This window comes from Robertmurraya korlensis, from assembly GCF_023715225.1.
Lineage (GTDB): Bacteria > Bacillota > Bacilli > Bacillales > Cytobacillaceae > Robertmurraya_A.
Window position 1 is genome coordinate 1 of the sequence record NZ_JAMBNS010000004.1, and the last position, 57443, is coordinate 57443.

Consider the following 57443-nt stretch of genomic DNA (forward strand, 5'->3'; position numbering starts at 1 on the left):
TTGAGGAATATAACAATCATCGTTATCAGTGGGGCTTAAAGAAGATGACCCCGGTACAATACCGGAGTCATCTATTAGCAGCTTAAGCACCTTTTTTTAAACTGTCCGTAAAATGGGGCTCAGTTCACATCTTAAAGAAATGCTTTTTTTTGTAGTGCGTAAGATCTACTTTTGAAAGTGATGAAAGTAGCAATTTTTAATAAGAATGATTAAGATAAAGTTATATATCCAAGTGGCATAGATTGTCTAAGGTATACGTACATAAATGCATATGATATAGGAGGATTCACTTTGGAAATAGGTGTAAGTACTTTTGTAGAAACAACACCGGACGTAGTGACAGGTGAGGTAGTTGGTCATGCACAACGGATCCGGGAAGTGGTAGAAGAAATCGTTCTAGCTGATCAAGTCGGTTTAGATGTGTTTGGTGTTGGGGAGCATCATAGGGAAGATTTTGCTGCATCTTCTCCAGCAGTCGTATTAGCGGCGGCTGCTTCAAAAACAAACCGCATTCGCCTTACGAGTGCGGTTACCGTTCTTTCATCTGCCGATCCTGTACGTGTGTTTCAAGATTTTGCAACCCTTGATGCGATTTCAAATGGGCGAGCCGAAATTATGGCAGGACGAGGATCATTTATTGAGTCATTTCCATTGTTCGGGTACGATCTAGCCGATTATGATGAATTGTTTGAAGAGAAGTTGGATTTATTACTGAAGATTAGGGAGTCTGAGATTGTTTCTTGGTCAGGAAATCATCGACCGCCCATTCACCAAAAAGGAGTGTATCCACGTCCGGTCCAATCTCCACTTCCGGTGTGGATTGGAAGTGGAGGGAATTCCGATTCGGTCATCCGTGCTGGAATTCTTGGCCTTCCACTGGTATTAGCGATTATTGGGGGAAGACCCGTACAATTTGCTCCACTTGTTGAGCTTTATAAAAAGGCAGCTGCTCATGCCGGTCATGATGTATCAAAGCTGACGGTAGCTTCACACTCCCATGGATTTATTGCAGAAGAAACCGAACTTGCTGCAGACAAGTTCTTTCCATCAACCCAACAGGTCATGAATGTACTTGGACGGGAGCGCGGTTGGGGGCACTACGGTCGTGCTAGCTTTGATGCGGCGCGTAGCTTTGAGGGTGCTTTGTACGTTGGAGATCCAAAGACAGTGGCAGAAAAAATCATTCATTTACGTAAAAATGTAGGGATTACACGTTTTATGCTTCACGTACCGGTCGGTTCTATGCCTCACGAAGATGTAATGATGGCAATAGAATTACTAGGCAAGGAAGTGGCTCCGATTGTAAAAGAAGAAGTAGCAAAATGGGAGGCATCTTTAGGTAACGAGTAATAATGGTAAAACGAATTATTTGACTTCTTGGCTTGCTCACGCGTATGATAAGCTAGGAAGATAAGTAAATACCAAAGGGGAGTAGCTATTACAGCAAAGTCGTCACTACGAGATGAAAATCTCCGGCTTTGTTGGGCAATCTTTGTTGCTAGCGAGACCTTTGCCAATATTTTGGTAAAGGTCTGTCCCTTCTCGTAAGATCATTACCATATAGGTAGTGATCTTTTTTTGTTTAAAACAGATATATGGGGGAAAGAGGAATGAAGAGAAAATGGATGGCAGTAACATTAACGGCGGTTATAGTATTAAGTGGTTGTTCGTTCTTAGAAGAAGTGAATGGAACACTTAACTATGTAAATCAAGCAACAGAATATGTCAATGAAGCGACGGAGTTTGCAAACGAAGTACCAGCCATGGTCGATCAAGCAATTACTAATCCACAAGCATTGGCAGAATTAGAAACAAGATTACTACGTATGAAACAAGAGATTGAAGCATTTAGTAACATCGAACCTCCGAGTATTGCAGAGAAGCTCCATCAACAAGTTATTGAGCAGAACGACAAGGCATTAGAAGAGATAAATGTATTTTTAGCAAATATTGAAAACGGGGAACTGGATCCTGCACTTGTGGAAAATACCGAATTGTTTACAACTGTAAAAGAACTAACAGAGCTTTCTAATCAAATTCAGCAGCTTGGTGAATAATACATTCGAACAACTCATCGTAGGAATGTAAAGAAAAGGTAAGCGAGTCGCTTACCTTTTTTCTCAATGGGATAATAGATACTGCTTATGCTTTACTAAAGGCTGGCATCCTTAGAATTGACACTAGCATAAAGCTGAGTTTATCTAGCTTATATAATATTTTAACTAATATCATAAAGGAGCGAATTAGCATATTCAAAGTATCACCCTCCACATTGAATTGTGTTGTATTTCAACACAGTATTAGTTTGCTTTAATAATTTAAGCGTATTCATTAAGGCGATCTCGTGAATTAATGAAGTAAGCACTTTTTTTTGAATTCTAAAAGAATATAATGGAGAAAAATGTTGCTGTTACTCATGGAGGTATGTATCGTGGATTGGGTTGTGGCGTTATTAAAAGAGCCATTGCTATTATTATTTGTTATCTTATTTTTAGGATCGGTTCTCGGTCAAATGGAGATTAGAGGGTTAAGTTTAGGATCATCTGGTGTACTTCTTGTGGCCATGTTTTTTGGTCATTGGGGCTATGATATTCCTCATACTGTTCAAAATCTCGGGTTAAGCTTATTTATTGTGGCGATTGGTCTCCAGGCTGGGCCACGTTTTTTCCGGATGATGAGATCAAGCGGAATGATGTTTGGGTTTATTGGGTTAATTATTGTATTTGTCGCAGCGGTTACAACGGTAGTGGTTGCAAAGGTGTTTGATTTATCTCCTGCACTTAGTATAGGAATTATGACTGGAGCACTGACGAGTACTCCTGGTCTTGCGGCTGCTTTGCATGCAACAAATGATCCGCTCGCGTCGGTTGGATATGGAATTGCTTATCCTTTTGGTGTATTAGCCGTGGTAATTTTTGTACAATTATTGCCTAAAGTACTGAAAGTGGATATGGAAAAGGACCTGAATGAATACAGTGGGCCTGTTAGAAATGAAGAATCTCCTGTAGTGACAACGATCGAAGTCATTGATCCGAATGTAAATAAAAAAACGTTAAAAGAGTTACGTTTTAACCAATATGGGTCTGTAGTTATCAGTCGAGTGATTCGTGGAGACAGAAATATTATTGCTTTGAATGATACGGTTATCTTGAATGGTGATCGATTGGTGGCAGTTGGCTTAAGGGAAGATTTAAATCGAATTATTAAAGATGTAGGAATAGAGGTCTCTACAAATTTAAAGAACCATGACCACGTAAAGATACGTAAAGTAACGGTTGATTCGGAAGAGATTATTGGGAAGAACATAAAGGAACTAGAGCTAAGAAGGAAATATGGAGTAACGGTTACAAGAATTGAACGTGGAGGATTCGAGTATAACCAAAGTGCAAGATGGCCGCTTGAAAGAGGAGATATTTTGACGTTGGTTAGTAGTGAAGACCGTTTAAACGATGCGGAAAAGCTATTTACCAGAAGGACTCTAGTAGTAACGAATATCCACATTCTTTCGCTAAGCTTAATTCTATTAATAGGAATTGCGGTAGGAATGATTCCTATTCATCTTCCAGGGCTAGGTACCATTACACTAGGTGTTGCGGGGGGACCACTTTTTATAGCCTTGTTTATAGGTCATTTTGGCAAAATCGGCCCGATTCGAGCTCGGTTTTTTCAACCTTCGAATCAAGTAATTCGTGATATTGGCCTCGTTTTATTTTTAGCTGGCGCCGGAACAACAGCTGGTCAAGGATTAGTTGAGGTAATTCAGGAGGAAGGGTTACGCCTAGTGTTTGGTGGGGCATTAATCACAGTCATTCCGATGATTGTTGGCTTCTTTCTATCAAGAAAGGTATTTAAGATGAGTGTTATCCATTCTCTTGGAGCATTATGTGGGGGCATGACGAGTACACCTGGTTTAGGGGCGGTGAATCAACAAATCGATTCAGATGATGCATCAATTGCCTATGCGGCTGCGTATCCTTTTGCCCTTATCTTTGTGGCGATTATTTCGCAAGTACTCATTTTCTTCCTTTAAATAAACAGGAACAAAGCTTAGGGTATAAGTCCTAAGCTTTGTTTCATTTTAACATGATTTCTTTTTTCTCCATGCGATCTGATTTTGAAGTGAGACTCTTTCCAGTTTAAAGGAACACTCAAATGTTTCTTGTACATTCGTAGCGGAATAAATTCCTTTAAAACTAGTTCCCGTTTTTCCACATGATTTGAGTGTGCCGACACCACCATTTACTTTGTGATTTAGTAGTTGATAATTAAGGGAATATTCTAAGATACCCTGTTTATTAATTAGTCCGACTAACTCACCATTTTTAATGTTTTCACCTTTAATAGTTGCATGAATCAGACGACCGTATTGTTTAAAAGAAAAAATCGTCCCACTAGGAAAAAATGGTGTAACGTCAATGATTGTGCAAATAAATAATTTATTGTTGAGATCACTCATTCTTCGCCATCTCCTAACCGTTTTTTACTATAGTCAATAAAATAATCATCAAATGTACGAATTGGTACCACATGAATAGTAGTTCCTTCAGCCTTAATTGTTAAATATGCGAAAAAATAAATGGTGAAGCATAGTGCAATTAGCCCGAACATCTTACTTCCCCCTTTTTGTGTATGGAGAAAAGACAAAAGATGATAAGATTACTAGTAAGTTATACCATTCTAAAGAAGAACCATTTCTCCCTGTTTATTACATTTTTAGCTTAAATGGTGAAACGCGTTTCAGAGCAAGTAAAAGTTTTTTAAAGGGTGAGTGTATGGCAAATATTCGAGAAATAGCAAAAATGGCTGGCGTTTCTGTGACGACTGTCTCCCGTGTGTTAAATAATCACCCGTATGTGAGTGAAGAGAAAAAGGCAGCAGTACAACAAGCGATGGAGGAAGTGAATTATCAGCGAAATATCAATGCTGTTCACTTGAGTAAGGGGAAGACGTATTTGATAGGAGTGGTTATTCCTTTCTCAAATTCTCCATATTTCGGATTTTTAGTAGAAGGAATCGCAAATGAAGCAGTTAAAAATAATTACAAGCTTGTTCTTTTTCAAACAAACTATGAGTTGAATAGAGAAATAGAAGCATTAAATATGCTGAAGCAAAAACAAATTGATGCCTTAATTATTTGTTCAAGGATTAGTAGTTGGGAAGTAATTAATGAATATAAAACCTATGGGCCAATTATTTTATGTGAAGAAGTAGAAGACAAACTTGTGTCTTCTACTTATATTGATCACTATAAAAGTTTTTCAATTGCTTTAAATTACTTACACCAAAAAGGGCACTATCGAATCGGCTATTGCATCGGGAGAAAATCAGGAACAAATAGTGAAATGCGAGAGGCCGCTTATAAGAATTTCCTTTTGGAGCATGGGCATCCATTTTCACAGGATTATATTTTTTATGATAGCTTTCGTTTTGAAGATGGGGAGGGAATCGTGGCCCGTTTGAAAGAAATGTCCTCTCCCCCTACCGCTTTATTGGTTACAAGTGATCAAGTAGCAGCAGGAATTATTACTTGTGCGAGAGAACTAGGTATACTTGTTCCTAGTGAGTTGGCGATTATGGGCTTTGATAATCAACCAATTGCCAAAATTATGAATATCACTACACTTGAAATTCCACTTGTTGAGGTGGGAAGCAAATTATTTATTCAAGCGATGCAGTACCCTGCAATCTTTCAAGAGGAAATTGAAGTGAAGTTAATCGAGCGTTTAACGGTGTAGTTCATTTTAAAATGTCCCATGAATATAGTCTACAGAAAAGACTTTAAGCATGGGGGGATTGGCGTGGGGTACTATGTAAAAGTAGAACCAAGTGTATCTGTTTTTGTAGAGGATCTAAATCCAAGAAGTGAAAAAGCCATTCTGTTTCTTCATGGCTGGCCAGCCAATCACAAAATGTTTGAGTATCAATTGAACCAACTTCCAAAACAAGGCTATCGCTGCATCGGAATGGATGTAAGAGGATTCGGAAAATCCGATAAACCAGTTACTGGGTATGATTATAATCGGTTGGCAGACGATGTAAGAGCAGTTGTCGATACTTTACAATTAAGAAACATTACTCTAGTTGGTCACTCAACAGGCGGTTCGATTGCAGTAAGATACATGGCTCGTCATGGTGGACATGGAGTGTCAAAACTTGTACTATTGGCTACTGCGGCACCTAGTCTCATTGAAAGGCCATATTTTCCATATGGGTTAAAAAGGGACGCTGTTCTTGAAATAATTAAAGGGACATTTACCGATCGTCCCAAAATGCTTCAGGACTTTGGAAAAATGTTTTTTTATCAATCAATCTCGGAACCGTTCTCTTCTTGGTTTTTTCACTTAGGATTAGAAGCGGCAAGTTGGTCAACTGCTGCGGTTGCGAACACTTGGCTCTATGAGGAACAGTTATTTTATGATCTCACAACCATTCGAGTACCAACACTGATTCTCCATGGAATTCATGATCAAGTTTGTCTCTTTCCACTAGCCCATGCGCAAAAACAAAGTATCCCTAACTCCAGGTTGATTCCGTTTGATCACAGTGGTCACGGACTGTTTTGGGAAGAACGAGAGAAAGTGAATCGAGAAATAGTGGCGTTTGTGGGGTGAGGGAAACAAAAGTCTAATCATAAATCAAATTCTCCCCACACCTAACTAGAAATAGAAAGGTGTGGGGTTTATTTTACATCCCTGATTTAGGGTTTGTATTGAATTTGCCGTTTTTATTCTCTTTTTCATGGCCATGCATCTGGTCTCCGCCATTACCCTTCTCTTTGACAATTTTTCCACCTAGTTTAACATTTGGAATATCTTTTTCACTCATAATTTTTCACCTCCATGCTCTTTACTATCCAAAAAGGGAGAAGATTCTATTCAACTAAGGAAAAATTTTATGTTCAAGAAACGGAGCAAGGATAAAGATATGCAGAATTGGTAACTTTGCCACACGAGACCAATGAAGAAAAGAGTCAAGTGTCCGCCTGGGATGGACAAAACACCCCAAACTGTCCACAAAGGGTGACAGACACCGTAATTACACCGTAATTATTCTATTTTGTAATGATGAAAAATATGGTATGGTACTTTATGGTGATAAAATTGTTGATGATTAAAGATTTGTTTACAAATTTAGCTATTGTTGTATCTTTATTATTCCTATATTCGCATATCTTTTCGACGAGTCCACTAACAAAAGACTCCACCTTTCTGAGAAAAATCTTGTTGGGTGTAGTTGGTGGGTTGTTCTCTAATATTCTCATGCAATACAGTATTCGAATTGATACAACAATTGTTGATCTACGACATATTCCCATTATTTTGCTCGCTTTTTTTGGTGGTTCTTTGCCGGCTTTCATTGGGATGTTATTAGTCATAATAGGTCGTTTTTTAATTGGAGTGAATACCTCTGCATATGCATCTGTCATTCTTATGGTTCTGATTACTTTGTTTTCAATAATGGTTTCTTCACAAAGGATACCCAATAAAAATAAGGTCATTGCGATGCTTACTTTTTCCAATATTATTTTTACCTTTGTGATCATTTATTTAGTAAATGACATTACTTTACTAGTTAAATTGATTCCTCTATATTGGATCATTTCATATATAGCAGGTTTTCTATCCTTCTATATCCTAGATTTTATTAGAAAAAGTCAGTTTTTATTGGAAAAATATAAATCAGAGTCTACAACAGATGGATTGACGGGATTAAATAATGTCCGGAAATTTGATGAAGTATTTAACGGGTTACTAAACGAGTTGGATAAAAGTATTCAAAGTTTGTCTCTTCTTTATATTGATATTGATTTCTTTAAAAAAATTAATGATACGTATGGTCACTCGGAAGGGGACCTTGTATTAAAGCGACTAGGAACCTTATTAACTGAAAGTACGAGGAACTTTGACATCGTTAGTCGGAATGGAGGAGAGGAGTTTACTGTCCTTCTGCCGGACACTTCTGTCGTAAGAGCAATCGATATTGCCGAGCATATCAGAAAAACGGTTGAAAATACGGAATTTCCTTTATCAGGCGGTGGTGTGATTAAGGTAACGGTATCCGTTGGGGTCGCCTCTTATAATGATACAACGGAAAACCCAAGCATGCTAATAGAGGATGCAGATAAAGCTTTGTATGTAGCGAAAAAAAGTGGACGTAACAAAGTTTGTTGCCATGATTCAATTGATTAATTAACTTGAGCTCGGGACAAGTTTGTCTCGGGCCTTTTTTATGGTAAAATTTACTTCTTCTTATGTAGAACCCGAAATTTTTTACCAAGTGAAACAATTTTGGATATTCAACATTTATATAAAGAGATGAAAAAAGGTTGCTGTAGACCCACCCAACTTTTGATTGCTATTCTTATTAAGGGGGCTTTGTGCTCGGAGGTGTGAATATGGATGAGGAAAGATATGAACTGTTAAGGCTAGGAGAACGTGGGGCAATGATCAGTATCGCTGCCTATATTTGCCTTTCTTTTATCAAATTACTTATTGGATTTTCTGCCCAGTCTGAAGCGTTAAAAGCAGATGGGTTCAATAATCTGACAGATATCATAGCTTCAATTGCTGTATGGATAGGATTAAGAATGTCTCAAAAACCACCTGATGAAGATCATCCATATGGCCATTGGAAGGCGGAGAATATTGCGTCATTGGTTGCTTCTTTTATTATGGTAGCAGTTGGATTAAACGTATTACATAAAGCAGTTGTTTCGATTTTCTCAGATGAAAAGGTAGTTCCAGACATGCTAGCTGCGTGGACAGGAGTTCTATGTGCAGGTGTCATGTATTTAGTCTATCGGTATAATAAAGCACTCTCAGAGAGAGTGAAAAGCCAATCTGTACTTGCGGCAGCTAAGGATAATTTATCAGATGCATGGGTGAGTATCGGAGCAGCCATTGGGATAATAGGTTCACAATTTCATCTGCCTTGGCTTGATCCATTAGCCGCTATTATCGTTGGGCTTCTAATATGTAAAACTGCCTATGATATTTTTTACGATTCTTCTCATCAATTAACAGATGGATTTGATGAACAGATAATTGAGGAATACAAGAAAAGTATTTTGGATACTACTGGGGTAGCTGGTATTAAGGATATTCGCGCAAGAAATTACGGAAATAACACTGTCGTTGACATTATTATCGTAGTAAACGAAAACTTAAGTATCCGAACAGCACATGATATCTCTTGCAAAGTAGAGGAAAAGCTTATTTCTGAATATGATGTATACAATGTACATGTTCACGTTGAACCAAGCTAAGAAAGGAAGAGGGGAAGAACCGATGAGTGGCACAAAGTCTGAGTTTCCTAAACTTGCTAAACCTGCTATAAGAGCTTTAGAAAGTGCAGGCTTGTTTCGATTACAGCAATTAACCGAGGTTCAAGAAGAAGAACTTGCTAAGCTTCACGGAATGGGCCCGAAAGCAATCGAACAACTTCGATTGGCCCTATTAGAAAAAGGGTGGCAGTTTAATAAAAAATGAAACTAAGGAAAATGACAAATCAAGTTTAGGAACATGACGGTTGAATGTATGGGTACGGAATCATCGATTTAGAAGGTCATCGATGGAATGTGTTGTAAATGAATAAAGAGAATTTGAAATTGAAATTCAAATTGTTGATAGCATAAATTTGTTGGATTGTTTTACCACAAAAAAATTCTCGAAAAATTCAATTTTCTCCAGTAATTTCTATGATATGATAACAGTAAAAATTCCATTTATAGAGGCAAGTTTATGAAAATCTGGGGTCAAATCATTTTTGTATTATTCACATTAGGGATAACCATTTACCATAATTACTCTCATGGAGAAAGCGTATTCACGATTGAGCTGCTCTTCTATTGGGCACTAGCATGGTTCCTGGGGAGGCAATATGACAAGGCGAAGCATTTTGAAAAGATTGCTAGATTAAGTGAGAAGAGTTATAAGAATTTATTAGATTCTCTTCCTAGTACCATTATTATTCATAAAGATCATCGGGTCATTTACGTAAATGATCTGGCAGTTACTATGTTTCGTGCTCCTAATCGAGAAGCATTAATAGGTAAACCAACTTTAGAACTTGTTACTCCTAAGTATGCAGATCAATTGAAAAAGAGAACAAAAGCTGCATCAAGTGGAAATAAACCTTTGAAGAGCATTGAATACAAGTTGAAACGACAAGATGGAACTACGATGGATTTTGAGGTGTCATCACTAAAAATTATCTTTGAAGGTGTAGATGCTGTTCTCTCTATTGGTAAAGATATTACGGAGAAGAATGAACAGACGGATCAATTACTTCAAAAATCAGAAAAACTCGCCCTTTTGGGACAAATGGCAGCAGGAATTGCTCATGAAATTCGGAACCCTTTAACGTCCATTCGAGGGTTCGTTCAATTGTTTAAAGGGGATCAAGACCAAAATGTTTATTATGATATTGTTCTATCAGAATTAGATCGAATTAATAATATTGTGGGAGAGTTTTTATTTCTATCGAAACCTACCACGACAGCGATGCAGGAGCGTGACGTAAAGAAACTGTTAAGTGATGTTGTAACATTAATTCAAACTCAAACAATCCTTAGCAATATCCAAATAGGTATGGAATATGAAAGCAATCTCCCATATATTTATGGCGATGAAAATCAATTAAAACAAGTATTTCTAAATATACTTAAAAATGCTACTGAGGCGATGCCAAATGGAGGAACCATTGAGTTGAAGGTTAAAAAGGATATAGAAAAAGGAGTACTCATTCAGTTTACTGATCAAGGTGTGGGTATACCGAAAGAACGGATCCCGACGCTCGGTGAACCTTTCTACACAACAAAGGAAAAGGGGACAGGGCTAGGTTTAATGACTTGTTATAAAATTATTGAGAACCATCATGGTCAACTTCTCATTGAGAGTGAAGTAAATAAGGGGACTACAGTTCAAATTATCTTACCTTTTGCAAGTGAGGCCTTAAAAGAAACGGGCACTAGCTTTTAAAAATTTAAAGATAACGTTATAACCTGTCATATTAAATTAAATTCTTGAGGTGGTATATGATTGTCGTTAGTGCGTGTTTAGCAGGATTACCAGTTCGATATAATGGGCTTAGCTCTTTAGAAGGGAAAATACATAAACTGGTAAGTGAAAAGAAAGCCATCACTGCATGCCCTGAATTGCTAGGTGGACTTGAAACTCCCAGAGAGCCAGCCGAAATTATCGGTGGAAATGGAGAAGACGTGTTAGATGGAAAGGCAAAAGTTATAGATTGTAAGGGAACGGACGTGACGGACGCTTTTGTCAAAGGGGCCTATGAAACACTTGATGTAATCAGAAAAATCCAAGCATCAGTAGTCGTTTTGAAAGAGAACAGTCCGTCATGTGGAAGCGGGAAAATCTATAATGGTTCTTTTACAGGTGAAAAAGTAGAAGGACACGGTGTAACGGCAGCTTTACTGATCAGAAATGGAGTGCGAGTCATTTCGGAGAAACAATTTCTAAAAGAATATTAGTGGATGAAAAAGCGCTAGGTAATTCCTGCGCTTTTATTTTGCATGTTAAAAACCAACTTCTTCCCTATTTACGTCTAAAGTCTTAGTTAAAACTACTGCGGGGGCTCGTGTGCTCTCCTTCTTTTTCCAAGTATGATTAATGAAGATCATATGAGATGGAAGGTGTTACGTAAATGACAGGTATTGTTCAATTACAAAATGTGACAAAAACTATTAAAGGGAAAACAATTATTGACTCTCTAAGCTTTGAAGTCAAAAAAGGGGAGGTGTTTGGTTTTCTTGGTCCAAACGGAGCGGGTAAAACGACCACAATCCGTATGATGGTTGGGTTAATCGGGATGACATCAGGTGATATAAAAATCGGAGGCCATAGCATTCAATCAAATTTTGAGCAAGCGGTGAGGCAAGTGGGTGCTATTGTTGAGAATCCAGAGATGTACAAATTTCTAACAGGCTATGAAAATCTTATCCATTTTGCCAGATTGTCCAATCAAGTCAATAAAGAGAAGATTGATGAGGTCGTTAAGCTCGTTAATTTATCCGATCGAATCCATGACAAAGTTAAGAATTATTCACTTGGGATGCGTCAAAGATTAGGAGTTGCACAGGCACTTTTACATGAACCTGAAGTTTTAATACTTGATGAGCCAACAAATGGACTTGATCCTGCAGGAATTCGTGAAATGAGAGACCATCTTAAAAAGCTTACTAGAGAAAAGGGCTTAGCCGTAATCGTTTCTAGTCACTTGCTTTCTGAGATGGAGATGATGTGCGATCGAATTGCGATCCTTCAAAAGGGGAAGCTCGTTGACGTCCAAACCATTCAAGATTTTAAAACTGGTGTTGACCAGGAGATTGAATTTGACGTTGTACCAATTGAAAAAGCACTAGCCATATTTCAAACAATGAGTATTCTAGCACGAAGAGGTGAAACAGGTATTACATGCAGTATTAAGAAAGTGGAGATTCCTTCCGTTGTAAAAAGATTAACGAGCGAAAATGTAGAGATATTTGGAATAAAGGAAGTAACTAAATCATTAGAGGAACGTTTCCTTGAAATAACAGAAGAAAGAGAGGTATCCCTTCATGTTTAATTTATTACAAAATGAATGGATGAAGATTTTTAAACGGCCAGGAACATTTGTGATGATGGGTATTTTATTAGTAACCATTGTCCTTATGGGTGGTATCATTAAATACGAGAATCAAGATGTGAAGGCAAATCCAGACTGGCAGCAGGAAATCCAAACTATCGTTGCTGAACAGAAGCAAAGTCTTGCACAGATGGAGAATGCCGCACAGGGGCAAAGAAAATATTTGGAGAAAAGTATAGCCATTAATGAGTATCGTTTGGATCATAATCTCGCTCCGAATGGGGAATATGCTATTTGGAGCTTTGTTCAAGATGCATCAAGCTTAATACAACTAGCAGGATTATTTACGATCATTGTAGCAGCAGGAATCGTGGCGTCCGAATTTAACTGGGGCACAATTAAATTGCTTCTAATTCGACCAACCAGCCGGGCAAAAATCCTTTTAGCAAAGTACACAACCGTCATTTCTTTTTCACTTCTCATGCTGACTTTACTATTTGTCTTTTCCTCTCTAGTCGGATGGATCGCATTTGGAATGCCAGATAAGGCAACACCTTATTTAAATTACTTTGATGGAAAAGTAACGGAAGAATCGATGATTTTTCACCTGATTAAATTTTATGGATTAAACTCAATTAGCATGATTATGCTTTCGACCATGGCATTTATGATTTCTGCCGTATTCAGAAACAGCTCACTTGCTATCGGATTATCGATTTTCCTAATGTTTACCGGGGCTCAATTTACGAATTTAATTGCCATGAAGTTTGAGTGGGCAAAGTATATTTTATTTGCGAACACAGACCTTATGCAGTATTTTGAAGGTATGCCATTAGTAGAGGGTATGACATTATCTTTTTCTGTTCTCATGCTTGTCGCTTATTTTGTTCTTTTCCATAGTTTAGCCTTTTTCGTTTTCAAGAAAAGAGACGTGGCTGCATAGAGTAAATGACCACCTTTGGGTGGTCATTTTTTTATCTTTATAAAGCGAATGACTTCAACGATTAGAATAACTAGTATTAAGAAAAATAAAGCAGTATATAAGGGAAATAGCAACAAGGCATTAACCCAAAGGTTTTTTGTCCACATTTTATGAATGAGAAGGGGTTCAATTCCGCTTTTTCTGCTGAAACGTGGGAACATAAAAAAGAGAAATACAGTTACTAAAGCAAAGACCCCTATTCCTGTGGAACCACTGTTTTGCTCTCTACCAATCGGTTGTGCTTGCTCCAAATTTTCTTTGCTGGAAGCAGCATTCTTTTCCGAAATAGTAGGTGCAACTACTTCCTTAGAAGTATCCTCTTGAATATTCTCTTTTTCTTTATTTACAGCGTATAATCCAAGACCATTGGCTTTGGCCTCTAGCATTGCTGCTTCGATGCGGGTTTCGTACTTATAGGTACCATAATCATAAAAGTCCTCGACTAAGCCAACTCTTGTAATTTCCTCTTGGTGAAGTTTTCCGTCAACAAATACCCAGGCTAATAAACGATCGTATTTGTCAAAAAGGGAAGGTCCATCTGTTTCAATGGTGATTTGTCCATTTTGTAACAGAGAACATGAATAGTCGCTTGCTTCTTTTCCATAAGGTTCCTGTTGGTTTGTGCTTTCAGGTGTATCAATGTATAAAAATCTGGTTTTATAGGACGAGCCGTTTATTGAAAATGTCGCTGTGTCCCCGTCTATGCATTTTTCTAATGTGGCATCGTACGTCTTTCCTACTTCCAATGGGATATTTGTTGAAGTTGTTTTGGAAGCAACAGCACTATTTGCTTCAAAAGTATACCCTTCCAGGTCCAATTTACTTTCGGTTATTCCACTCGCACAAGAGTTACTATTATGCTTTTTAATTAGAGTGATGAGCTCTGACTTATTGGTGGCGGTTTTAGCAAGCTCCGTTGGCTCATGTAATAAGTACACGCAATCCGCTCTTCGGAAATGTCCTCCAAGCTCATCCCTTGATCCATTATGTGCCCAAGTCTGTAAAGGAAGAATGGACAATAATCCAAGGGAAATCATGATGGTAATGATCGAGGTTTTTCTAGTCAAAAATGTTTCCTCCTAAATCTAGTTGCTATCAGCTAATATATCATAACGAAAGAAATGCTGAAATAATAATCAACCAAGAGTGGAGGTAATAAGAAAAAATTGACTTTAAGGTTTCATTAATAAAAAGGGGCTATAGATCTATGAAAGCTTCATTATTAACGTATGATCATGAAATGTTTCGAAAGGCTACGCAAGTGTTTGATAATGAAGAATATATCGCCAAACAGGTAAAACTAAAATAGTGGCTTAGGGAAACCTCATGCTTTTTTATGATAATATAAATGTAGTATTTTATTCAAAAGGAGAGTAGGTATGGAAACAGAATTGCTGCGGATTTTTAATGAAGACCATGAGCCAATTGGAGTTGCCACACGGGCTGAAATACATGAAAAAGGATACTGGCACGAGACTTTTCATTATTGGTTGATGGAGAAGGACCAAGGGATTTATTACATATTTCTACAGCTACGGAGTCCAAAGAAAAAAGATTATCCGAATCTATTAGATATTACTGCCGCCGGCCATTTACTTGCCAATGAAACAGTAGAAGATGGAATAAGAGAGGTGAAAGAGGAGATAGGATTGACTGTCCGTATGGAGGAGCTGATGTCTCTAGGAATCCTCAAGTATTCTGTCAAAATGGTTCCCTTAATAGATAATGAGTTGGCTCATGTATTTTTACATAGAAAAAATGTCACATTGGATTCGTTCGTTCTACAAGAAGAAGAGGTCGTAGGGATCTACCGAATGAAGTTTACGGATTTTTCTGCTCTTTGGAGAGATGATACTGAGCATATTCCAATGCAAGGCTTTGAAGTGAAAAATGGAGAAAGATATTTTTATGTGAAATCTGTTGGGAAGGAACAATTTGTCCCTCATGATCAATCATTCTATGTGGCTTTAATCAATAAAATACAGAAGGAGCTAAAATAGCTCCCATGCTGTTTTAAGTAGGTTAATCCCGATGTGAATCTCACGCTCTGTTACACCCCCATATCCGATCAAAACCTTTGGCTTAAGTGGTTGGCTATTACTGTCATAATAAACGGAAGTAGGATACACCCTAACACCGACTTTTTCAGCATGAATTAATAATTCGCTTTCGGTCATGGTATTATGTACTTCTAGTAAAATATGTAATCCAGAATCCACTCCGATTACTGTCACGTGTTTTCCGAATTTTTCAGTAATAAGAGAGAGCAAGGTGGATTGTTTTCTTCTATAGGTGGTTCGCATTTTCTGTAAATGTCGACTCCAGTGACCTTCTTTCATAAACAGATACAAAGTTTGTTGGTGCAGTCTTGATACGGTCTGCTTATAAATGGAAAAACGATTTTGATATCTTGAAAGAAGGGGAGTCGGAAGTACCATATAGCTAATTCTTAAAGAAGGAATCAATGATTTTGAAAAGGTACCAAGATAAATAACCCTTCCCTGATGATCAAGACCTTGTAGCGAAGGAATGGGTCTTCCTGTATGGCGAAATTCGCCGTCGTAATCATCCTCAATAATATAACTCCCCGTTTCAGTGGCCCATTTCAATAGCTCCATTCTTCGTGAGATTGGCATCACCATTCCCAAAGGAAACTGATGCGAGGGGGTCACATACGCTACAGTTGCCTCACTGTTCCATAAATCTTCCATTTTAATACCATCTTGATCTAAATTAATTCCGAGAAGCTTGACACCTTGGTCCTTAAATGCCTCCCGCGAGCGGTGAAAGCCTGGATTCTCCATTGCATAAACTCTTTCCCGTCCAATGAGCATCGTTAGAAAGGTAACCATATATTGTGTGCCAGCACCAATTAAGATTTGATCAGGTTCACATCTGACTCCACGGGATTGGTATAAATACTTTGCAATTTCAACGCGAAGAGGAAAGTCCCCTTGCCGTTCGCCACTTAATAAGAGATGGCATTCATCTTCATAAAGGCTTTGCACAGTCAATTTTCGCCACGTAGTAAACGGAAACTCATTTAATGCAATGTTTCCGTGGCCAAAATCCACTTTTATGGGATTTGCTTTAGGTACCTTTTGAGGGCTTTCGCAGTTTTCTGTGTGTGCTGTTTCAAACGGTAGCATATCCATTTCTAGTTCAGTGACAAACAGTCCCTTTCGTGGTTCACTTCTGACATACCCTTCTGCGATTAACTGTTGGTATGCTGTCTCAACGGTTGTTTGGCTTATTCCCAAATGTATAGAAAGTTTTCTTTTTGAAGGCAATTTTGTTTCTGGAGTAAGTCTTCCTTCAACCATTTCCTTTTTGAAAAAAGAATAAAGCTGTAAGTAAAGTGGCTCCGCATGGTCTGGATTTAAAGTTACTGTAATTTCAAGGATATTTTTCCCCTCCTTCATTGAGTCTGGCCTGGTTAATTATAGCATATCTGACACTTTAGAGAAGGTCAGAATATGAGTAATATAATAAAAAAGGAGGATGTAAACATGATTACAATACACTATGAAGAAAGTAAAAAAATTACTGCAGAGATATTGGCAGATGTTTTTAGTAAATCTGGCATTAGAAGACCTGTTGAGGATCTACCTAGACTTCAAAAAATGATCGACCATGCAGATATTATCATTACAGCATGGGACGGTGAGACACTTGTAGGAATAGCAAGAGCCATTACTGATTTTAGTTACTGCTGTTATTTATCAGATTTAGCTGTTGATCGAGATTACCAGAACCAAGGGATTGGAAAAGAACTCGTGAGACGAATTCACGAACGGTTAGGAGAAGAAATTTCTTTAATTCTTTTAGCATCACCGATAGCCATGGATTATTACCCGAAAATTGGATTTCATAAAATCCAAAACGGCTATATCATTCCAAGAAAATAGAAAGAAACAAAATTTAAGGAAATGAATGATTCCATGAAGATTTTTGTCGAAATTTGGAATACTGTATAGTAAGAGAATAGAGAAGGGGTGGTCACTTATGAACTATCATTCCGTCTGGTATATTGCGTTGGTGGCCGCAAGTAGCTTTCTTTTCTTATATACTTACTATAAAAAGAGGAATCAGCCAGTATTCTTATTATTGTTAGCTGCTATTGGGTTCGGTTATATCATTGAGGGTGTTATTTATAACTTTCTGCATAGTTACGTATATTACCCACGTTTTCTTACTAATAATCCGACGTATGATAGCAATCTTGGTGCTATTGCTTCAAATGCCTTTGTCTTACCAGTTATCGCAGTTTTTCTAGCAACCTTTAGAAAGAATTGGAGATGGTCACTATCCTTTTCACTATTGCTTATTGGTATTGAATGGTTGTTCGAAGAGCTTGCCATCTATAAACAAAACTGGTGGAGAAATGAGTTTACCTTTTTCGGATTATTATTTGTATATTTTCCAATCATCAAATTATTGTACCGATGGTTATTGAATAAACAAGAGGGAATATGCCACTTTTTATTATTGTTCTTGATTGTTAGTCCCATTTTAGGAACGATACATATGCTTCCTCTTATGTTATTATCCAATCGTTATTACGATTTAGGATGGTATGAAAATGTGTTTCAGGATACCAATGCATTTGCAGCTATTTATTATATATGTACAGGACTAACTATAACGACCTTAGCAAAATGGAAGATAAGATATAGATGGATTAAACTTATCATTTTAATAATCAGTCTGATTTCTATTACCCGATTATTGATATATATCGGAATTCTACACATTTTTGTTTGGTGGGACCCATATTTTTATATTACATTCCCTGCAATTGTTTTAATATTTGCAGAAAAGGTCAGTAAGATATTGGGGAGACGAACCGAATTTCTATCCGAAAAATAGCACAGTGAGTCAACTGTGCTATTTGCTGTGTAAAAGTTCTTTATTATGGAGAAACTCGAAATATAGGGGGAACCTCCTAAAAAATGTATGTTAATAGGAGATGCTCGGTCATGGTAAATGCACTCTATGCGTCCATCTGGATTTTTGCGATGTGGAGATGGGGCGATTGGAGAAATTGGGAAAAATACTACCCAACCATTCTTTTTTTTATCATAGGGGATTTTCTCTATTTGTATTTATTGTCAGATTACTACCCTATGTGGCGCTATCATCCACCTGAAATTGACAAGCAAGCAGGAATTACGAATACACATATTTCATTATCTATCATGATAATAAAATATCCTGCCACAGCACTCATCTATTTATCTAAGTTCCCTGGTACAAGGAGCAAACAGATTTTTTACATTTTAGGTTGGACTTGTTTGTACATGATCAATGAAGGAATCGATTATAATACAGGTCTCATACAATACTCTAATGGTTGGAGCGTCAAGTGGTCTATTGTATTTAATCTGATAATGTTTACAGTATTATGGGTCCATCACCGCAGGCCAATCCTAGCATGGGCTATTTCCATTTTATTCATCCTATCATTGTGGCAAATCTTTGATGTTCCCTCCAAGGTATTTCGATAAAAATACTTTCGGTTTTCACTGGTTAGACATTTAAAATGTCGAATTTTGTCCGATATAGAAACTGACAGAGAAAATATCACATCATTGCGGAGAAACAGATGAATATAAGAAAAATCTCTTTACAATCAATTATATTATTATTAATAGCATTCGCGATGCTTGGAACATATCTTGGTGTGATGATTTCAAGTATCGTGGTTAGTAAAGAAAATAGAGAAAAAGGCTATTTAAGTGAAAATCAGGTGTACGCAGAAAAACTGGCAGACACAACAGATTTACTTTTTCGAAATATGTTGCAAACGCTTAAGGTGAGTGCCGGTTCGATTTATCCATTGACTCAGAATAATGATCAACTTTATGAAGAGTTAAACCAAGTGTTAAGCTCCACAAACTTTTTTAATTCGGTTTTTTTAGTCGATAAAGAAGGAAAAATAATTCGCTCAGCCCCACATTTTGATTTAGAAGGAGTAAAGATTGATACGATTGGTGTAAACGAAGCAATTAACAAGAAAATGCCGCTGATCTCCCAGCCGTATATCAGTAAGGTGACGAATAAACTTATCATACTCATCTCTATACCGGTATTTGATAATAAAGGAGCGTACTTCGGTTTTCTTGGTGGAACGATCTACCTAAGTGAAGACAATAGCATCAAAGATACTTTAAGTCTCCATCCGAAGCATGCGGTCGATTCTTATGTGTATGTAGTGGATTCAGAAGGAAATATCATCTATCATCCGGAAAGAAATCGAATTGGTGATAATGTATTAGAAAATGGTGCCGTTAAACGTGTTGTAGAGGGTAAAGATGGTAAAATTGAAATAACAAACTCGAAAGGAATTAGAATGCTGGCTGGTTATGCACATGTAAAAACGAGCAACTGGGGAATTGTAAGTCAAACTCCTAAGAATTCTTATATGCAACCCTCTATAGAGTTAATAAAGCAGGTTGGCAAGGTTACTCTTCCGTTTGTAATTTTGGTTTTGTTCATTTCTATTTATCTATTGAAAAAATTTGTACATCCACTTCGAGAGTTAGCGCACTATGCTCATCAAGTGGCTGAAAGAACAACGATTAAAAGGCCAGAAATTCCTGAAGGTTATTTTGAAGTGAATGAGTTAAAGCACACGATGTTTTTAATGGTAGACCATTATCGAACACAAATTCAAATGTTTGAAAATGAAGCGACACTAGATCCATTAACGGGTTTGTTAAATCGTCGAACTCTACAAAAGCGTATTCATGAATTTAAAGAGTATTCGATCATACTATTCGATATTGATCATTTTAAAATGGTCAATGATACGTATGGACATTTAATGGGGGATGAAGTTTTAAAATTCTTATCGAACCTTATTCGTAAGCAAACAAGAGAATGTGACATTAGTTTCCGTTACGGCGGAGAAGAGTTTTTGATTCTCCTACCGAATACCTCTATAGAAGAAGCGTACCAAATTGCGGAACGAATAAGGAAAACAACAGAAGAAACAATCAGTCCCATTGGTAAGGCTGTTACAATTTCAGTTGGTGTAGGAAATATGCCAAATACCGCCAGCCATCACACTGAGTTATTTAATTTGATTGACCAAGCCTTATACCGAGCAAAAGGGAACGGACGAAATCAAACAGTGAAGGTGGACGAAGTTAAATAAGAACACAAGACACGCTTGTCTCAAATAAGGGGCAAGCTTCCCTTATTTAGGTTTGCTTCTAATCATACTAGGGAAAATGTTACTTAAAACACCATACTTTAAAATGACTACTAGGGGATTTACAGAAATTCATTTTTTCGTTAGACTGTGCAGTGTGACAATGAAAGGAGGAATATGTATGGTTAAAGATATTATTCTCGTACTAGTTCTTCAGTTAATTTACGTTCCAACCTTTACACTGAGAACTATTTTCCTAGTAAAAGGGTTGAGAATGCAGGCAGCATTTCTAGGGTTACTTGAAGCACTCATATACATATTCGGACTATCGATCGTATTTAATGGGGAGCAAAATGTAGTTGTGATGATTGTGTATGCGATTGGATTTGGATTAGGTATTATCATTGGATCCATGATTGAAGAAGCATTGGCGATTGGATATACAACGCTTCAAGTGATTTTAACCAACAAAAATATGAACCTCGTGGATCAGCTTCGTAAAGATGGATATGGCGTGACTGTTTACGAAGGCGAGGGTATTGAAGCCATTCGTTATAAGTTAGAGGTATTAACGAAAAGGAACCAAGAAGAAGGTTTATACGAAATGATTCAGCAATACGAACCAAATGCATTTATTATTGCCTATGAACCGAAAACATTTAAAGGTGGTTTCTTGCTGAAGGCAATGAAAAAAAGGAAGAAAATGAAAAAACAAATAGAGGAAAACCACGCCTAGATTATAAAATCGTTTAGCCCTTGCATCTTTATATGTAAGGGTATTTTTTTACAATTTGAAAATATACAATTACACTATAGATAGAAGGGGAGTTGGATTCGTTGAAAAAAATTACTTATAAAGAAACGATTTGTTCAGAGGATGAACTTCGATCGATGTTGGGGTTTCCAAGTGAACTAGTGAAAAATAAGACCATTTCTATTATTGATGACCATTGTAGAGATTTTATTTCGCAGTCGCCTTTTTTAGTATTATCCACGTCTGACAAGGAAGGGAATTGTGATGTATCACCGAGGGGAGATTTACCTGGATTTGTCCATATGTTAAATGAAAATCAGTTAGTCATCCCTGAAAGACCTGGGAACAAGCGAATGGACTCTTTGCGCAATATTTTATCTAACCCTAGGGTGGGCTTGATCTTTTTCATCCCTGGTCTGGGTGAAACATTGAGGGTAAACGGACATGCTACCCTGATAAAAGATCCGGAAATACTGGAGAGTATGGCGGTAAAGGGGAAGTCGCCGTTAGTAGGTATTGCTGTTGATGTGGAAGAGTGTTTTATCCATTGTGCAAAAGCATTTATTCGGTCAGGTTTATGGGATCCAACTTCATGGCAGGAGAAAGAATTATTGCCTTCAGTGGCTACTATCATTTCTGACCATGTGAATTTACCGAATACGACTGCTAAGACGGTAGAAGAAGGACTGAAAGAAAGTTACAAGGAAAGACTTTATTAAGATGTTTTTGAAAATTCGCCCATGTGTATTAAATTGACAAAGATTGTGAAGAGGTGTACATTTAACTCGGGTTAAATACTTCTTTCTTAAAGGGTGAATAGAACCGATGAGTTCCAATCAAGTACTAGACTTAAAGCTATTAAAAAAGTTTAAAAACGAACTAACAAGATTTATGATGCTTTATCAATTTGGTATTGATGAGTTAAATACGAAAATTGATATTTTAAAACAGGAATTTCAATATATACATGATTACAGCCCCATTGAACATGTAAAATCTAGAATTAAATCACCAGAAAGTATTCTTAAAAAGGTACAAAGAAAAAATATAGATTTATCATTACCAAGTATAAAAGAAAATATTAAGGACATTGCGGGAATTCGGATTACCTGCTCCTTTATTTCTGATATTTTTGAGATAAGTAGAATGCTGGAGAATCAAAGCGATATTGAAGTAGTGGAAAAGAAGGATTATATTAATCATCCGAAACCAAACGGCTATCAAAGCTTGCACCTAATCGTGAAAATTCCAGTTTTTATGTCCAATGGAATTGAAAATGTATATGTGGAAGTGCAAATTCGTACCATTGGGATGGATTTCTGGGCAAGTCTTGAACATAAGATATATTATAAATTTGATAACGAAGTTCCCGCTTATTTATCAAAAGAACTGAAAAATGCTGCAGATACAGTAGCAATGTTAGACAAAAAAATGGAAGTTTTACATGAAGAAATACGTAAGTTGGATAGCGACGATGATGACATAGAAAATGAGCTTAACCTTTTAAATGCTAGCGGACAAAAACTAAATATTCCGAGGGCACTTTTAGAGAGCTTGTCTCATGTTAAAGAGTAGCAAAAACAATGAAAAAAGGACGATTGAATACATTTCAAATCGTCCTTTTCTTATATTAATAATCTGTCACAACAAAGTCTCTATCAAGGAAGGCTTCAATTACTTCGCTAATGCGGAAAGAAGTTTGAGGTGAATCATAGTTTTCAAATGCATGCTCACAGCTATTTTTATAAGCCATCGTTTCGTCATAATGAGACATATGGCGGTTAATAACGTCCTCGTTGTCCTGACGTTCCTTTTGACGGGAGATAACCGTATCACGATCTGCATAAATGAAGAAACGCATAACACGATCCCCATACATTTCCTTTAATTTTTCAGTACCTTCTGGATTGAGTGTCAAATAAACTAGATTATGCGATTCAAAGGCTTTAACGATATCTTCCTCACGTATACCGTAATGGAAACCATCAATTTCAACACTCTCAAGGAATTCGCCATTGTCCTCCATTTTCTTGAAGGTAGCTTCATCAATAAAATGATAATCTTCTCCATTTTGTTCGTAATGACGTGGTGTACGAGTGGTATAGGAAAGAACTGTTTCCATGTCAAATGCAGTAGCAACCATTTTAGCAATCGTTTTTCTTCCAGAACCATCAGGACCTGTGTAAATAAATAATTTTTCTTTGTCTTTAATTTCGTACATAGATTACCTCCTGAAAAATATATTTAAAATGTTTCAAACAAAGTAAGAGGATACAAATAAATACCTATATCATACTATTATAACAGAAAAAGCCCTAATTATCTGATAACAAATATTTGTAGATTATACATAAGAAGACGACTTTTCGGGGCATTTGGTTGCATCAAATTTAATAATTATGTTAAATATTCTGATAACTTAATTTAAGAATGCCAAATTTGAGAGAAAAACGCAAGAAATTAACCTGTTTTTTTGTAAGATAAATTAACAGTATAGTTTGAGATGAGCACAGTCTTTGACACATTTACCTTTATTAATAAGATTTACCTATAATTTCAAAAAATTCTGGAGATATTTTTATGTATGATATTTCCATAATTGGTGCAGGTTATTACATCTGGTGACGGAGCAAGAGTAGCCATTAATGTGATTAACGAGATTAACGGAGAACGCTATGTGGATCATGATGTATTAAAGGCATAATTTCAAAAGGGCAGAAAAGTGTGTTACTCCACTTTCTGCCCTTTTTTTGAATATTTTGATTGTCATAACGTCAAAAAGATCGTATAGTAATAGTTAATGAGAATGATAATCAATAACAATTGATTATATAGGAGTGTGTGACAATGGAGAAAATGGATCTTTTTGATGTAACAATAATTGGAGGTGGGCCGGCAGGGCTTTACTCTACTTTTTATAGTGGTTTAAGGGAAATGAAGACGAAGCTAATTGAATTTCAGCCCCAATTAGGTGGAAAGATTCATGTGTATCCAGAAAAGATGATTTGGGATGTTGGAGGAATGACACCAGTTCCTGGAGCAAAACTCATCGAGCAACTGGTTGAACAAGGACTGACCTTTAACCCTACTGTGGTACTTAACGAAAAGGTGGTCTCTATCTCAAGAACAGAAGACGGGATTTTTGTTCTTGAAGGTTCTTCAGGTCATTTTCATTATTCGAAAACATTGATTGTTGCCGTTGGCAGTGGAATCCTGAAACCTCAAAAGCTGAACATAGAAGGTGCCGAACGGTTTGAAGTATCGAATCTGAACTATACAGTGAAATCATTAAAGCAATTTAAAGATAAAACCGTAGTAATTTCAGGTGGTGGAAATTCTGCGCTCGATTGGGCAAATGAGCTAGAGCCTGTTGCGAAGAAAGTCTATATTACGTACCGAAAAGACAAAATGTCAGGTCATGAAGCACAAGTGTCTCAATTAGAAAAAAGCTCTGTGTCTTGTTTAAGTAACACGTCTATAACGAAATTAATAGCTACTAGCGGTCAGGAAATGATTGAAAAGGTAGAAATAACAAATAACGTAACTGGGGAAGTCACTCTGTTACCTGTAGATGAGGTAGTGATTAATCACGGGTATGAACAGGATACCGGTCTACTGAAAAACAGCGATTTACATATCAATATGCTTGAGGATTTTTATATTGAGGGAAATTCTTGTAGCGAAACTTCGGTTCCTGGATTATTTGCAGCCGGTGATATTCTTAAGTTCGGTGGAAAATTGAACTTAATCGCGGGAGCCTTCCAAGATGCAGCCAACGCTGTGAATAAAGCAAAAAAATATATCGAACCAGATGCTCATCAAGCAGCAATGGTTTCTTCACACAATGATGTGTTCAAGCAGCGCAATCGGGAGCTAGTGAAACAATTGGTTAGATAGTTAAGAAATACAATTTGGGGTGAAGAAGGTTAACGAAAATTGTTAACCTTCTTTTTTTATAATATGGATATGGAAAAGCAATATCTCGAGGTTTATACATATGTATTTATAAACCTTTTGAACAGGAGGTGTTTTTTTGCCTGCAATAAATGGTCAAGAATTTATGAATAGAATTCATCAACTTCAACCTGAGATTTGGCTTAATGGGAAGAAAATTACAGATATATGTAATCATGAAGCGTTTAAGGGTATTTTAACAAGCAAAGCAGCACTATTTGACCTGCAGATGAACAAAGATCACATGGATTTGATGACCTATGTTTCTCCAGTAAGTGGAGAACGAGTAGGAACGTCATTCATGCAGCCTAGAACAAAAGAAGATCTTGAAAAGAGGAGGCTTTCTACTCAAGCATGGGCGAAGTTGTCTGGGGGAATGATGGGAAGATCTCCAGATTATATGAATTCCTGCCTGATGGCTCTTGGAACGGCCTGGGATCATTTTGAAGATTCTCGTTTAATAGGAAAACATATATTACAAATGTATGAGCGTGCCAGAGAAAATGATTTAACGCTTGCTCATACATTTGTGAACCCACAAGTCAATCGATCCATGCTTTATTTTGAAGATGAAGAACATCCGATATCCGCAAAAGTGGTAAAGGAAACGAGTGATGGGATTATTATTAAGGGCGCTAGATTGTTAGCTACTCAAGGTGGAATCACAGATGAGTTACTTGTCTTACCTATCGGGGGAAAGTATATCGGAGAATCATTTATTTACGCATTTAGTATCCCAAGCAACACCCCGAATTTACGATTTATTTGTAGAGAATCATTTCGTTATCGCTCTTCCGCATTTGATCATCCATTAGGTGCTAGATTTGAAGAAATGGACACCATAGTTGTATTTGACGATGTTTTGGTCCCATGGGAACGGGTATTTTTATACAACGATTATTCCATTTCTATGGAACTAGCAAATGAAACAAAGTATTTTACTTTTTTACTTCACCAAGCAACTGCTCGCCAGGTGGTGAAAACAGAGTTTATTTTGGGTCTCGCACAGTTGATTGTGGATTCAATTGATATAGGAAGCTACACGCATGTTCAAGGAAAGGTAAGTGAGATTATTTCCTCACTAGAGACCTTAAAAGCTTTATTATTGAGTTCGGAGAGGAATGCGAAGCTTGATAAGAGAGGGAGAATGGTTCCTGATGTGAATCCATTATCGGCTGCTATTACTACCTTTCCTCGATTGTATCCTAGATTCCTTGAAATTTTAGAGACGCTAGGAGCAAGTGGATTAATATCGATTCCAACTGAAAAGGACTTTGAATCTCCCATACGAGGAGATCTGGATCAATATCTACAAGGTGCGTCTTGCGAAGCCAAAGAACGTACCCAATTGTTTCGTTTAGCGTGGGATGTCTGTTTGAGTGCCTTTGGGGGAAGACAAAAACAATACGAAAGATTCTTTTTTGGAGATCCCGTTCGATTAGAATCCGGGCTATATAATAGCTACTCTAAGGAATCTGCTGTAAATCTAGCAAAATCCTTACTGAATAGTAACCAGAAAAAAGAATAACTGTAGCAAGCATCTGCTTTAATTGGTAGATGCTTTTCTTTATTAGTAAAAAATAGAACTATTTTAGTAAAAGTTTGCATTGACATGAAATCTTCAGGATGGATACAATGAAGTCTAAGAATACTAAAGCGTTTTCTTATGGAGGGGATATTGTGAATAAATTACATAGTGCAATAGAATCAATAATAAAAGAACAGCCAAAAGTAACCAAAAATCATTGGAGATTGAATTATCATGTAACCACTCCGGCCTTTTGGATGAACGATCCAAATGGATTCAGTTTTTTTAATGGAGAATATCATCTGTTCTATCAGCATCATCCGTATTCACCGGAGTGGGGTCCTATGTTCTGGGGACATGTGAAAAGTAAAGATCTTGTTCATTGGGAACATATGCCAATTGCTTTAGCGCCAACAGAAGAATATGACCAGGATGGGTGCTTTTCAGGAAGCGCGATCGAAAAAGACGGAAGCTTATATCTAATGTATACGGGTAATACGTGGACAGGGGAGGATCATGATAAGGATTTATTACAAGTTCAATGCCTGGCGGTCAGTGAAGATGGAATTCATTTTACAAAGCTTAAAGAAAATCCGGTCATAGATAAAGCTCCTGCAGGTGATATTCATCCCTATCATATACGTGACCCGAAAGTGTGGAAACAGGATAATGACTATTATTGTGTGTTAGGCTCAAGAACGAAGGATCATCATGGACAAGTGTTGCTGTATCGTTCCAGTGATTTAGAACATTGGGAATTTTTAAGTGTTATGGCTAAAAGTGGTGGGAATTTAGGGTATATGTGGGAGTGTCCCGATGTGTTTCGTTTGGAAGGTCATGATGTTCTTATGATGTCACCGCAAGGAGTCAAGCCGAATGGAGATTTGTATCATAATCTCCATCAAGCAGGCTATGTTTTAGGTGAATTAGATTACCATACAGGTGTACTTTCGCATGGTGATTTTCATTTATTGGATTATGGATTTGACTTTTATGCTCCTCAAACGATGGAAGATCCTAAAGGAAGACGTATTATGGTTGCATGGATGGCGATGTGGGAAAGTCACATGCCTGAGCAAGAATACAATTGGGCAGGAGCCATGACGATTCCTCGACAGCTTGAATGGGTGGATGGACAAATTTATAGCAAGCCTGTTCCAGAGTTACAGGAACTTCGTGGAAATGTGGTTCAGCTTGAACAGGTGACGGTTAAAGAAAAGAAGATTATACCTGAACTAATAGGTGATAGTTATGAGCTTGAAGTAACAATTGATGCAAAATCCGCCGAAAAGTTTGGTGTGATGGTTCGGGTGAGTGAGAATGAAGAAACAGCGATCGCATATAATCGTTTAGAAGGAATGGTAATCTTGGATCGGGAGCGGTCTGGTAAGGGTCCAAAGGGAATACGAAAAGCTCCAGTACAACTTAAAGAAAATCTTCTCCATTTGCGCGTATTTGTTGATCACTCTTCGGTAGAAGTGTTTATTAATGAGGGAGAAAAAGTCATGTCAGCAAGAGTTTATCCTGGTGAAAATTCAACGGGGATCAGCTTTTTCTCTGATGAAGAGATAACTATTGTTAGCTTAAAAAAATGGGACTTGAGTAAATCTGTTCACCCAATGAGTGATGGTTTTGCTTAGAAGCAAATATTCTGTGAAACCCACGACCTTTCTGTTAGTAAAGGTGTGGGTTTTGTCGTATTAGGGATTAAACTGATCATGCTTGTAAAATATTTCTTTTTTTTAATCGAGGATACTTTACAGGAAGAAAAGTTAGATGTAGAATTTCTATATACCTAAAAAACCTAGGTAGGTGAGAAGATGTTTAATCGTGAATTGGTGAAAGGAAGTACATCGCTTTTGTTACTTCAGCTTTTAGAAGAACGGGATATGTATGGCTACGAGCTTGTTAAAGAACTCGAAAGCAGAAGCGGAAATGAGTTTTCGGTGAAAGAAGGTACTTTATATCCGGCACTACATAAGCTTGAAAAGCAGGAATATATTGAGTGCTACTGGAAAGAGCAGGAGAAGGGTCCAGCTCGAAAATATTACAAAATAACAGAAGCGGGAAAAGAGATGCTGCTGGAAAAAACACGTGAGTGGAATGATTTTGTTTCAGTAATGAACAAGATGATGGGGAGAAAAAAACATGGAACGGCTGAAGAGTGAGTTTTTAGAAAGCTTGAAAGAAAGCCTCGGAAACCACAAGGAGAAGGAAACCATTATAGCTGAATATGAAATGCATCTCGATGAGCTTTTATTAAGTTTATGCAAAATGGAGTATGACGAAATTCGGGAAGAAGTCTACTCAAGATTCGGAACACCAGAAGAGATTGCTGCGATATGGAAAGAAGAGCTTTCCTTTACACCGAGCAATATGAAGTGGTTGTTTATTGCTGTGAATATTCTTTTCTTTGCAGGTGGGGCCGTTCTCACACTTGCTCATAATCTTCTGAATTGGAAGTGGCTGACCGATCTATGGTCTAATCTTACTTCCTTTCCTATTATCATTGCTTTCATTTATATGTTCTTTTGGGCACTTCTAGGATATGAAATTGGGAGGGGCTTTGGTCACAAAGGAAAAAGGGTGATGAAAAAGACCTTTATTTTAGCGTTAATACCGAATATTATTTTAATGGTCTTAACGGTATTCCATCTTATTCCACATGAGTGGTTTCATCCACTTTTAACTGAAACCTTTATCGCTGTCTGTATTTTTTTAACACTTCTCCTTTATCCAGTATGCATCATTAGCTATCGCTGGGGGAAAAAAGCGTCAATCTGAGCTTTTTTTTGCTATAATACATAGAAAAACTATGTATATAGAAAAACGATATAAATGGAGGGAATCATGATGAATGAAAAACTGTTGAAAAATGATTGGATCTTTTTGGCTCTATGCTTCATTTTAGGAATTGTCGGGGAAGAGGCATTTTTTAAAGATCAAATTGGAATATCCTATTTTGTTTTTATCATTTTGTTTTATACGGTATTTTTCTGGAGATTTCGTAAGTTTCCGTTTTCACACCAAAGGGTTGGATATTTCGTATTAATATGTATTTGGTTATTAACCGCCGGATACTATCTTTATGACACACAGCTTTTTTACGCGTTAAATATTGTTGTCATCCCAGCTCTTGTGATCTTTCATTTGTCGCTAGTTACATCCTCTAAAAATAGAGTTTGGCATAATTTATATTTCTTATTTTACACTCTTCTACGTGTAATTGAGGGCTTGCGCTATCATGTGTTCTTTACTAAATACATCATAAACCTATCAAAAAAGGGAAACCAAAGGAATTTTGCTGTATGGAAAAAAATTATACTGGGTATTACCATATCTGTTCCCGTTTTGTTCATTGTTTTAAATCTGCTCATTTCTGCAGATGCCCAGTTTGAACGATTGGTAAAGGAGATTCCGTATTTATTTAGCCTTAATGTGGAGTTGCTTATTAGAACTATCATTATATTTGTTTATACATTTGGTTTCTTCGGATTTATGCAAGCCCTATTAATAAAAAACAATAAAATCATACAAAAAGAAGGACCAATCAACCCTTTATCGATGGACGGAGTCGTTACACTGACCGTATTACTTTTGTTAGATTTCGTGTATATTGCTTTTGTTGCCGTACAATTTACGTACTTTTTTAGTGGCTCTTTGGAGGATGGATTTACGTATGCCGAATATGCACGGCGCGGCTTTTTTGAATTGCTCTTTGTAACCATGATCAATCTTTCTGTTACAACAGGGGCTATTCTACTTTCGAGAACAATATATGGAATGTTAAAGATGTTCATTCGTATCGCTTTGTCTGTTTTAGTTCTTTCAAGTGTTGTCCTTTTAATCTCGGCGTTTATGCGTATGATGTTGTACGAGGAGGCATATGGCTTTACTTTTACAAGAGTACTTGCTCATTCTTTTATGATCTTTTTAACGGTGATATTTGCTTATACACTGGTGAAAATTTGGCTTGAGAACCTATCTTTGTTTCATTTTTATTTTATCGCGGCCCTCGTCTATTATGTAGGTATTAATGTTGTAAATATCGATCAATTTGTTGTCCAACAAAATATTAAGAGATACGAAATAACTGGGGAAATTGACATTTATTATTTAAATAATCTCTCAGATACGGGAACACTTGGACTTATTGATCTTTATCAAAGTGGAGCAAATATACCCGGATTAGAAGAGTTGCTTAAGCAAAGGAAAGCAGAACGATTATATTTAAAAAGTACCTCTTGGCAGTCCTATAACTTAACCCGAATGAAGACGTATAATGAGCTAGGAAAGTTAAATTTTTAAAAGGAAAGTAAATGATGCATACAAAAGTCGTTTTCTCACAAACTAGAATGCACAACAAAGGAAAGAAAGGAAAGATGAGAAAATGACAAAAGTTCTATACATTACTGCTCATCCCCACGATGACACACAGTCTTATAGTATGGCTGTAGGTAAGGCATTTATTGACACGTACAAAGAAAAGAATTCAGATCACGAAGTCTTACACTTAGATCTGTACAAAGAGGATATTCCTCATATTGATGTTGACGTGTTCAGTGGCTGGGGAAAACTACAGTCAGGAAAAGGATTTGACGAGCTTTCTTCAGAGGAAAAGGCGAAGGTGGCGCGACTTGGAGAACTTTGTGATCAATTTATCTCTTTTGACAAGTATGTATTTGTTACTCCACTTTGGAATTTCTCATTCCCTCCAGTCATGAAGGCGTATCTTGATGCGGTTTCTGTTGCTGGAAAGACATTTAGATATACAGCTGAAGGCCCAATTGGATTGTTAACGGATAAAAAAGCGTTACATATTCAAGCACGTGGTGGGATTTACTCCGAAGGTCCTGCTGCAGACCTCGAAATGGGACACCGTTATTTAAGTGTTATTATGCAATTCTATGGAGTACCTTCGTTTGAAGGATTATTTGTAGAAGGTCATAATGCAATGCCAGATAAAGCACAAGAAATTAAAGAGAATGCGATTGCAAGAGCAAAGGATTTAGCCCATACATTTTAAAACAAAGAGCCAACGAAAAAACTCGTTGGCTCTTTTGATCTATTGCTTTAGAATTTGTTGTTCCCATTCTGATCTTAAAATCCCCATCATGATACGATCGAAATAATGCCCGTCACGATAAATAGCGGAACGAAGTCTTCCTTCTTCAAGAAAGCCTGCTTTTTCATATGCGCGGATTGCGCGACTATTATAGCCAATGACATCCAAACCGACTCGGTGTAAATTTAATTCATGAAATGCATAGCGAAGGATTAGTTGTAATGCCTCACTTCCATATCCTTTATTTTGATAGTTTGTATCTCCAATTCCAATAGCTAAGGAACCGACCTGATTATTCCATTCGATAGAGTGGATGACAACAAAACCGATTAAGGTGTCATTCTCTATCGTTCGTAACCGAAAATACGCTGAATTGTGGCTTCGTTCTTTCTCTTTTTCAAGTTCCGAAATTGAATGTGGGTAGGCGATATCTGTATCAAGATTACGCAAATAGTCTGAGTTTTCCTCCCAAGATGCCATAATCGCTGCATCCTCTGCTCGGACAGTAGTAAGTTTTAATAATTTCCCCTTAAATAAATTCGTCATATTGTTCTCCCTTTTTCTGTATTTATATGAAGGAATCACATCATGCTACGCAATAAAATCTTGCCTCCTAAAGTCTAGATAACTTAATCTTAATGTTCTTTTTTCCATACAGCAAACGTTTCTTATAGGAAGAAGGAAATATTTCCATTAATATCGAATGATTAGTCTAGGATATATATTATGTTTTATAGGGGTGGCAACAATGTTTATTGAAACAGAACGGTTAATGATCAGAGGTTTTGTTAAAAACGACTACCATGCAGTTTATAAATATACATCAAATCCTGAGGTGATGAAGTATATTCCTGAAGGGGTTTTCACTATAGAAGATGCACAGCAGTTTGTGGTGGAAAATATAGGGGAGAAAGTTGAGAAGTACCCGGTAATCTTAAAAGAAAGTAAATCTCTAATCGGGCATATTGTATTTCATCGTTACTTTGGTGAACATACTTTTGAAATTGGTTGGGTGTTTCATCCGGATTATTATAACAAAGGCTTTGCCTCCGAGGCAGCGAAGGCGGTTTTACAGTATGGGTTTGAGGAATTAAAATTACATCGAATCGTTGCTACCTGTCAGCCTGAAAATATTGGTTCCTACCGTGTAATGGAAAAAATCGGGATGAGACGAGAAGGGTCTTTTAAAAAATGCATCCCAACTAGTGATGGATGGTGGGATGAGTATTACTACGCCATTCTTGACGAAGAGTGGAGGGGGTAAATGAGTAAAACAACGAAAATTAGACTTGAACTTTACGAACCTAAATTTATGGAAGGTTTGCTTGCGTTTGAACTTCCTGACGATCAAGTGAAATTCACAGCCTTGCCGAGTAAAGTGCTAGATGCACAAGAGGGACAATTTCCAATTGTGATTGTGGAAGATGACAATCCTGTTGGTTTTTTTATGTTGCATTCGACTTCACGTGTAATGGAATATTCAAACAACCCCAATGCCATGCTTTTAACGGCATTCTCTATTGACTACATAAATCAGGGGAGGGGCTTTGCAAAACAAGGATTACGGTTGCTAAAGAAATATATACAAAATCAATTTCCGAACTGTGACGAAATCGTCCTAGGGGTTAATCATCAAAATATCGCTGCGCAAAATCTGTATATAGGAGTGGGGTTTCAAGATACAGGAAGAAGAGTGATTGGTTCACTTGGAGAGCAGTATGTAATGAGCCTACGTATTTATTGAGAACTATCACGTTCTACTAGCGTATAAATAGATACGTTCTGATAACAGGACAGAGGGAATGCTTTTCTAAAGAAGAGTTACTATTTTGGTAGCTCTTTTTTTTATTTAGGGATATTTTTCCGAAATTGGACTAAATAAAATGAAGAGGACTACCGATATATAGAGTATTAGTACGGTGAAAGTAGGAAAATAGTATGACTTCTCTAGAATTAGACTTTGATATCAATATACTATTGTTTCTTTTTGTGTACTTACTTGCCATTTTGACAGTGGTATTACTATCAAGGAAACTAGTAATAAGAAAATTGTCTGAACTCCCTGAACGGTTTGGGAAAGCTCCCACCGTATTATTTGTATTATTATCAATAGTCCTTTTGATTTTCGGATATGTATTGGATAGTACTTTACGAGAAAAAGAGTATAAAGAGTACTATGATATGGCAAAAAATATGGGAACTATTTTTAGTCGAGATTTAAGAAATGAAGGTCATGCTACGTTGTATCAATCAGATGCAGATGGTAGTAAGGAGTACACGCATATCCTTAGAAAAATAACAGAATGGCAAAATCATATAAAAGAAGTTCAATCTGTTTATACGATGAGAATGGATGAAAATGGTCAAATATACTTTGTCGTTGCCCCTGCGACTGATTATAACAAGGATGGTAGGATTCGTGGGGAAATGGAACAACGTGTACCAATGGGGACCTTATATAAAGAAGAAGTACCGGAATTAAAACGTGCGTTAAAAGGTACCTTTACAATGCAAAAGAAACCTACAACTGATAGATGGGGTTACAGTATTAGTGCATTTATTCCTGTTACTAATGGAAGAGGTGAGGTGGAATCTGTTCTAGGAATTGATTTCGATGGAGATCAATTTATGGAGCGCAAGATGAATGAACGATTGAAGGTAATTGGTTTTGTGGGTTTAATTTTCATTGTTGTGGTTTTAATCTATGTACTCACTCTTCTATCCTTAGCAGAAAAAATTCTAACAAAAAAACATAAAAACGAGCTCCATAAAATGGCGTATTACGATGAACTTACGGGTTTACCTAATCGGAATTATCTAAACAACTTGCTACCTTTAATGGAGTGGGGGGAGGAGAGTGTGGTTGCAGTAATACTCTTCGGCTTTGAAGGGTTAGATGCCATAGATGAACTACTAGGAAATTCCAAATGCGATAATGTGTATGTAGCTTCAATAAGAAGAATCCAAACAAGTATGAAAGAACATATGAAGTTGATTAGATGGAGCGAGAGGGAGCATTTAATTATTGTAAAGGACTATTCTACTGAACAAGAAATTGTTAATTTTGCAGAATCATTAGTCAAACAATTTTTGATCCCTGTTCATGTGGGAAGTAGAGATTTTTATATCTCACCGAAATTTGGCATTAGCTTTTATCCAAATGATGGATCCGATTGGAATGCACTTGTGAAAAATGCAAATTTAGCCAAAATGCATGTTCCTTCAGAAAATGACAATAGAGTCATGATATATAATAGCCAGCTTCTTACAGAATCCAATGAAAAGAGAGACATTGAGCTTGAGCTTCACCACGCGGTCATTGCTGAACAATTCGAGGTGTTTTATCAACCACAGCTTTCCTTAATTTCTGGAAAACCTATCGGAATGGAAGCTCTCCTTCGATGGAATCACCCATCAAAAGGGATTATTTCACCCTTGAAGTTTATTCCTCTTGCAGAAGAATTAAAATTAATCAATCAGATCGGATTATGGGTATTGAAAAAAGCTTGTACGCAAACGGTAGAGATAAATGAGTTGTATGGACTTAATTTACGAGTGTCTGTTAATTTATCCTCAGTACAACTTCAGCATCCTCACCTCTTGCAGGATATTAAAAAAATTCTTATAGAAACGAGATTGGAACCGAGGTTATTAGACTTAGAAATCACAGAAGGAAGCCTATTTAACTTTGAAAAATCGAGTCAAATACTAGAAGATATTAAGAATTTAGGGATTCATATTAGTTTAGATGATTTCGGTGCCGGGTACAGTTCACTCAGTTATTTAAAGAAATTAAGTATTCATCGTCTAAAAATCGATCGGATATTTCTATTAAATATACCGAAAGAGGAAGATACCCTCATGACATCGATCGTTACCCTAGGTCATAACCTGAACCTAAAGGTTCTGGCAGAGGGGGCAGAAACGATAGAGCAGGTGAATTTTCTAAAGTCAATTGAGTGTGATGAAGTGCAAGGTTATTACTTTGCTAAACCTTTACCTTATCATGAGTTTATTGCTTATCTTAATAAACAATTAAATATAGACTAACACGCGATTAATAAGGAAATCGCGTGTTTTTTAATTAGAAAAATGAAACCTGTGAAACAGTTATTCCGTATTACATGTACCACAAGAAAGGAGGGTCTAGATGAAAATCAGTCGGAAATACCCTACTTTTGATGAAAATGTAGAGAGAGAGTTGCTTTCCAAGAGCTGGATGGCTCTACGAGAACCGAAAAATGTATGGAGTTCAATTTTACTATCATTGCCGTTCATGTTCCTAGCGGGCTGGGTTACGTTTACGATCGTAAATCTTTTTTCTCCTTTAACCCTCAAGGAATTTGGAATATCAGATAACGGAGTAGAAATAACCTTTAACCTATTTTATGTTGTTGTCCTATGGCTTTTAGTTGTAATCCATGAGATATTACATTTAGTATTTATCCCTAATTTTCTAAGGTCGAAAAAAACATATATTGGACTTAGTTGGTTTGGTGGTTTTGTAATAACTGAAGAGCACATGAGTAAAATCAGGTTTATTATTATCTCGATTGCTCCTTACATATTCCTGTCTATCTTATTACCATTGGTGCTAGGATGGTTAGGTCTTTTATCAACGACTATTAAAATCCTAGTTTTACTAAACTCACTGGCTTCTTCGGTCGATATGCTTGTTCTTTTTCTTATCTTATTACAAGTACCTAATAATGCAGTACTAGTAAACTGTGGACCAAGAACGTATTGGAAGTTGTAGTAGAGAGCGGGATGTAGATGTTTGAGTTTCGCAAAATAAACAATCTGTCAGACATTCTTTTTATTTTTACTCTTAGAGGGAAACGAGAGGGTTAGAAATGAAAGTTCAAAGTAAGTTCATTCGTATGACAAAGGTGTTGTCTCTAGCATTTACTATTTTTCTGCAAATCTACTGGTACAAGCTATGCAGAAAGCCTGAGTCAGAGTGGGAAAAGCTGTGGGAGACTATCGGTGAGAGGTTTCGGAAAACTCTGTTCGAATTAGAAGGGCTATTGATCAAAATTGGTCAAATATTAAGTATTCGTTCAGATCTACTTCCACATGCCTTTATCAAACAAATGGAGGACCTCACTGACCATGTGCCGCCGTCAAAATGGGAGGATATCGAGCAGATTCTTGAAAAAGAATGGGGAGGCTCGATTTACCAGCATATAGAATATATAGAGAAAGAGGCGGTCGCATCTGCCTCTATCGGCGAAGTGTACCAGGCATTATTAAAAAATGGAACGAAGGTGGCTGTAAAAGTTCAGCGTCCAAACATTCAGTCTATCGTTGAAATAGATTTTCGGACACTACGAATCATCATTTGGTTTGCTGACCATTTTGTCCCCGTACCAAAAGGATTTATAAATTTTCAAATGTTATATAAGGAATTAAAAGAAGTGATTGAAAGGGAGCTTGACTTTGCTAGAGAGTTGGAAGCCCTGCAATCATTTAATAGTCGATTCAAGAATCGTAATACGGTTAAAATACCTCATGCATTTCCAGAGCTTTGTACGAACAAGGTGCTTGTTATGGAATGGGCAGAAGGAATAAAGCTAACGGATGTCGCGGGATTAGAACAAATAGAAATCAGTCGAAAAGAAATCGCTCAAGAACTTATTGAACTCTTTCTGCCACAATGGTTAGAACCAGGTTATTTTCATGCTGATCCCCATCCAGGAAACGTTATGGTAAGTCCAGAAGGAAGAATTATATTACTAGATTTTGGAATGGTAGGACAAATCAGCAAAAAAGATGCTTCCTATTTTCAAGCACTCATTGAGGCATTCCTAGCCAAAAATTACAAAAAGGCTGTTGAGTGTTTGGCACACTTGGGATTCTTGCTTCCAGATGCGGATCCTCGAACAATGGAGAGACATTTATCTGAGCTCTTATCCTTTCAAATGGGCGAGTTGAAAAATATGGACCTGCTTGCATTAAAATTAGAGATGAACGACTTAATTCAAGCCCTTCCTATACAGGTGCCAACTAGATTTGTGTTTTTAGGACGGTCTGTTGGGACGATAGAAGGAATTTTACGAAACGTGGCTCCAGAAGAAGAACCACTTGAACTTGGGAAACCTGTGTTCATGGAGTGGCTCAAAAACCAAAGTAATAAATGGTCTCTGATCTGGCAGTGGCTTCAATCTCAACCAATCTTTAAAATACTTCACTCAGCCAATGAATTTCTTCAAGCGCCGCAAAAGCTTGAGCAACTAAAGGAAACCGAACAGAGAAGAGAATTCTTATTTATCACTCAAGAAAATATAAAAAAGCAAATATTTCAGCTTTTGCTAGTCAGTCTAATGGGTGTAGGGTTTGGGTTGTATGTAATGAACCCTTTTATTTGGAAAATAGGAATGGGATTATCGGTAGCTTCCTTTGTAGGATATTGGGTGGCAAGCTATAAGCAGAAAAAATGGATGAAATACATGCCAGAGAAGAAGAGGCGGGGATGAGAATAGGAGAGTGTGCTAAGTTGGTGTTCTCATTGTATTTTATAAAAAGAAGAGAGGTTTAATAATAATGAAATACATCCTTTTATGCTGTGGTGGGGGATTTTCCTCAAGTTTATTAGTCACAAAAATGCAGGAAGTAGCAAAGCAATACGGAGAGGATGCCTATCATATTTGGGCGATTGGTGTTGGAGAGGTTGAGCGGCATTTAGAACATTTGCGAAAAGCAGATGTGTTACTCGTTGCACCGCAGGTACGTTATTTGCTTCCTGATTTTCAAAAATTAGCAAAAAAAGAGGGGTTTCAACTTCCGATAGATATGATACAACCCATGCACTACGGAACTTGTAATGGGGAAGCTGTTTTAACATTCGCCAACGAATTAATTAAAAATAATATTTCATAAGGAGAGTTGATATGAATTTAAAAGAGCATTTAAGACAGTTAGAGGAGAGTCATACTAATCTTGAAAACCGAAGAAGTAAGGAAAAACTAGATGAAATATTAGCAGATGATTTTTTTGAAATTGGTAGTTCAGGGTCCATGTTTACAAAAAAAGAATGTCTAGAGACGGGTGTCGTATTAACAGAAATGACTCTTTACAATTACGAAATTCATCCATTAACAAAAGATGTGGTGTTAGCCACTTATTTTATTAAAGATACAACAAGAAGCCGGAATACCCTTAGAAGCTCCATTTGGAAATTAATAGATGGCAGATGGCAGCTTTATTTTCACCAAGGGACAATTACAAATCAAGAACCAGATGAACTGAAAAAATAGATCACTCAAATCGAGTGATCTAGCTGCTCTTTACCGGTCATAATTAAAGTCACTTAAAGAATCCATATGGCTCGCAATCATGGCAATAATGGTGCTCGCTTCCTCTTTAGAGAAGATAAAATTAGTTTCATCTTTAATTAATTCGTCGTCATCTGTCCATATTCGGTTCACTCTGCGAAGAACACCGTCCCCTGTCTCTTGAACAATACCGAATTGGTAGGAAACTTCAATCTCATCTTCGTACATAAAGGCCGTCACTTCAGGAGTTTCCCACTCGACATCAACTTGTTCTAGTATATCATCGCTTTCATCTTCATCGTCCATAAGTACATAATCAACTTCAACATCGTCATCAGCTTCGTCCACTTCATAGTAATCATCATCATCAAAATCATCATCATTCATAAAGTCATGTAAGCTTTCATGAACCGCATCGATTATGTCCTCAATATCAGCAAGGATTGTTTTTGACGTTTGTCCAAGCTCTACATCAATGGAATCAATATAGAACTCTTCGTTATGTGGATCGAAATAAAGGGTACAAAAATACTCGCGATCATCGTCCTCTGTTTCTACATAAAACTCCATTCGTGGATGTTTTGCACCACGATCAACAGACATATGCCCCACTTGATCATACTTATCACAGATAGACTCTAGATGATCTTGCAATTCACCACTTACTCGGTCAAACCATTCTAAAGACATAGAAAATCCCTCCCTTTCAAGGTTATCGTTCATATTATTTCCTAGTTTTTCAATTAGGTACGTACCATAAAAAACCAATATCAACTATAATGGCCCTCACTATAGTTAGCGACTTTTTTCATACATAGTTCTGATGCCTTAAAGCATCCTATTATTAGGAGGTGTGTGAACGTGGAACCAAGTAAACCTGGAAGTGACAAACTACCTGATTTTGAACAATTGGATGATCGTGTAATTGCCAAACATACAGAAGCGCCTATGTTAGTCATTAAAACAAATTTAGATCCAGAGGATTCTACAGTAGATAATCCTTATTATCAAAATAAAGATCTAACAGATACGAAGGAATTTAAAGACTACTTTAATGAGAAAAAGTAATGTACAAGAACACTTCTTCCAAATAGGGAGAAGTGTTTTTCTATAAGAAGGAATTTTTTAAATAGGTAATATAAAGATCTTTTATTTTAACAAGGTCTTTTTTTGTTGATAATTTATAAACATATTAATATAATGTTTATATAATTAATAAACATATTATAGAGGTGTTTGTTTTGTCTAATGAAGAACGATTTTGGGAAGCTACTGTAGAGGAACTGTCTCAAGGCTTTTATTATGATGGTGAAAAAGAAGAGTACACTTGCCTGTTTTGTTATAAGTCGTTTGAAGATGGTGTGATTTATCCTATGAAAGATAGGCTGCTTGAAGCGAAAAAGGCGGTAGCACAGCATATTATCAATTCACATGGATCTCCTTTTGAGTATTTGCTGTCCATGGACAAAAAGTATACGGGTTTATCAGATCACCAAAAGGAGTTACTTACCTTTTTTAAATCAGGCTTAAACGATAAGGAGATTGTGAAAGAAATGGATGGCGGGAGTACGTCAACGATAAGAAACCATCGTTTTAAATTTAGGGAGAAGGAAAAGCAAGCTAAGATTTACTTAGCCATTATGAACGTTTTGAACAATCAAACGGAAAAAAACCATAAAGATTTTATCCAAATTCATAAGGGGGCAAAAATGGTGGATGAACGGTACGCAATAACCGTAGAAGAAAAAGAAAAAGTACTAGAGACATATTTTAAAAAGGGTCTGAATGGTCCATTGGATAGTTTTCCTAGCAAAGAAAAAAGAAAAATTATTATCCTTCAACATATTCTCACCCGATTTACACCAAATAGACATTATACAGAAATTGAAGTGAATACCTTACTAAAATCCATTTACACTGATTTTGCTACGATTCGTAGATATTTGATTGAATATGGTTTTATGGAACGTAGCAAGGACTGTACAGAATACTGGGTTAAGCAATAGACACGACTTGTAATGTCGTGTTTTTTGTGTGAAAAATATGTAACATTACCAAAAAAATCACGTCTACCTTATTAGTGGAAATAGATACAGCAAACAAAAAGGCATTGGATAAACCACCCATTTATTGTTAGGAAAGGGTGCAAAGCGAAATGTTAAAAACAAGAATATTATTACTAATTGGGATTGGGCTATTTATGGTGTTGCTATTTCTAACACCAAGTTTCTTACCTGCAAAAGCTGTCCCGGTATTAGATCTTTCTGTAAATGCAGAAGAAGAGGTAACAAAAGGAGTAAAAGAAAAAAAGAAAATCACAAGTGTTCAATGGAAAGGTAATATATATCGAGACCTTGAAACACATTATTATCTTTTTTCTACTACTAAAAAAGGCACGATTAATGTAATCTGGGGACCGAATACAGATGGTTCAGATTTTATCATTACTGATCAAAATTGGGGAGCAATGTATGGTAATGGAGATGTATTACCTGCAGGTGAATACATGTTCGTTGTCACTTCTAATCCTATTGAATCCCCGGAAGACCCGTCACTGCTTACCTACGAATTTACGCTTAAAGGTCTTTTGTTCAAAGAAGCACCAAATACAACTCTTCCACAATTATTAATCGAGAGTCCTGTTGATTTGGTAACACATTTACCTGAAGGGGATCATACCATAACCTTTAAAGGTCGTTCAGATGCTGATTTCTTACTATTTGGTACTTCTGGATTTGGGGATGAAATGACGGAGAACTTAACAAGTTCATTTGAAAAGAACATTGTATTCAATGAAAATAGTCAGGCATATAATTTTTTTAGAATATCTGCTACTAATGATTCTGGGAATGCTGTTAATCGTTATTTTGAAGTACTGTATGAGGGTGGCATTAGAGAATAAAAAGTTGAGGGCTATTTAAGTAGCCTTCAGCTTTTTTTATATAGACCAGATTACAGTAATGTTATAATTACTAGATGTAAAGAAAGGGGATATTTCACATGCAGCCATTTACCCAGCAAGTAGTAATGATTATTAAAGATATCCCCGAAGGCAAAGTAATGACATATGGTCAAATTGCCAGAATAGCAGGTAGTCCTAGAGCTGCTCGCCAAGTTGTTCGCATCCTTCACTCGATGAGTAAAAATCATCGATTACCTTGGCATCGTGTTTTAAACGCTAAAGGGCAAATCTCTATCCAGGATGATTCTTCCTATCATGATCAAGTCTTATCTCTTCAAAGCGAGGGAGTGAAGGTAAGCGAAACGGGGAAGGTTTGTTTAGATGAATATCAGTGGCGTCGAGTAGACAAAAAGGATTAGTAAATAGTTATTATACAAGTCGGTAAACGGATTCATACAAATACAATTAAACAAGTAAAGGTGATCAAATTGAAAAAAGTTATTTTTATGGATATTGATGGAACACTTGTAAATGAACACGGAGTAGTTCCTGAATCAGCGAAAAGAGCCATCCAACAGGCAAGAAAGAATGGACATCAAGTATTTATTTGTACCGGCCGTTCAAAGGCGGAATTATTTCAAGACATCATGGAAATTGGGTTTGATGGGATTATTGGTGCTGCTGGGGGTTACATTGAAGTAGACGAAAAGGTTTTAATTCATGAGAGAGTTTCTAAGGAAGATGTTATACATTTGGTTGAGTTTTTCAATGAGCATCAAATAGATTTTTATCTTGAATCCAATGGGGGATTATTTGCGAGTAAGAATTGTAAGAAGCATATTCAAGGGATTATTACTAACTTTTTAGCAGAAAATCCTCATGCTGTAGAAGAGGTCAAAAAGGGAATTCAACCTTTTCATGATTGCTTAATTGATGATGAGGATTTAATTCGGGATGATATTAATAAAATTTCTTTTTTAGGATCTAACCTTCCTATTGAAAAGATTAAGCAGGAATTCTCATCAAAATTTACTGTGATACCAAGTACGGTACCACTGTTTGGAGAGAATAGTGGCGAGTTATCTGTACCAGGAATTCATAAAGCGGTGGCGATCGAGAAATTACTTGAGCATTTACAAGTGGATCGGGAGCACACCTACGCTTATGGAGATGGTATGAACGATTTAGAGATGTTGCAGTTTGTGCAATTTGGCATTGCGATGGGCAATGCAAAAGAAGCATTAAAAGAAGCAGCTGATGATATTACAGATACGCATGATAACGATGGAATTTATAATAGTTTTAAAAAATATCAATTAATATAAAAAAATTGATTTTTATCGCCTATCTTGTAACCAAGCTATTTATACAGATGCAAAAGGGTGAATAATAAGATAAAAGCAGCTTCCATTGAGCTGCTTTTATTAGGTTTCCTTATGAATAGGGAGTTCTATTATAAAGGTAGTCCCTGAATTTTCCATGCTTTTGGCAGTCATTTGACCATTGTGGTTTTCAATAATTTTTAGCGAAACCGATAGGCCCAATCCTGTCCCCATGTCTTTTGTTGAAAAAAATGGTTCGAAAATATTCGTCACAATGTTGGCAGGAATACCTTTCCCATTATCACTGAACGTTATTTGGATATGCTCATTTTTTAAATTTGTACATATATTTACGGCTAGGGGGATATCCCGTTCAGCCTGTAAAGAATTTTGGAATAGATTAATAAATACCTGAAGCAACTCTTCTCGATTACATAAGATGAAAAGATTCTCCGTATGTGGTGGTATATTAAAGTCCAGATTCACGTTGTGCAGCAAAGCTTCACTTTTAAGGAAATTCCATAAGTAGTTTGTAAAAAAATGCTTAATTTGTATGCGTTCAAACATTTTTTCGGAAGGCTTCGCAATACTTAGAAAGTCTGTAATAATTTTATTCGCTCGATCAATTTCAGGAATGAGTAGATTCGAAAATAATTGACCGATATCAGTCCCCACCTCTCTTTCAAGAAATTGGAGGTACCCACGAACAGTTGTTAGAGGATTCCTTATTTCATGTGCTATACCAGCCGCAATACGCCCAGCTAGTACTTGTTTTTCAGCCGTCTTTATCTTTTCCTCCATAAAGAAGCGATCTGTCATGTCACGTAGTTGTCCATACGCGCCAATGATCTTCTCACCTTCATATATTGGTTGAGCATCAAAGAGACAAATAATGGGGTCTCCCAAAGCACTTTGAAAAGTGACTTCTTTGCTATCATAAATTTCATCCATAGTAAGGACGCCCTTGAAATAGTCTCCTATAATGGGAAGTTCATAAATACTTGTAAAGGGTTTATAAAAAATTTGTTTAGCAAAATCAGTAAACTCTAAAATCATCCCGTTTACATTAGTAATAATGATTCCGTTTCTAGCTCCATTTATCAATACTTGATTAAAGATATTAAGCTTACGATTTTGTTTTCTTAAAAGCAATTCTCTTTCAATAGAATCGACTAATTGGGTAAGCATTGGCAAAAATAATGGATTGTGAAAAGCAACAGGGACCATGATATTTATGCTACCTAATAGATTATCCTCATCTGTGTAATGAAATGGAGCGCCATAGCAGGCCATTTCATGAAGGAAGGTGTGGTAATGATCCTTGCCCACTAACTGGATGGGGTGCTGGTGTTCTAATGCCAAACTAACTACATTCGTTCCTGTATCCTCTTGTCTAAATAAACTTCCCAAGTGAATCCCGAACCGATCAATAGTAGACTTTATGAGGTCGTCACCTGCTAGGTCTAATAAATAACCTTCTGAATCCGATATAGCTATGAAGATGGGGGTTTCTTGTAAAGTCAAAATCAGTTTTTCTGAAAAGAAACGAACGACGGACAGTATTTCTTTATACGCTTCTTGTCTTTTTTGAACCTCTAATTTGGATAAAGTAATTCTGGGACGAACGATCTCATTTGGATCCATCCCGATTTCTTTACACTTCCGTTTTGAAAGTGTGACATAATGTGGTTCCTTTTCGTTCATCGAATAGCACCTCAAAAATAATAAATGCAAATTGTATTATAACATGAAATATGTATCTTTTATCCTAGTGTTTTTTCCTTTGGGGAGGAATATAAAGTATATGGTGATAATTAATAAGGAATTGAAACTTTTTCAAATACTGTGCGTAAAGTATCTCAAGCAGTTTATGAAAAAGGAGGTCTAGGGTGAAAAATCCAAAAAGCTTGTTTTTATTGGTCTTAGGTATCTTTATTGTATCTATTTTTTCAGTGTGCATCTATTACATTAAAGATGGTGAATTTGTAAAGTGGAGCCATACACGGGTAACGAAAGATAATGAAATGTTCTTCGTACAAAAAACCCCCATTTACTTTGGCTATTCCTTGGATTGGAACGGGATAGGAAAACCAGTGATAAAAGATATTTTTTTGCTTAAAGAAGATGGTACGGAGATAAATGAAGATAAAGATCAAATAGAAATCACCCCTTTCATTATAGATGAGGATTTTGGTTCTATGTATTACGAAATTGATGCCATTGAAGAGGGAGTAGTAGAAAAGCTTCGTCCAGTCCAAAATTTTAAAGTCACAAATGATAAACTATCGTTGGTATTAAAGGTACAACTAAGGGATATCAACTGGGACAAAGACATAGCTAAAATGATAATTGAATATAAAAACTTTGGGATTACTCAGAAGCAAACGATTCTTTTTGAAGGAATCGTAGATAAAGATAGCTAGAGTAACAGGCGCAATCGGTGGCGTGTTCATGTTATAATGGACAAAAAGAACATAGACATCATTATTAGGTTAGTAGACAAATCAGGTGATGGTTTTAAAGGAAGGTATCTATGGTAGAAGATAACATTACAAGAATTCATCTAGATGGAAAAGAATACATACTTATTGGGACCGCCCATGTATCAAAGCATAGTGCAGAGCAGGTGAAGGAGGTTATTGAAGCTGAGAAACCTGATGCTGTATGTGTAGAGTTGGATAAGCAAAGATATCAATCGATTAAAGATGGAAATAAATGGAAAGAAATGGATATCATACAAGTGATTAAGGAAAAAAAAGCCTCCTTATTACTAATGAATTTAGCCATTTCTTCCTTTCAAAATCGGATGGCAGATCAATTTGGGATAAAAGCAGGGCAGGAAATGATACAAGGAATAGAATCAGCGAAAGAAACAGGTGCCACTCTTGTACTTGCCGATCGGAATATCCAAATCACCTTTGCGAGAATTTGGGGTGGAATTGGCCTTAAAGGAAAAGCGCTTCTTTTAAGTCAAGTAATCGCAGGTATTTTTAGCAAGGAAAGTATTACGGAAGAAGAATTGGAAAAAATGAAAAGTCAGGATACGCTTCAAGCAATCCTTAATGAATTTACAGAAACTTTTCCACGATTAAAGAAGCCTCTCATTGATGAACGAGATCAATATCTAGCACAAAAAATCAAAGAGGCGCCAGGGGAGAAAATTGTTGCCGTTCTTGGAGCAGCACATGTTCCAGGAATCAAGGAAGAAATTAAGAAAGAACAGGACTTAACCAAGCTAACAGCTGTTCCCCCTAAATCAAAATGGCCAAAAATTATTGGCTGGAGTATTCCTGTGATGATCTTAGCCATCATTGCGTATACGTTTATTGCGAATCCGCAAGCAGGGTTATCCCAAACATTCAGTTGGATTTTGTGGCATGGTGGGTTATCAGCATTAGGTGCAGCAATTGCACTCGGACATCCATTGACGGTTTTAACGGCCTTTTTGGCAGCTCCAATTACATCCTTAAACCCAGTCCTCGCATCAGGCTGGTTTGCCGGGCTTGCCCAAGCATATGTCAGACGTCCAAGTGTTAAGGATTTTGAAACGCTATCTGAAGACGTGTTTAGTGTAAAAGGATTCTGGAAAAACAAAGTAAGTCGAATATTATTAATTGTAGTACTATCAAATCTTGGAAGTACACTAGGAACAGTTATTGGCGGAGCAGACGTCATCCGAGTGTTCTTCGAGAACTTATAATATAGGAAGATGAAGATCCAGAGTGGGTCTTCATCTTTTTTATTATTTTTAGGTGGGAGCTATTGGTTCGGTTCGTTCCATGGATATCCAGAATTTAGTGGGTTAAGTGAACTAAATCCGTATTTAAATAAAAGAGATGAAATCGGGTCAGGAAAGAACCGAATTCTTTCCGATTTGAAAAACATAAATGGTGTATAATGGAAAGTAACAAAACATAGGTGAGAAATATTTATGAACATACGAAAGCTTAATGCGGGGGAATCTGTCCCATACGAATTGTTGCTTGAAGCGGATCCTTCTCGAAAAATAGTAGAAAAGTATATCAGAAGAGGGGAATGCTACATAGCTGAGGAAGCCAACATAGTAGTTGGCGTGTACGTAATACTCCCTACTAGACCTGAAACTGTTGAGATGGTGAATCTTTCCGTTTTGGAGAGTGAACAAGGGAAAGGGCTTGGCAAAAAGCTTGTTTTGCATGCCATCGAGATAGTGAAAGATCGTGGATTTCAACGAATTGAAATAGGAACCGGTAATTCAAGCATTGGACAACTGGCTCTTTATCAAAAATGTGGCTTTCGAATTGTGGGTGTAGACATCGACTTTTTTAGTAAGAATTACTCAGAGGAAATTTATGAAAATGGTATTCTTTGTAGAGATATGATTCGACTAGCAAGAGACTTGTAAAGGAAAGGGGAAGTTTTTATGATTTTAGAAGCGGTTATGCTTCAGGTTAGAGAGGGGCTTGAAGAGGAATACGAGGAGGCATTTCGACAAGCTTCCGGAATTATTTCCAGTATGAGAGGCTATCTCTCACATGAGTTACAGCGCTGTTTGGAAGTGAAGGGAAAGTATTTGTTACTTGTGAAATGGGACACATTAGAGGATCACACAATTGGATTTCGAGGCTCAGCAGAGTACCAGGAGTGGAAAGTATTATTACACCATTTCTATGATCCGTTTCCGATAGTAGAGCATTTTAGTAAGGTTGAACTCTAACTCGGAGGCATACTATGTGGGTCCTATTAGAGCTAGTGAGAATCATATTGTTGTTCGGTTTTCTAGGGAGCATGTTAGAGGTACTATGTAAACTTATCTATGAATTTATTGGAATAAATATAGCTGATAAACAGTGGATAGTTTTTCTATCTATTTATATTCTTTTATTTGTTTTATATCGGAATAGATGGCAGTTTAGTGGATGGTATAAGGGGAAGGGGAGAGAAAAGCTTCCCAAGAACGTAACCAATGTACTTGTTTTGGGTGCATGTTTACTTCTTATTTTAATGCCCTTTTTTTAACAAGAAATAGGTTATCACGCGATAGATGTATAAGGATATGATTGTTGTTTATATTTGGATGAGGAGTGTACAGGTTGTTTAATCAAACTATGACAAACAAAGATCTTTTTAAAAATTATAAAGCTGATTGTGAAAATTGTTTTGGTTTATGCTGTGTCGCTTTGCCTTTTATCAAATCAGCTGATTTTGCTGTAGATAAAGATGGTGGGGTGCCGTGTAAAAATCTTCAGGAGGATTATCGCTGTAGAATTCATGAAGGTTTACGGGGAAAGGGGTATAAAGGCTGCACCGTGTATGAATGCTTTGGAGCTGGACAAAAGGTTTCACAATTTACCTATAAAAGAAGAGGTTGGCGGGAAGATAAGAAAGCAGCGAAAGAAATGTTTCATGTTTTTCCAATCATGCAGCAAATTCACGAGATGTTGTACTACCTACAGGAAGCACTGAATCTAGGGGAAACTCGTTCCATTCATAACGAAATACAAAAGGTACTAGATGAGACGGAAGCTCTTACGGAACTTAATCCGATGGAGCTAATGGATCTGAATGTGTCCAATCATCGTGTGATTGTAAATGAATGCCTTTTAAAATCAAGTGAACTTGTTCGTCTGAAAGTGAAAAAAGACAAAAGTCATCAGAAAAAAGTTGGAAAAGGCATGGATTTAATTGGTGCCAAACTAAAAGGTGCCAACCTAAAAGGTATGAGTTGGAGGGGTGCTTTTCTAATTGCTGCTGACCTTCGGGATAGTGATCTACGTTATTGTGACTTTATCGGTTCCGATTTGAGAGATGCCCATTTACATGGTGCTAATTTACAAGGAAGTATCTTTCTTACACAAGCACAAATAAATGCTGCAGAAGGCGACAAACATACTAAATTACCATCTCACTTAAAAGTACCAGAACATTGGCTAACATAGGTTAAGTAAACCCATCGGGGAATGGACAAATGATTTATTTTCAGGATGGGCAGTGTAGATTTCATGGACATTGCTTTTTCATTTTTCATCTGGGAGATATATTTATGGAGATTTCATTAATAAGACATGGAAGATCAAAATGGGTACAAAATGATTGGATTACATCTAAACAATTTGAAAACTGGGTTACTAGATATAATGATCATGGAGTTTATGCAGAAGAAACTTACCCGGTGGAAACGCAAAAGAAATTGGAAACTGCCAACATGGTTTATACAAGTGATTTATATAGGTCTAGGGAGTCTGCCAAATTATTAATTTCAACAGTGGACATAGTTTCCGATTCTTTGTTTAGAGAAGTTGAGCTACCAACATTATCGGGAATTTTCTCGAAAGTAAGATTGCAGCCTAGAGGATGGACGGTTTTGATGCGGTGTTTGTGGGTTGCGGGTTTTTCTAGTGGATGCGAATCCTTTTCAGATGCAAAAAGTCGAGCCAAACTCGCGGCAGAGAAACTTGTCCGTTCGGCTGGAAAATCGCAATCTGTGGTATTGGTCGGACATGGATTTTTTAATATCTTAATAGCGAAAGAACTTTTACAAATGGGATGGACAGGCGTGAAAAGGCCTGCGTCGAAGCATTGGCAAATTACTACATATACTAAATGAATTGATACAATGTGTCCTATTCATAGTAGGCAAATTAGTATAATCATTGATCGCTTCTTAAAATAACAAATATGTTAAAATAATAGTTATGGAATTTTAACGGCTACCCTCATGGGGGCTTTTTTACTACTAGGGATTCTGTTAAAAGATAGGAAGGAAATCAAGTGAAAGCATATAAGTATTTATTTTTTGATATAGATGATACGTTATTGGATTTTCAAGCTACGGAGAAGGAAGCATTACGTGCTCTCTTTGCAGAACAAAATATGGTCTTAACGGCAGATGAAGAACGCAGGTATAAAGAGATAAACCAGAGTTTGTGGAATGCTTATGAGAACGGAAAGATCGATCGAGACGAGGTACTCAACACGAGATTTTCGACTTTCTTTAGTCATTACGATTTAGAAGTAGATGGAAGTTTATTAGAAAGAAAGTATCGCAGTTATTTAGAACAAGGACATCACCTTATTGACGGTGCAATGGACCTAATTATGAACTTACAACATCAATATGAACTGTACATTGTCTCGAATGGCGTGTCCAAAACGCAGGATAGAAGACTAAGAGATTCTGGTTTATTTCCATTTTTTAAGAATATTTTTGTCTCTGAAGACACAGGGTTTCATAAGCCAATGAAGCAATTCTTTAATTATGTGTTTGACAGAATTCCAAACTATATTCCGGGTCAGGGTTTAATTATTGGGGATTCTTTATCTGCAGATATTAAAGGTGGACAGATTTCTGGTTTAGATACCTGTTGGTTTAACCCGCTACGAAAAGAAAATCAGTCAGGGCTTAGTCCTACTTATGAAATTCAACAGTTGAAGGAGTTAAATGAGATTTTACCGAGTTTGGTGAAAACCTTATAGGAATGATAATGGAAGAGCCGACTTTATATTGTGCTCTTCCTTTTTTTTATTTAATATGTTACCATTTAGTCACATGTAATGTGTGACTAAATGGTAACATATTATTTTTAAAACGAATCTGGAAAGGATCATTATGATGGGAGATGAACTTTCGGCTCTTTTTAAAGCACTGGGCCACCCGATCCGAAGACGCATTCTTGATATTTTGAAACAATCGCCCAAAACGACGGGAGAACTTAATGATTTTTTTCCCGAAGTCTCAAGATATGCGATTATGAAGCATTTATCAGCCTTGCAAGAAGGAAAGTTAGTAATTGTTCGACGAGAGGGGAAATACAGGTTTAATTATCTAAATGTCATTCCATTAGAGGAAATGAACGATAGATGGGTGGGGAAATATACGAAGAAGAATTCCAGATCACTACTGAATTTAAAATCATTAGCTGAACAAACAGGAGGAGAATTAGAAATGGATCATTCAAAACAAGCAGAAGTATTTCGTATTGAGCAAGAAGTAGTCATAAACGCACCACGGGAGAAGGTATTTAAAGCGTTAACCGAGAAGGCAGAAGACTGGTGGGAATTTCGGTTAGCTCCAAAAGGTGTGCCGTCAACATTTACTTTTGATCCTGTACCAGGAGGACAATTTATTGAAAAATGGGGTGAAAATGATGGAGCAGTATGGGGAAATGTGTATTATGTAAATGCTCCAGAGGAAATTCGACTACATGGTCATTTAGGCATGCGAGGGGCTGTTAATAGTGCATATACCTATCGATTGACTGAAATAGAAGGTGTTACAATTCTTCAATTATCTCATACAGCTTCAGGTGTTATTGAAGAAGAATGGGAGAAATCACATATTCATGGATGGAAGCATCTTCTTGGCACGTTATTAAAAAAGTATATTGAAGAAAATAATAACGAACAATAAATGATTCAATCTCATCTGGAGGAACATAATCATGGTAGACGTGTTTACAGAAATCATCATAAATCGACCGATTGAAAAAGTATCAACGTATGCATCCAATCCGGAAAATGCTCCAGAGTGGTATGTGAATATTCAGTCGGCGGATTGGAAAACTGAAAAAGCTGTAAAGAAAGGATCTCGAATTGCGTTTAAGGCGAATTTTCTTGGACGAGAGCTTGCTTATATTTACGAAATTACTGAATTCAAACCAGGGGAGAAGTTAGTGATGAAGACATCTGCAGGCCCTTTTCCGATGGAGACCATCTATACATGGGAGTCTATTGAAAGGGATGTTACACGTATGACTCTTCGAAATCGGGGAAATCCCTCTGGTTTCTCTAAACTTTTCTCTCCTTTTATGACCTCGATGATGAAAAGAGCAAATATGAAGGATTTGAAAAAGATAAAAGAAATACTTGAGAACTAAGGATAGGTAAACTTTACCAATAGTGATAAGTAGGCATTTGTCCTTCCGATTTCCGTCTATCCTCATAGGATAGTATGGTAACGCTGAGGGAGGTGTTTATGAATGTATAACAATAGTTTTGCGTTAATCGTTGTACTATTCATCTTGTTAATTATTGTTGGAACAGCTTTTGTTGCCTAAAATGGCATAGTGAATATATAAAGAGTCAGCCTTAACTGGTTGACTCTTTTTGAGTTTAAAAAAATTTTGTTATTGTGTGCACGATTTTAGTATGATATTGTATTTTTGTAACTTATTAAAGAAGTTTAATAAGTGTCTTGAAACGGTGGTGAAGTGATGAGCGATTTAATAGCAACTCCGAAATCAATGAAAAATGTCATCTTAAAGGGAATTCGGTCTGGATTACTTGAACTTGGGAGTGCAACAAAAGTTGAATTAAGTCATAAATTAGGAATTAGTTTTCCTACGATTAGCAAATTTCTCACGCAAATGGAGAAGGATGGTGAACTGTTGGTCGTTGGTCTCGATGATTCAAGTGGAGGAAGAAGGGCCAAACGCTATTCATACAATCCAGAGTATATGCTGGGTTTGGCGATATTTTTAGAAAGTAATGAAACTCACTATACCGTTTTTAATTGTATGGGAGAGGTAAAAGAACAAGGGAACACGTCGAGCGTACTAAAGAATAAAGACTTGAGTTTATTAACACAGTGTATTCAGGGCATCATTGAGGAGTATCCAAGAATATCTTCCATTGCGATTGGTGTTCCTGGTTCGGTTGATAATGGTCGTATATTTTACATACCTGATTATGACCATTTACAAAACTTTGATTTAAAAGGGTATTATGAAAATCATTTTTCGATACCTGTCGTAATCGAAAACGATATGAATGCTGCAGTACTAGGCTATTATAAATCACTTGGGAATACGGACAATCAGTCTCTCGTATACTTGTATTTTGGACAGAATGGTCCAGGTGCTGGTGTTCTAATTAATGGTGACGTGGTGCGTGGTCGTTCCTTTTTCTCAGGGGAGGTATCCTTTGTTCCTCAGTACGAAAAACAAAATTTCTTTCAAGCCTTGGAAAATCGAACGCCATTTCTTGATAATCATACTTTGGATGCTGTAAGTAGGTTAGTAGCTACCTTTGTTGCTATTATCAATCCTCATATGGTCATTTTTTGTCATGGTGAAGTGAGTGAGAAGGTTCTTGAAGACATTAAAAAGAAAAGTTCGACCTATGTTCCAAGTGAGCATCTTCCTGAATTAACCGAAAGCAACTGGAAACAAGACTATTTGTTAGGTTTACAGAATTTAGGACTGGAGCTCATGATCACTCAAACAAGTAAGTAAACAGACAAGAGGGGAGAACTTCAAATGGCAACATTTTTCTTAGTGATTATTTATTTAGCTTTTATAAGCTTAGGTTTACCAGATTCTTTGTTAGGAGTTACATGGCCATTAATGAGAGCCGAATACGGGGCACCAATGGAAATGGCTGGTTGGCTATTTATGACGATCGCAGGTGCTACCATTGTTTCGAGTCTTTTTACAGGGAAAGTTCTTAATAAATTCGGTACTGGTAAAGTGACTTTTATTAGTTGTCTCCTAACGGCTGTAGCAATACTTGGATTTAATTTTGCACCATCAATGATTTGGCTGTTTATTTGTGCGATCCCACTTGGGTTAGGAGCGGGTTGCGTGGATGCAGCGTTAAACAATTATGTGGCTGCCCATTATAAAGCACACCATATGAGTTGGCTTCACTGCTTTTGGGGAGTGGGGGCTACGCTTGGGCCAATTATTATGTCTTCGTTTCTTACGGGAGATCAATCGTGGAGAAGTGGATATTTTACTATTGCGGGCCTTCAGTTTGGATTAGTCGTTATTCTGTTCTTAACCTTGCCTTTATGGGAAAAAGTAGCTGGTAAATCGACCAACAAACTAAACACAGAACTCGATTCTTCTATCAGTCATACTACAAAAAATGAAAAGCCTTTTAAAATTAAGGGAGTAAAGCTTGCAATGGCAACTTTTTTATTTTATTGTGGTGCGGAAGCAGGCATTGGCCTTTGGGGAAGTAGTTATTTGGTAAACGTAAAAGATTTGTCAGTTGGAGTAGCGGCCCAATGGGTTTCTTTGTATTATGGAGGCATTACGATAGGCAGGTTCTTTACCGGATTTATTACGCTAAAGGTGGATAATAAAACGTTAATTCGCTCAGGTCAGCTTACAGCTCTTGCTGGTACAATCCTATTGCTATTACCCATACCTTCAATCTTTTCACTTGTAGGTTTAATATTAATTGGTTTAGGCTTGGCACCCATTTTTCCATGTATGTTACATGAAACTCCAACACGATTTGGAAAAGAACATTCTCAGACGATTATGGGTTATCAAATGGCGCTTGCCTATACGGGAAGTACCTTTTTGCCACCATTACTAGGATTGGTGGCATCTCATACAACGATTGGTATTTTTCCCTATGTGATTGTGCTCTTTGGAGTAGGGATGCTTTTGGCTTCTGAAAGGTTAAATAGAATTATGATCGAAAGGAAGACCTTATTGAAAAGAAATTCTGAATCAACTGCTATGTAACCAATAGGGAGGAGTAAAGAGAATTGAAAATTGAGCATATAGCCATCTGGGTGAAAGATTTAGAAATGATGAAAGCTTTTTATGAAAGATACTTTAACGGAAAATCAAATGAAAAGTATCAAAATGTGAAAAAAGGCTTTGAATCTTATTTTATCCAGTACGAAAGTGGAGCGCGTTTAGAGATTATGCGCAAAGTAGGTGTGGATAAAGAAGATCAAGCGGATCGAATCGGTTGGGCACATGTTGCGTTTTCGCTCGGCAGTAGAGAAAAGGTCGAGGATCTTACGTTAAAGCTTCAAGATGATGGGTACATTCTCGTAGATGGACCGCGTCTGACAGGTGACGGCTATTATGAAAGTGTTATAGAGGACCCTGAAGGCAATCTTATTGAACTAACCGTATAAAATCGATATAAACAAGGCTACCTTTCAGGGTGGCTTTTTTATTTTCGTTAGGTGGGCCTACATAAAATTCCTTTAATTTTTCATATTGAGTCATTTGTTTAATTTAAAATTAATAAAAGATCATGTTGAACTAGCTTTTTAGTGGGGCATTTTTTTTAAATAGGCATATGATGAAATGCATGATTAATTATAAATAGATTACATGAGTAGGAGGTTGTATCTATGTACAACTACGGCAACCCATATTACTATGCTTACAACTATCAGCCAGTTCATCCGTATTATTTTTATGAAGATCCTTATGTTTCTACAACAAGACAACCAGTCGATTTAGGTACAAGATGGGAAGTGGAAGAAGGTGGCTGGCGAGGCGTTTGGACAAGACGCGGAAACAGCAATGTGTTTGATGGCAGATGGACGAGAGCAGGACAAACGCCAATTACCGCTGTATTGAGAATGAATGTGGACGGCAATTTCGTCTGTATTTCAAGAAGAAATAGTAGCGACGGAAACAATTGTCAGTACGTAGGAAGAATTGAAGGAAATAGAGTAGTAGGTAGCAATGTGTGTAACAGAGGCGGTGGGTCTTGGAGCGGTACGATTTTTAGAGGACCAGCAGAACCAGACTTAGGTAGAAGGTGGGAAGTAGTAGAAGGTGCCTGGAGAGGAATTTGGACACGACGAGGAAATAGCAATGTATTTGACGGTAGATGGACTAGACAAGGGGCAACTCCAGTTACAGCCGTGTTAAGAATGCAACAACAAGGAAACCAGGTTCGAATTGAACGTCGAAATAGCAGTGATGGCAACAACTGTACCTACACAGGAAGAATAGAAGGGCGAAGAGCATCCGGAAACTTTACATGTGACCAAGGTGGAGGAACTTGGAGTGCTACGATCACTGGATAATGAAATGAAGAAGGGCTACTGATTAGTAGTCCTTTTATTCTATAAATTGATGCATCTATACTCAAAAGTTTTGCCTGTGAAGATTGAAAGGTGCTATGTAGTTGCTGACTGAACTGGCATTAAAACAGTGGAGAGGGAAAACTCCACTGTGTTTTATTCTGAAAAGGAAATGGGTGACCCCGTTGACGTGTGTTGATTCATCCATTCTAGAGAGACTTTTGAAACTGTTTGCCAATCAGGAATTTCTGATTTGTGTTGCTCGACCCAGCTCATGCAGAATTGTGAGTCAATACCGTGTTCTTCGCATTGTTGTAGAAATGATTGGATACTGGATTCCGTGCAATTCTCGAAAGAGCCGCAAGTGTTTTGAAAAATCTTCTCCATTTTCATTTGTAGTGCATTTTCCTCGACCATTTTAATTCCTCCCATCGATATTTGTTTGCCAACTTAAGTATCTCCAAATGGCAAAAAAATATTTCAAAAAACGGTATTCAATGAGAGCAATGATTCCGGTTTTCTGTATTCAATTTGATTCAATATTTAACTTTTTCATTCGGTATTGTAGACTTTGTCGACTGAGTCCGAGCAGGTTGGCTGACTTAGAAATGTTAAAGTCGTTTTTCTTTAGAACTTGCTCAATATATGATCGTTCAAACAATTCCATTTGGTCCTTTAGCGGGATGGTGACTTCATTGCTCTCTTTAATAAACTGGTCCACGGTTGATAAAGGGATCATCATTTCTTTCATTTGCATTTTGCTTCGATATTGGAAAGGTAAATGAGAGTATTGAATCTCTTCTTCGTCCATAATAATGTTCATGGCAGCCTCAATGATATGTTCAAGTTCTCGAACATTTCCAAGCCAATCATATTCCATGAAGGATCTAGTCACTTCTTCCGATAAGCCTTTCACATTCATTTGAAAACGTTCATTATACTTTTCTATAAAATGTTGAACAAGAAGGGGGATATCTTCTTTTCGATCCCTTAAAGGTGGGACAAAGAGAGTGACAACTCCCAGTCGATAATACAAGTCTTTTCGTAAATGATCATTGGCAATCGCATCAATGGGATCCTCATTAATATTGGCAATAACTCTCACATCTACTGCTGTATCCTTTGTATCTCCCACACGACGAATCATTTTTTCCT

66 protein-coding genes and 1 pseudogene (1 of these 67 running past the window's edge) are annotated in these 57443 nt (G+C 37.0%); 56 read left to right on the forward strand and 11 right to left on the reverse strand.

All coding sequences use genetic code 11. The features are described 5' to 3' along the window. From M3175_RS08550 to M3175_RS08565, 4 genes are all read left to right on the forward strand, one after another. Positions 1 to 86 (forward strand): IS3 family transposase (locus tag M3175_RS08550; protein ID WP_251518632.1); only part of this gene is annotated, 86 nt, incomplete at its 5' end. 205 nt (positions 87 to 291) lie between these two features. Next, complete coding sequence (locus M3175_RS08555) at positions 292 to 1350, forward strand: LLM class flavin-dependent oxidoreductase (protein ID WP_251517745.1); 1059 nt, start codon at positions 292 to 294, stop codon at positions 1348 to 1350. A gap of 260 nt (positions 1351 to 1610) precedes the next feature. After that, entirely contained in the window at positions 1611 to 2057 is a 447-nt protein-coding gene (locus tag M3175_RS08560) for a DUF6376 family protein (RefSeq protein ID WP_251517750.1), read from the forward strand. A 374-nt stretch (positions 2058 to 2431) separates the two neighbouring features. After that, positions 2432 to 4030 (forward strand): aspartate:alanine exchanger family transporter, encoded by a 1599-nt coding sequence (locus M3175_RS08565; RefSeq protein ID WP_251517753.1) that lies wholly within the window; start codon positions 2432 to 2434, stop codon positions 4028 to 4030. Between the two features lie 48 nt (positions 4031 to 4078). Here M3175_RS08565 and M3175_RS08570 read toward each other — a convergent pair whose 3' ends face one another. Beyond that, positions 4079 to 4456 carry an avidin-fold protein gene (locus M3175_RS08570; protein ID WP_251517756.1) on the reverse strand — a complete coding sequence of 126 codons (378 nt, stop codon included), beginning with the start codon at positions 4454 to 4456 and terminating at the stop codon, positions 4079 to 4081. Continuing rightward, the gene (locus M3175_RS08575; RefSeq protein WP_251517759.1) at positions 4453 to 4608 is read right to left on the reverse strand and encodes a hypothetical protein; all 156 of its coding nucleotides are present in this window, start codon (positions 4606 to 4608) and stop codon (positions 4453 to 4455) included. The genes M3175_RS08570 and M3175_RS08575 overlap by 4 nt, the downstream gene beginning before the upstream one ends. A 164-nt stretch (positions 4609 to 4772) precedes the next feature. Between M3175_RS08575 and M3175_RS08580 the strand changes: the two genes are divergently transcribed. Further along, a complete protein-coding gene (locus M3175_RS08580; protein ID WP_251517763.1) occupies positions 4773 to 5735 on the forward strand; it encodes a LacI family DNA-binding transcriptional regulator in 963 nt (320 codons plus the stop codon). A 63-nt stretch (positions 5736 to 5798) separates the two neighbouring features. After that, on the forward strand, positions 5799 to 6611 hold the full coding sequence (locus M3175_RS08585) for an alpha/beta fold hydrolase (protein ID WP_251517767.1): 813 nt from the start codon (positions 5799 to 5801) through the stop codon (positions 6609 to 6611). Between the two features lie 73 nt (positions 6612 to 6684). On the opposite strand, the gene M3175_RS08590 is transcribed toward M3175_RS08585, so the two are convergent. Continuing rightward, positions 6685 to 6825: a hypothetical protein gene (locus M3175_RS08590; protein WP_251517770.1), complete on the reverse strand. Its 141-nt coding sequence runs from the start codon at positions 6823 to 6825 to the stop codon at positions 6685 to 6687. Between the two features lie 281 nt (positions 6826 to 7106). Between M3175_RS08590 and M3175_RS08595 the strand changes: the two genes are divergently transcribed. From M3175_RS08595 to M3175_RS08625, 7 genes are all read left to right on the forward strand, one after another. After that, positions 7107 to 8189 carry a GGDEF domain-containing protein gene (locus tag M3175_RS08595; protein ID WP_251517773.1) on the forward strand — a complete coding sequence of 361 codons (1083 nt, stop codon included), beginning with the start codon at positions 7107 to 7109 and terminating at the stop codon, positions 8187 to 8189. A 206-nt stretch (positions 8190 to 8395) separates the two neighbouring features. Further along, a complete protein-coding gene (locus tag M3175_RS08600; protein WP_251517777.1) occupies positions 8396 to 9265 on the forward strand; it encodes a cation diffusion facilitator family transporter in 870 nt (289 codons plus the stop codon). Positions 9266 to 9287: 22 nt separating this feature from the next. After that, positions 9288 to 9488, forward strand: a complete 201-nt coding sequence (locus M3175_RS08605) for a helix-hairpin-helix domain-containing protein (protein ID WP_251517785.1) — start codon at positions 9288 to 9290, stop codon at positions 9486 to 9488. Between the two features lie 252 nt (positions 9489 to 9740). Further along, on the forward strand, positions 9741 to 10979 hold the full coding sequence (locus M3175_RS08610) for an ATP-binding protein (protein ID WP_251517789.1): 1239 nt from the start codon (positions 9741 to 9743) through the stop codon (positions 10977 to 10979). Between the two features lie 56 nt (positions 10980 to 11035). Then, positions 11036 to 11491 (forward strand): 2-thiouracil desulfurase family protein, encoded by a 456-nt coding sequence (locus M3175_RS08615; protein ID WP_251517791.1) that lies wholly within the window; start codon positions 11036 to 11038, stop codon positions 11489 to 11491. 173 nt (positions 11492 to 11664) lie between these two features. Continuing rightward, on the forward strand, positions 11665 to 12585 hold the full coding sequence (locus M3175_RS08620) for an ABC transporter ATP-binding protein (RefSeq protein WP_251517794.1): 921 nt from the start codon (positions 11665 to 11667) through the stop codon (positions 12583 to 12585). After that, complete coding sequence (locus M3175_RS08625) at positions 12578 to 13528, forward strand: ABC transporter permease (RefSeq protein WP_251517799.1); 951 nt, start codon at positions 12578 to 12580, stop codon at positions 13526 to 13528. The genes M3175_RS08620 and M3175_RS08625 overlap by 8 nt, the downstream gene beginning before the upstream one ends. A 23-nt stretch (positions 13529 to 13551) precedes the next feature. On the opposite strand, the gene M3175_RS08630 is transcribed toward M3175_RS08625, so the two are convergent. Continuing rightward, a complete protein-coding gene (locus M3175_RS08630; RefSeq protein ID WP_251517802.1) occupies positions 13552 to 14634 on the reverse strand; it encodes a thermonuclease family protein in 1083 nt (360 codons plus the stop codon). 312 nt (positions 14635 to 14946) lie between these two features. Here M3175_RS08630 and M3175_RS08635 point away from each other — a divergent pair, with 312 nt between their 5' ends. After that, positions 14947 to 15567, forward strand: coding sequence for an NUDIX hydrolase (locus tag M3175_RS08635; RefSeq protein ID WP_251517805.1), 621 nt, complete (start codon positions 14947 to 14949; stop codon positions 15565 to 15567). On the opposite strand, the gene pdxR is transcribed toward M3175_RS08635, so the two are convergent. Further along, positions 15559 to 16989, reverse strand: a complete 1431-nt coding sequence (pdxR, locus tag M3175_RS08640) for a MocR-like pyridoxine biosynthesis transcription factor PdxR (RefSeq protein ID WP_285852226.1) — start codon at positions 16987 to 16989, stop codon at positions 15559 to 15561. The genes M3175_RS08635 and pdxR overlap by 9 nt on opposite strands. Before the next feature lie 87 nt (positions 16990 to 17076). On the opposite strand from pdxR, the gene M3175_RS08645 reads away from it, so the two are divergent. The 7 genes from M3175_RS08645 (at position 17077) to M3175_RS08675 (ending at position 23052) form a co-directional block, all read left to right on the forward strand. Next, positions 17077 to 17475, forward strand: coding sequence for a GNAT family N-acetyltransferase (locus tag M3175_RS08645; RefSeq protein WP_251517809.1), 399 nt, complete (start codon positions 17077 to 17079; stop codon positions 17473 to 17475). Positions 17476 to 17572: 97 nt separating this feature from the next. After that, a complete protein-coding gene (locus M3175_RS08650) occupies positions 17573 to 18436 on the forward strand; it encodes a hypothetical protein (RefSeq protein WP_251517813.1) in 864 nt (287 codons plus the stop codon). 110 nt (positions 18437 to 18546) lie between these two features. After that, a complete protein-coding gene (locus tag M3175_RS08655) occupies positions 18547 to 19074 on the forward strand; it encodes a CBO0543 family protein (protein WP_251517816.1) in 528 nt (175 codons plus the stop codon). Positions 19075 to 19172: 98 nt separating this feature from the next. Then, on the forward strand, positions 19173 to 20726 hold the full coding sequence (locus M3175_RS08660; RefSeq protein WP_251517819.1) for a sensor domain-containing diguanylate cyclase: 1554 nt from the start codon (positions 19173 to 19175) through the stop codon (positions 20724 to 20726). A 178-nt stretch (positions 20727 to 20904) separates the two neighbouring features. Then, positions 20905 to 21459 (forward strand): DUF2179 domain-containing protein, encoded by a 555-nt coding sequence (locus M3175_RS08665; protein ID WP_251517822.1) that lies wholly within the window; start codon positions 20905 to 20907, stop codon positions 21457 to 21459. A 101-nt stretch (positions 21460 to 21560) separates the two neighbouring features. Next, positions 21561 to 22196 (forward strand): pyridoxamine 5'-phosphate oxidase family protein, encoded by a 636-nt coding sequence (locus M3175_RS08670; protein ID WP_285852227.1) that lies wholly within the window; start codon positions 21561 to 21563, stop codon positions 22194 to 22196. A 106-nt stretch (positions 22197 to 22302) separates the two neighbouring features. Then, positions 22303 to 23052 carry a GTP pyrophosphokinase gene (locus M3175_RS08675; protein WP_251517826.1) on the forward strand — a complete coding sequence of 250 codons (750 nt, stop codon included), beginning with the start codon at positions 22303 to 22305 and terminating at the stop codon, positions 23050 to 23052. 55 nt (positions 23053 to 23107) lie between these two features. Here M3175_RS08675 and M3175_RS08680 read toward each other — a convergent pair whose 3' ends face one another. Next, positions 23108 to 23698: a guanylate kinase gene (locus tag M3175_RS08680; RefSeq protein ID WP_251517829.1), complete on the reverse strand. Its 591-nt coding sequence runs from the start codon at positions 23696 to 23698 to the stop codon at positions 23108 to 23110. Between the two features lie 387 nt (positions 23699 to 24085). On the opposite strand from M3175_RS08680, the pseudogene M3175_RS08685 reads away from it, so the two are divergent. The 8 genes and pseudogenes from M3175_RS08685 to M3175_RS08720 all read left to right on the forward strand — a co-directional run. Beyond that, positions 24086 to 24181: pseudogene (locus M3175_RS08685) on the forward strand (pyridine nucleotide-disulfide oxidoreductase); the annotation flags it as partial. Between the two features lie 143 nt (positions 24182 to 24324). Beyond that, positions 24325 to 25374 carry an NAD(P)/FAD-dependent oxidoreductase gene (locus tag M3175_RS08690; RefSeq protein WP_251517832.1) on the forward strand — a complete coding sequence of 350 codons (1050 nt, stop codon included), beginning with the start codon at positions 24325 to 24327 and terminating at the stop codon, positions 25372 to 25374. A 136-nt stretch (positions 25375 to 25510) separates the two neighbouring features. After that, positions 25511 to 26959 carry a 4-hydroxyphenylacetate 3-monooxygenase, oxygenase component gene (hpaB, locus tag M3175_RS08695; protein ID WP_251517835.1) on the forward strand — a complete coding sequence of 483 codons (1449 nt, stop codon included), beginning with the start codon at positions 25511 to 25513 and terminating at the stop codon, positions 26957 to 26959. Between the two features lie 152 nt (positions 26960 to 27111). Further along, a complete protein-coding gene (locus tag M3175_RS08700) occupies positions 27112 to 28599 on the forward strand; it encodes a glycoside hydrolase family 32 protein (protein ID WP_251517839.1) in 1488 nt (495 codons plus the stop codon). Positions 28600 to 28779: 180 nt separating this feature from the next. Beyond that, positions 28780 to 29127, forward strand: coding sequence for a PadR family transcriptional regulator (locus M3175_RS08705; RefSeq protein ID WP_251517842.1), 348 nt, complete (start codon positions 28780 to 28782; stop codon positions 29125 to 29127). Further along, positions 29108 to 29743 carry an HAAS signaling domain-containing protein gene (locus M3175_RS08710; RefSeq protein WP_251517845.1) on the forward strand — a complete coding sequence of 212 codons (636 nt, stop codon included), beginning with the start codon at positions 29108 to 29110 and terminating at the stop codon, positions 29741 to 29743. The genes M3175_RS08705 and M3175_RS08710 overlap by 20 nt, the downstream gene beginning before the upstream one ends. Positions 29744 to 29809: 66 nt before the next feature. Then, positions 29810 to 31267, forward strand: coding sequence for a DUF4153 domain-containing protein (locus tag M3175_RS08715; protein WP_251517849.1), 1458 nt, complete (start codon positions 29810 to 29812; stop codon positions 31265 to 31267). 82 nt (positions 31268 to 31349) lie between these two features. Then, positions 31350 to 31985 (forward strand): FMN-dependent NADH-azoreductase, encoded by a 636-nt coding sequence (locus M3175_RS08720; RefSeq protein WP_251517852.1) that lies wholly within the window; start codon positions 31350 to 31352, stop codon positions 31983 to 31985. A gap of 39 nt (positions 31986 to 32024) precedes the next feature. On the opposite strand, the gene M3175_RS08725 is transcribed toward M3175_RS08720, so the two are convergent. Continuing rightward, entirely contained in the window at positions 32025 to 32570 is a 546-nt protein-coding gene (locus M3175_RS08725) for a GNAT family N-acetyltransferase (RefSeq protein WP_251517855.1), read from the reverse strand. A gap of 202 nt (positions 32571 to 32772) precedes the next feature. On the opposite strand from M3175_RS08725, the gene M3175_RS08730 reads away from it, so the two are divergent. The 7 genes from M3175_RS08730 to M3175_RS08760 all read left to right on the forward strand — a co-directional run bounded on the left by M3175_RS08730 (position 32773) and on the right by M3175_RS08760 (position 39280). Then, entirely contained in the window at positions 32773 to 33288 is a 516-nt protein-coding gene (locus tag M3175_RS08730) for a GNAT family N-acetyltransferase (protein WP_251517859.1), read from the forward strand. Beyond that, positions 33289 to 33768, forward strand: coding sequence for a GNAT family N-acetyltransferase (locus M3175_RS08735; protein ID WP_251517862.1), 480 nt, complete (start codon positions 33289 to 33291; stop codon positions 33766 to 33768). Positions 33769 to 33962: 194 nt separating this feature from the next. After that, entirely contained in the window at positions 33963 to 36074 is a 2112-nt protein-coding gene (locus M3175_RS08740; RefSeq protein ID WP_251517865.1) for a putative bifunctional diguanylate cyclase/phosphodiesterase, read from the forward strand. Positions 36075 to 36174: 100 nt separating this feature from the next. Then, complete coding sequence (locus M3175_RS08745; protein ID WP_251517868.1) at positions 36175 to 36780, forward strand: DUF3267 domain-containing protein; 606 nt, start codon at positions 36175 to 36177, stop codon at positions 36778 to 36780. Positions 36781 to 36877: 97 nt separating this feature from the next. Next, entirely contained in the window at positions 36878 to 38500 is a 1623-nt protein-coding gene (locus M3175_RS08750; RefSeq protein WP_251517871.1) for an ABC1 kinase family protein, read from the forward strand. Positions 38501 to 38567: 67 nt separating this feature from the next. Then, complete coding sequence (locus tag M3175_RS08755) at positions 38568 to 38903, forward strand: PTS sugar transporter subunit IIB (RefSeq protein WP_251517876.1); 336 nt, start codon at positions 38568 to 38570, stop codon at positions 38901 to 38903. A gap of 11 nt (positions 38904 to 38914) precedes the next feature. Beyond that, positions 38915 to 39280, forward strand: a complete 366-nt coding sequence (locus M3175_RS08760; protein WP_251517879.1) for a nuclear transport factor 2 family protein — start codon at positions 38915 to 38917, stop codon at positions 39278 to 39280. A gap of 30 nt (positions 39281 to 39310) precedes the next feature. On the opposite strand, the gene M3175_RS08765 is transcribed toward M3175_RS08760, so the two are convergent. Then, positions 39311 to 39988 (reverse strand): hypothetical protein, encoded by a 678-nt coding sequence (locus M3175_RS08765; RefSeq protein ID WP_251517882.1) that lies wholly within the window; start codon positions 39986 to 39988, stop codon positions 39311 to 39313. Positions 39989 to 40159: 171 nt separating this feature from the next. On the opposite strand from M3175_RS08765, the gene M3175_RS08770 reads away from it, so the two are divergent. From M3175_RS08770 to M3175_RS08790, 5 genes are all read left to right on the forward strand, one after another. Beyond that, on the forward strand, positions 40160 to 40366 hold the full coding sequence (locus M3175_RS08770) for a hypothetical protein (protein WP_251517884.1): 207 nt from the start codon (positions 40160 to 40162) through the stop codon (positions 40364 to 40366). A 173-nt stretch (positions 40367 to 40539) separates the two neighbouring features. Next, the gene (locus M3175_RS08775) at positions 40540 to 41304 is read left to right on the forward strand and encodes a DUF2087 domain-containing protein (RefSeq protein ID WP_251517887.1); all 765 of its coding nucleotides are present in this window, start codon (positions 40540 to 40542) and stop codon (positions 41302 to 41304) included. A gap of 149 nt (positions 41305 to 41453) precedes the next feature. Beyond that, the gene (locus M3175_RS08780; protein ID WP_251517891.1) at positions 41454 to 42200 is read left to right on the forward strand and encodes a hypothetical protein; all 747 of its coding nucleotides are present in this window, start codon (positions 41454 to 41456) and stop codon (positions 42198 to 42200) included. A 98-nt stretch (positions 42201 to 42298) separates the two neighbouring features. Further along, positions 42299 to 42619, forward strand: coding sequence for an MGMT family protein (locus M3175_RS08785; protein ID WP_251517894.1), 321 nt, complete (start codon positions 42299 to 42301; stop codon positions 42617 to 42619). A gap of 69 nt (positions 42620 to 42688) precedes the next feature. Next, positions 42689 to 43525 (forward strand): HAD family hydrolase, encoded by an 837-nt coding sequence (locus M3175_RS08790; RefSeq protein ID WP_251517897.1) that lies wholly within the window; start codon positions 42689 to 42691, stop codon positions 43523 to 43525. Between the two features lie 99 nt (positions 43526 to 43624). Here M3175_RS08790 and M3175_RS08795 read toward each other — a convergent pair whose 3' ends face one another. Beyond that, positions 43625 to 45226, reverse strand: coding sequence for an ATP-binding protein (locus M3175_RS08795; RefSeq protein WP_251517900.1), 1602 nt, complete (start codon positions 45224 to 45226; stop codon positions 43625 to 43627). A 185-nt stretch (positions 45227 to 45411) separates the two neighbouring features. Between M3175_RS08795 and M3175_RS08800 the strand changes: the two genes are divergently transcribed. The 15 genes from M3175_RS08800 to M3175_RS08870 all read left to right on the forward strand — a co-directional run bounded on the left by M3175_RS08800 (position 45412) and on the right by M3175_RS08870 (position 56291). Continuing rightward, on the forward strand, positions 45412 to 45945 hold the full coding sequence (locus M3175_RS08800) for a hypothetical protein (RefSeq protein WP_251517905.1): 534 nt from the start codon (positions 45412 to 45414) through the stop codon (positions 45943 to 45945). Positions 45946 to 46055: 110 nt separating this feature from the next. Next, a complete protein-coding gene (locus tag M3175_RS08805; RefSeq protein WP_251517906.1) occupies positions 46056 to 47222 on the forward strand; it encodes a TraB/GumN family protein in 1167 nt (388 codons plus the stop codon). 9 nt (positions 47223 to 47231) lie between these two features. Then, the gene (locus M3175_RS08810; protein ID WP_251517907.1) at positions 47232 to 47420 is read left to right on the forward strand and encodes a hypothetical protein; all 189 of its coding nucleotides are present in this window, start codon (positions 47232 to 47234) and stop codon (positions 47418 to 47420) included. Positions 47421 to 47453: 33 nt separating this feature from the next. Further along, positions 47454 to 47906: a GNAT family N-acetyltransferase gene (locus M3175_RS08815; RefSeq protein ID WP_251517909.1), complete on the forward strand. Its 453-nt coding sequence runs from the start codon at positions 47454 to 47456 to the stop codon at positions 47904 to 47906. Between the two features lie 18 nt (positions 47907 to 47924). Continuing rightward, complete coding sequence (locus tag M3175_RS08820) at positions 47925 to 48218, forward strand: antibiotic biosynthesis monooxygenase family protein (protein WP_251517911.1); 294 nt, start codon at positions 47925 to 47927, stop codon at positions 48216 to 48218. Positions 48219 to 48609: 391 nt separating this feature from the next. Then, entirely contained in the window at positions 48610 to 49440 is an 831-nt protein-coding gene (locus M3175_RS08825) for a pentapeptide repeat-containing protein (RefSeq protein WP_251518638.1), read from the forward strand. Between the two features lie 104 nt (positions 49441 to 49544). Beyond that, on the forward strand, positions 49545 to 50108 hold the full coding sequence (locus M3175_RS08830; RefSeq protein ID WP_251517914.1) for a histidine phosphatase family protein: 564 nt from the start codon (positions 49545 to 49547) through the stop codon (positions 50106 to 50108). A gap of 164 nt (positions 50109 to 50272) precedes the next feature. Next, complete coding sequence (locus tag M3175_RS08835) at positions 50273 to 50977, forward strand: YjjG family noncanonical pyrimidine nucleotidase (RefSeq protein ID WP_251517917.1); 705 nt, start codon at positions 50273 to 50275, stop codon at positions 50975 to 50977. A gap of 136 nt (positions 50978 to 51113) precedes the next feature. After that, positions 51114 to 51911, forward strand: coding sequence for an SRPBCC domain-containing protein (locus M3175_RS08840; protein ID WP_251517922.1), 798 nt, complete (start codon positions 51114 to 51116; stop codon positions 51909 to 51911). A 31-nt stretch (positions 51912 to 51942) separates the two neighbouring features. Continuing rightward, positions 51943 to 52377 carry an SRPBCC family protein gene (locus tag M3175_RS08845; protein ID WP_251517926.1) on the forward strand — a complete coding sequence of 145 codons (435 nt, stop codon included), beginning with the start codon at positions 51943 to 51945 and terminating at the stop codon, positions 52375 to 52377. A gap of 102 nt (positions 52378 to 52479) precedes the next feature. Beyond that, entirely contained in the window at positions 52480 to 52557 is a 78-nt protein-coding gene (locus M3175_RS08850; protein WP_084362022.1) for a YjcZ family sporulation protein, read from the forward strand. 156 nt (positions 52558 to 52713) lie between these two features. Further along, the gene (locus M3175_RS08855; protein WP_251517945.1) at positions 52714 to 53733 is read left to right on the forward strand and encodes an ROK family transcriptional regulator; all 1020 of its coding nucleotides are present in this window, start codon (positions 52714 to 52716) and stop codon (positions 53731 to 53733) included. Positions 53734 to 53757: 24 nt separating this feature from the next. After that, positions 53758 to 54978 carry an MFS transporter gene (locus M3175_RS08860; RefSeq protein ID WP_251517948.1) on the forward strand — a complete coding sequence of 407 codons (1221 nt, stop codon included), beginning with the start codon at positions 53758 to 53760 and terminating at the stop codon, positions 54976 to 54978. A 23-nt stretch (positions 54979 to 55001) separates the two neighbouring features. Beyond that, complete coding sequence (locus M3175_RS08865) at positions 55002 to 55382, forward strand: VOC family protein (RefSeq protein ID WP_251517952.1); 381 nt, start codon at positions 55002 to 55004, stop codon at positions 55380 to 55382. 222 nt (positions 55383 to 55604) lie between these two features. Next, positions 55605 to 56291: a hypothetical protein gene (locus tag M3175_RS08870; protein ID WP_251517955.1), complete on the forward strand. Its 687-nt coding sequence runs from the start codon at positions 55605 to 55607 to the stop codon at positions 56289 to 56291. Positions 56292 to 56444: 153 nt separating this feature from the next. Here the strand turns inward: M3175_RS08870 and M3175_RS08875 are convergent, their stop codons facing one another. Together M3175_RS08875 and M3175_RS08880 are read right to left on the reverse strand one after the other, a co-directional pair. After that, a complete protein-coding gene (locus M3175_RS08875) occupies positions 56445 to 56705 on the reverse strand; it encodes a hypothetical protein (protein ID WP_251517958.1) in 261 nt (86 codons plus the stop codon). A 109-nt stretch (positions 56706 to 56814) separates the two neighbouring features. Further along, positions 56815 to 57443, reverse strand: partial view of a sigma-54 interaction domain-containing protein gene (locus M3175_RS08880; RefSeq protein ID WP_251517961.1) — the end only. Its footprint extends 793 nt past the window's final position; only the last 629 of its 1422 coding nucleotides appear in the window; its start codon lies off the right edge, out of view; its stop codon occupies positions 56815 to 56817.

What these genes read in the sequence shown, in the direction of transcription:
- M3175_RS08710 (WP_251517845.1), top strand. Translation starts at nt 29,108, where the DNA reads ATGGAACGGCTGAAGAGTGAGTTTTTAGAAAGCTTGAAAGAAAGCCTC.
- M3175_RS08875 (WP_251517958.1), bottom strand. Translation starts at nt 56,705, where the DNA reads ATGGTCGAGGAAAATGCACTACAAATGAAAATGGAGAAGATTTTTCAA.
- M3175_RS08870 (WP_251517955.1), top strand. Translation starts at nt 55,605, where the DNA reads ATGTACAACTACGGCAACCCATATTACTATGCTTACAACTATCAGCCA.
- M3175_RS08745 (WP_251517868.1), top strand. Translation starts at nt 36,175, where the DNA reads ATGAAAATCAGTCGGAAATACCCTACTTTTGATGAAAATGTAGAGAGA.
- M3175_RS08715 (WP_251517849.1), top strand. Translation starts at nt 29,810, where the DNA reads ATGATGAATGAAAAACTGTTGAAAAATGATTGGATCTTTTTGGCTCTA.
- M3175_RS08675 (WP_251517826.1), top strand. Translation starts at nt 22,303, where the DNA reads ATGAGTTCCAATCAAGTACTAGACTTAAAGCTATTAAAAAAGTTTAAA.
- M3175_RS08820 (WP_251517911.1), top strand. Translation starts at nt 47,925, where the DNA reads ATGATTTTAGAAGCGGTTATGCTTCAGGTTAGAGAGGGGCTTGAAGAG.
- M3175_RS08840 (WP_251517922.1), top strand. Translation starts at nt 51,114, where the DNA reads ATGGGAGATGAACTTTCGGCTCTTTTTAAAGCACTGGGCCACCCGATC.
- M3175_RS08600 (WP_251517777.1), top strand. Translation starts at nt 8,396, where the DNA reads ATGGATGAGGAAAGATATGAACTGTTAAGGCTAGGAGAACGTGGGGCA.
- M3175_RS08830 (WP_251517914.1), top strand. Translation starts at nt 49,545, where the DNA reads ATGGAGATTTCATTAATAAGACATGGAAGATCAAAATGGGTACAAAAT.
- M3175_RS08635 (WP_251517805.1), top strand. Translation starts at nt 14,947, where the DNA reads ATGGAAACAGAATTGCTGCGGATTTTTAATGAAGACCATGAGCCAATT.
- M3175_RS08620 (WP_251517794.1), top strand. Translation starts at nt 11,665, where the DNA reads ATGACAGGTATTGTTCAATTACAAAATGTGACAAAAACTATTAAAGGG.
- M3175_RS08580 (WP_251517763.1), top strand. Translation starts at nt 4,773, where the DNA reads ATGGCAAATATTCGAGAAATAGCAAAAATGGCTGGCGTTTCTGTGACG.
- M3175_RS08730 (WP_251517859.1), top strand. Translation starts at nt 32,773, where the DNA reads ATGTTTATTGAAACAGAACGGTTAATGATCAGAGGTTTTGTTAAAAAC.
- M3175_RS08805 (WP_251517906.1), top strand. Translation starts at nt 46,056, where the DNA reads ATGGTAGAAGATAACATTACAAGAATTCATCTAGATGGAAAAGAATAC.
- M3175_RS08765 (WP_251517882.1), bottom strand. Translation starts at nt 39,988, where the DNA reads ATGTCTTTAGAATGGTTTGACCGAGTAAGTGGTGAATTGCAAGATCAT.
- M3175_RS08825 (WP_251518638.1), top strand. Translation starts at nt 48,610, where the DNA reads ATGACAAACAAAGATCTTTTTAAAAATTATAAAGCTGATTGTGAAAAT.
- M3175_RS08845 (WP_251517926.1), top strand. Translation starts at nt 51,943, where the DNA reads ATGGTAGACGTGTTTACAGAAATCATCATAAATCGACCGATTGAAAAA.
- M3175_RS08625 (WP_251517799.1), top strand. Translation starts at nt 12,578, where the DNA reads ATGTTTAATTTATTACAAAATGAATGGATGAAGATTTTTAAACGGCCA.
- M3175_RS08750 (WP_251517871.1), top strand. Translation starts at nt 36,878, where the DNA reads ATGAAAGTTCAAAGTAAGTTCATTCGTATGACAAAGGTGTTGTCTCTA.
- M3175_RS08690 (WP_251517832.1), top strand. Translation starts at nt 24,325, where the DNA reads ATGGAGAAAATGGATCTTTTTGATGTAACAATAATTGGAGGTGGGCCG.
- M3175_RS08755 (WP_251517876.1), top strand. Translation starts at nt 38,568, where the DNA reads ATGAAATACATCCTTTTATGCTGTGGTGGGGGATTTTCCTCAAGTTTA.
- M3175_RS08810 (WP_251517907.1), top strand. Translation starts at nt 47,232, where the DNA reads ATGAAGATCCAGAGTGGGTCTTCATCTTTTTTATTATTTTTAGGTGGG.
- M3175_RS08720 (WP_251517852.1), top strand. Translation starts at nt 31,350, where the DNA reads ATGACAAAAGTTCTATACATTACTGCTCATCCCCACGATGACACACAG.
- M3175_RS08740 (WP_251517865.1), top strand. Translation starts at nt 33,963, where the DNA reads ATGACTTCTCTAGAATTAGACTTTGATATCAATATACTATTGTTTCTT.
- M3175_RS08815 (WP_251517909.1), top strand. Translation starts at nt 47,454, where the DNA reads ATGAACATACGAAAGCTTAATGCGGGGGAATCTGTCCCATACGAATTG.
- M3175_RS08590 (WP_251517770.1), bottom strand. Translation starts at nt 6,825, where the DNA reads ATGAGTGAAAAAGATATTCCAAATGTTAAACTAGGTGGAAAAATTGTC.
- M3175_RS08725 (WP_251517855.1), bottom strand. Translation starts at nt 32,570, where the DNA reads ATGACGAATTTATTTAAGGGGAAATTATTAAAACTTACTACTGTCCGA.
- M3175_RS08850 (WP_084362022.1), top strand. Translation starts at nt 52,480, where the DNA reads ATGTATAACAATAGTTTTGCGTTAATCGTTGTACTATTCATCTTGTTA.
- M3175_RS08615 (WP_251517791.1), top strand. Translation starts at nt 11,036, where the DNA reads ATGATTGTCGTTAGTGCGTGTTTAGCAGGATTACCAGTTCGATATAAT.
- M3175_RS08735 (WP_251517862.1), top strand. Translation starts at nt 33,289, where the DNA reads ATGAGTAAAACAACGAAAATTAGACTTGAACTTTACGAACCTAAATTT.
- pdxR (WP_285852226.1), bottom strand. Translation starts at nt 16,989, where the DNA reads ATGAAGGAGGGGAAAAATATCCTTGAAATTACAGTAACTTTAAATCCA.
- M3175_RS08610 (WP_251517789.1), top strand. Translation starts at nt 9,741, where the DNA reads ATGAAAATCTGGGGTCAAATCATTTTTGTATTATTCACATTAGGGATA.
- M3175_RS08860 (WP_251517948.1), top strand. Translation starts at nt 53,758, where the DNA reads ATGGCAACATTTTTCTTAGTGATTATTTATTTAGCTTTTATAAGCTTA.
- M3175_RS08605 (WP_251517785.1), top strand. Translation starts at nt 9,288, where the DNA reads ATGAGTGGCACAAAGTCTGAGTTTCCTAAACTTGCTAAACCTGCTATA.
- M3175_RS08595 (WP_251517773.1), top strand. Translation starts at nt 7,107, where the DNA reads ATGATTAAAGATTTGTTTACAAATTTAGCTATTGTTGTATCTTTATTA.
- M3175_RS08680 (WP_251517829.1), bottom strand. Translation starts at nt 23,698, where the DNA reads ATGTACGAAATTAAAGACAAAGAAAAATTATTTATTTACACAGGTCCT.
- M3175_RS08560 (WP_251517750.1), top strand. Translation starts at nt 1,611, where the DNA reads ATGAAGAGAAAATGGATGGCAGTAACATTAACGGCGGTTATAGTATTA.
- M3175_RS08570 (WP_251517756.1), bottom strand. Translation starts at nt 4,456, where the DNA reads ATGAGTGATCTCAACAATAAATTATTTATTTGCACAATCATTGACGTT.
- M3175_RS08665 (WP_251517822.1), top strand. Translation starts at nt 20,905, where the DNA reads ATGGTTAAAGATATTATTCTCGTACTAGTTCTTCAGTTAATTTACGTT.
- M3175_RS08760 (WP_251517879.1), top strand. Translation starts at nt 38,915, where the DNA reads ATGAATTTAAAAGAGCATTTAAGACAGTTAGAGGAGAGTCATACTAAT.
- M3175_RS08660 (WP_251517819.1), top strand. Translation starts at nt 19,173, where the DNA reads ATGAATATAAGAAAAATCTCTTTACAATCAATTATATTATTATTAATA.
- M3175_RS08645 (WP_251517809.1), top strand. Translation starts at nt 17,077, where the DNA reads ATGATTACAATACACTATGAAGAAAGTAAAAAAATTACTGCAGAGATA.
- M3175_RS08780 (WP_251517891.1), top strand. Translation starts at nt 41,454, where the DNA reads ATGTTAAAAACAAGAATATTATTACTAATTGGGATTGGGCTATTTATG.
- M3175_RS08655 (WP_251517816.1), top strand. Translation starts at nt 18,547, where the DNA reads ATGGTAAATGCACTCTATGCGTCCATCTGGATTTTTGCGATGTGGAGA.
- M3175_RS08705 (WP_251517842.1), top strand. Translation starts at nt 28,780, where the DNA reads ATGTTTAATCGTGAATTGGTGAAAGGAAGTACATCGCTTTTGTTACTT.
- M3175_RS08855 (WP_251517945.1), top strand. Translation starts at nt 52,714, where the DNA reads ATGAGCGATTTAATAGCAACTCCGAAATCAATGAAAAATGTCATCTTA.
- M3175_RS08650 (WP_251517813.1), top strand. Translation starts at nt 17,573, where the DNA reads ATGAACTATCATTCCGTCTGGTATATTGCGTTGGTGGCCGCAAGTAGC.
- M3175_RS08795 (WP_251517900.1), bottom strand. Translation starts at nt 45,226, where the DNA reads ATGAACGAAAAGGAACCACATTATGTCACACTTTCAAAACGGAAGTGT.
- M3175_RS08785 (WP_251517894.1), top strand. Translation starts at nt 42,299, where the DNA reads ATGCAGCCATTTACCCAGCAAGTAGTAATGATTATTAAAGATATCCCC.
- M3175_RS08575 (WP_251517759.1), bottom strand. Translation starts at nt 4,608, where the DNA reads ATGTTCGGGCTAATTGCACTATGCTTCACCATTTATTTTTTCGCATAT.